This window comes from Vibrio olivae, from assembly GCF_042428525.1.
In the GTDB taxonomy this organism is placed as follows: domain Bacteria; phylum Pseudomonadota; class Gammaproteobacteria; order Enterobacterales; family Vibrionaceae; genus Vibrio; species Vibrio olivae.
This window is the reverse complement of the sequence record NZ_JBHMEP010000001.1, coordinates 1,611,609-1,668,931: the sequence shown is the minus strand read 5'-3', so window position 1 is coordinate 1,668,931 and position 57,323 is coordinate 1,611,609. Positions and strand designations below refer to the sequence as shown.

Genomic DNA, 57,323 nt, shown 5'->3' with positions numbered 1-57,323 from the left:
CAATTCTTGGGAATTGTTTCTATTATACATTGGACATTAATTTTATTCAGATCGCAGAATATTCATCTGTTTAATGTGCATGTATATTTTGTTTATGTTCGAAAAAATGGCGCTCATAATATCAATATTTTTGCGCGGTATACAGGGCGTAAAAACGGATTTTTTCTACTTTTCCTGATTAACTTGCTAGTATTGCGCCCAAATCAGTGGATTGGAAACACAATGATGACAATGACGCTTCACCAGCAACAGCTTACGCCTTCGCAGATGAACGCTAATCTAGCGCCATTTATAAGCAAAATTAACACGCTGTGCGACTTGCTTGGACTCGACTTAACCTGCTACCAAGCTGACCATATCGCGTTGAGAATTAATGATTCAAGTTTAGCCCGTCAGGCGCACGAAGCATGGGCGAGTCAAGGGCAAGTCATTTCCCAAGCGGTGATCAATGGCCGACCGATCATCGTGATGAAATTTGATAGCCCACTGTCCGCCGATTCTTGGTCGATTGAGTGTTTGGAATTGCCTTACCCTGCGACTGGAAAAATCTACCCTCAGCAAGGTTGGGAGCACATTGAGTTTGTGGTGCCTTCCAAGGCTCAGAGTGTTGACGACTATTTGCAGGAGATATTGACCCTTTTCCCTGTACTCGCTGAGCGTTGGGCTCAGCTTGAAGAGCTTAATGTGAAAGTCAAATTATCAAGTCCGCAAGGGGAAGGGGAACGATTGGCTAACCCAACGATAGCATTCAAACATCAAGGCGTATGCATCAAACTTCATCCATACGCCTTGAGTGAGATAGTCGCTTCTGAACAAAGCTAACCAAGTTCGGTATCTTTGGGACGCAGTTGGAACTCTTCAATCGAGCCGATTTCATGGCCCAAAGAGAGTTTTTCTGCGTCTTGATGGGCTTTTCCTTGGGTATGCATAATTAAGCGATTTGCTGTTCTAGGCTTTAATATATTGACGACAAAGCGAATCATATCACTGCGTGTTAAAGATTTTAGCTCCTCTAACACGCGCTCTCGTTGATCGAAATTGATATCTTTATTGCCAATGGCAACCCAAAAGCGCTGCGCTCGACCTCTGAGTGTGGTGTCCGGTGTAGCAATTTGATTCCATAGCCCCCGTTTACTGCTGTGCCATTGATACTCATTAAGTTCCAATAGAACCAAATAAAAGGCATTGAGATATTCGTCTATCGAGCGAATTAAGTCAGTTGGCGCGGCATTGGGGGACTGAACATAGAGCACCAAGCCTGGGTGACGGTTTAATGGCAAGTTACCCGTTCCAACCATGTAGCCTAGTTGCTGCTTGGTTCGAATCTCGTGAAAGAAGGTGGCCGACATCAAATGATTGGCCAGAGAATAGAGCGCAATATCCCTAGGTTCACTGGTTGGGCATTGATAATAGACCACGATGGCGGAATCTTCTTGAGCGCATTCCACTTCTTTTTGGAACGTGCCGCTGTCACCAAGCATGATCAGTGGTCGTAAAGATTCCTCATAAGTTTGGTTCTCTACTCGTAATGCATCTTTTAAGGTATCACCCAGTGCTTTCGCATCATTTTTTGTCCAATCACCATACACAAACATCTCAACATGCAGTTCACTAAGAATATGCGAGACAAAGTCAGGAAGCTGCTCAACGTCTATGGCTTCCAGTGCGGTGACCAAATCGGCGTAAGGGGGATTATTAGGTTGCAAAATACCCGTCATGGCATTAAAAAGTTGTGAAATTGGGCGGTCTTGTGCTGAATTTCGCCAATTTCGCAAGAGTTGTGTTTTGATGCTGTCAAAGCGTTCTTGACTGAACTCGCGCCGTGCGAAGCGGGCAAGAATCATTTTCATCAACTCGGATTGTTTAGCACTAAACCCCGAGAGAGTAAGGGTCACTCCGCCTTGATGTGCATACATGTTGTAGCCCATCCCCGCAATTTCAGCTTGATAAGTTTCCTTGGCTAATGAGTCCAAAAACATTTCCACACATAGCCGTGTTTTGACGATGTTCTTAACGTTCGCTACCGCGTGTGGACTATCAATGGCCACAAACACCACGCCTTTGGGGACGCGAAATTCATCATCTTGCATGTGCCAAAGGGTGAAGCCGGGAAGTTGTTCGACAATTTCTGGTGTCTGCTGCTCGCGTTCAACAGGATTGGGATCAAGTTGATAGCTGATAAATGGATTTTGTGGCGGCAGCTCAAAATCAAACGGGAGGTTTGGAGCCAGAAAACGTGACTTTTGTTCGTCACTAAAAGGTGTAATCGAGTAGGGGGTAAAGTACCAATCCGCTTGTTTGTCGTGTTCAAAGCCTTTTGCAACTAAAGTGGCACGCAAATTACTCGGAGTGAAATACCCTAACAATTCTTTAAGTAATGCTTCTTGGTAGCCAGCCATCATATAATCGCCATATATAATATCTTGTGGCGCGTAGTGCTGCATGTTGATCACGAGGTGGCTGACTAAATCGAGCGGGCGTGTCGGTTCTTGAAAGCGAAATGCTGATTCAAGTACCGCTTGTTTTTCGGTATATCGCCACTCTTCGAAGCCTTGCTCTTCAATTAAATTCAGATACTGAAATACCGCTTGAATAATCTCTTCGACATGCTCAAGGCCTTGAGTTGTCAGGGTGCAACTAATGGTAAATTCTCGATAGTTACTTCCGCTCACGCCACCGCCAGCGGATAATGACACTATCCAACCCTGCTTTTTGAGCTCAAGCATTAAACTGTGTTCACCTTCATAACCCAGTAAGTGAGCGAAATAAGACAGCGGTTTGGTTTGATAGTACTTATCCATACCGGGAAAAGTAAACGTTAAGATAAGCTTACGAATTTCTTTGCTCGGTTCGACATAAACGAACTCACCACATGCATCACCGCGTTTATAGTTGGTGATAACCTCTTTACCTGCGTGGTGTTGGTTTACGATTAAGCTAAACCTATCTTCGACCCAATGCTCAAGCTCATCTAACGACTGAGGCCCAATGACAGTGAGAGTCATGATATCGGCGGAGTAGTGGGTTTTATGGAAATCCACAATTTCATCGCGAATGCTTTGGCCATCGCGATCGCCTAGGGTATCTAAATTACCGACTGAAAACTTCGCAAACGGGTGCTCAGAGTTCACGGTTTCTTTATGAACTTGATAGAGGCGTCTCGAGTCATCCTTGAGCTTGAGCTTGTATTCTGATTCGACGGCTTGCCGCTCTTTATCGAGCGCTTCTTCGTTAAACAAAGGCGCGATGAAAAACTGACTAAAGCGATCGAGGGCTTTTTCAAATGCTGATGGACTGACATCAAAGAAGAAGCAGGTGTGCTCGGTCCCGGTCCACGCGTTGTTCGTCCCGCCATGCTGAGAAATAAAATTTTGGAAGTCGCCCACTTTTGGGTATTTCTCGGTGCCCAGAAACAGCATGTGTTCAAGATAGTGGGCTAAACCTTGGCGTTCTATAGGATCGTCAAAGTGACCGACATTGACGGCAAGCGCTGCCGCACTTTTTTGTGCGTCTTCGTTTTGAATGATTAATGCGCGTAACCCATTGGGTAGGGTTAAATAGCGATAATGATTGGAATCATTAGGACTTAGATGCACTGTGGCTCTCCGCTTGGATGTAATCTTCTAAGTATGAGCTTGGAACGTCATGACTGCAAAGACAGTTTGGTCGCAAAAGTGACTCGTTTGCGGTTTTGGCTTATTTCTTTTAGTTATCCGTAGAAAGGAATCGTTCTCAGAAGATTTCTTTTACTATCAGTAGATTGTTAAGAAAGTCGACGTCTTTAGCAAGGTTCTTGATATAATTATTGTTAGTTTCTGCTTTTTTTTCGTATCAAACTGGCATGATGGCGCGCTGTCATAAGCTGTAGATAGACAAACTTAGGAAATGTTATGAAGATCTTTATTATGCGTCATGGAGAGGCGGTGCAATTTGCTCTGAGCGACGCAGAAAGAGCGTTGACTGAGCGGGGCCAAAGTGCATCCATCGCCGTGGCAAGAGCGAGTAATGAGCAAGGCGTTAAACAGTTTGATTTGGTGCTAGTGAGTCCTTACGTTCGCGCCCAACAAACATGGAATGCGATCGCCCAATATTTTGAGGCCGATAAGGTTGAAACCAGCGAAGACATTACGCCTTATGGTGACTCTGAGCAGGTGTTTGACTATCTGCAGGCTCGAATCGACGTTGATAGCCTTGAATCGGTATTAATCGTCTCTCATCTCCCTTTAGTAGGGTATCTTACTGCTGAATTCGTCACCGATATTACCCCTCCTATGTTTTCGACATCCGGGTTAACCTGCATCGATTACGATCACAGTGCCCAACGCGGAGAGATCGTTTGGAGCCTGAACCCTTAAGATTGACTGGGGAGTTAGGCTCCCCTTAGCCAGTTTTTTGACATTATTGCTGGACTAAAAATTGCATACGTATACTAAGTCTTTCATTACTCTGAAATAACCAGTAACACGTATGAAGTTCTCTTTGCCTTTTATCGACAAGCTTCCTCCGATCCCTCAGCGCGCGATGCCTGCGGTCGGTGCGCCAGTGATGGTGCTAGCCACGTTGGCGATGGTGGTTTTGCCCATCCCTGCTTTTTTGCTCGATTTATTCTTCACGTTCAACATTGCATTGGCAATGGTTGTGTTACTGGTGACGGTATATACGCGCCGTCCCCTCGATTTTGCTGCGTTTCCTACCGTCCTGCTGATCGCCACTCTACTTCGACTTGCACTGAACGTTGCATCAACTCGTGTTGTGTTGCTGTACGGGCATGAAGGTGAAGGGGCTGCGGGTAACGTTATCGAAGCGTTCGGTAACGTGGTGATTGGCGGTAACTATGCGGTTGGTTTGGTCGTATTCTTGATTCTTATGATCATCAACTTCATGGTCGTGACTAAAGGTGCTGGACGGATTTCAGAGGTCAGTGCTCGCTTCACGCTTGACGCCTTGCCGGGTAAACAAATGGCAATCGATGCCGATTTAAACGCCGGGCTTATCGATCAAGAGCAAGCGCGTACACGGCGACAAGAAGTCACCAAAGAAGCAGACTTCTATGGTTCTATGGACGGTGCGTCAAAATTTGTTAAAGGGGATGCCATTGCCGGTATCCTGATTTTGTTCATCAATATCATCGGCGGTTTGTCCATTGGTATGGGGCAATATGACCTTGGTTTTGGCGAAGCTATTGAAATCTATACTTTACTGACCATCGGTGATGGTTTGGTCGCACAAATCCCGTCACTCCTGCTTTCCATTGGCGCTGCGATTATGGTCACGCGTCAAAATACCGATGAGGACATGGGGCAGCAGGTGGTTTTCCAACTGTTTGACAACCCTAAAGCCTTGATGATCACCGCAAGCATTCTGACTGTTATGGGCTTGGTTCCGGGTATGCCTCATTTCGCGTTCTTACTGCTCGCGTTTCTTGCTGGTGGCGGCGCTTATCTTATGCGTCGTAAGCAGCAAAAAGCAGCAGAGGAGGCGAAACTACCATCGGCGCCAGAAGGTGAGGTGGCAGCACCCAAAGAACTCTCTTGGGATGATGTTCAGCCGGTGGACATTATTGGACTTGAAGTCGGGTATCGTTTGATTCCACTCGTGGATCGCGACCAAGGCGGCGAACTTCTGGAGCGAGTAAAAGGGGTACGTAAAAAGCTGTCACAAGATTTCGGTTTCTTGATTCCGGCAGTGCATATTCGCGATAACCTCGAGCTAACGCCAAATAGCTATCGAATTACTTTGATGGGAGTGGCCGTCGGTGAGGCCGAGATTCGACCAGACCAAGAATTGGCGATTAATCCCGGCCAAGTTTACGGCATGATTGAAGGTGAACAAACTATCGACCCAGCATTTGGTCTAGAAGCGATTTGGATTCGTGAAGATCAACGTGAACACGCCCAAGCGCTTGGCTATACCGTGGTTGACTCCGCAACGGTTCTCGCCACTCATCTTAGCCAATTATTGACGAATAACGCATCGCAACTCATTGGTCATGAAGAAGTGCAGAACCTGCTCGAAATGCTCAGTCGTTCAGCACCGAAATTGGTGGAAGGCTTTGTTCCTGATCAGTTGGCCCTCGGCGCGGTGGTGAAAGTATTACAAAACCTACTCAATGAAAGCGTACCGATCCGCGATATTCGAACCATCATCCAAACGTTGGCTGAGTACTCGAGTAAGAGTCAAGAACCTGACATCTTGACCGCTGCAGTTCGTATTTCGCTTAAGCGATTAATTGTTCAGGAAATCAATGGGATAGAGCCAGAGTTACCAGTGATTACTTTGATTCCTGAACTGGAACAGATATTGCATCAAACCATGCAAGCGTCAGGCGGTGAATCTGCGGGGATTGAACCAGGTCTTGCTGAGCGACTTCAGATGTCTCTCAGCCAAGCCACTCAGGAACAAGAACTGAAAGGTGAGCCTGCGGTATTATTAACTTCTGGAGTATTGCGGTCGACATTGGCGAAATTTGTGAAAAACACCATTCCGTCATTGCGAGTGCTATCTTACCAAGAAATTCCAGACGAAAAGCAGATAAGAATAGTTCAAGCTGTGGGCAACTGATTCTGACCACTTTTTATTAACGGATGCCGAATTTGAAGATTAAACGATTTTTTGCCAAAGACATGCGTGGAGCCTTACTTCAAGTTAAAGAAGAACTTGGAGCGGATGCGGTGATCATGTCCAATAAAAAAGTGGCGGGTGGCGTTGAAATCGTGGCGGCGGTTGATGGCGAACCAGCGCCTGCACGCAGTTCTAATCAAGGCTACAGTTCAAAGCCGCGTCATAATCCTGACTACCAAGCTGCGAACGCGTCTTCACCACGTCAGTTAGCTGAAGATCGCGTGAGTTTGCAGTCATCTTCAGGGGCGGGAGAAAGCAATGGCTCGATGACCAAACGCTTTGCGAACATGCTAAAGCAGTACAGCCAAACTGCTGCTGAGCCAGAAACCAGTGCGAGTGAAGAGCAGGACTCTTTGACGGCGTTTTTGCGCCGCCAGTCAGAAGCGCGAACCCAGCGTTCAAGCCAAATTCAACTGAAAGAAGATTCCCCTCTCGCCAAACTTATTGCTGAAGATCGACGAGTAGAAAAACAGCCACCGCGTCTTGATCCTAGTCGCTACGAGCGTCAGCGACATGAAGAGCCAGAGTACAACCATCAAGATCTTGACGAAATGAAAGAAGAAATGACCTCAATTCGTCGCTTACTTGAACATCAAGTCTCCGGGTTAATGTGGCAAGAAGTTGAACGCCGCGAACCTCTGCGAGCAATGCTGATTAAGCGTTTGCAGCGCATGGGCGTTTCTGAAGACTTAGCAGACCAATTAGCGTGCTATATCCCTGAAGACACTGCGCCTGCGAAAGCGTGGAAAGCTCTGCTTGGTTTGGTGTCTGATCAAATTCCCATTACTCGCCAAGATATTCTAAAAAGAGGCGGCGTCGTGGCGTTACTCGGCCCGACTGGTGTAGGAAAAACGACGACGATCGCCAAACTCGCCGCGCGTGCGGCGATGGAGTTTGGCTCTGACAATGTTGCGTTGGTTACCACGGATACCTACCGTATCGGTGCCCATGAGCAATTGGCGATTTATGGAAAAATTATGGGGTGTCCAGTCCGAGTTGCTAAAGATTCCAATGAGTTAGCCGATGTAATATATCAATTACGTCATCGACGCTTGGTTTTAGTCGACACGGCGGGTATGGGGCAGCGTGATGTTAGGCTGTCTGAACAGCTCGATACCCTAATGCAAGAGAGTGGTGAAGTGATTCACAGCTATCTTGTACTTCCTGCAACGGCGCAGCGACAAGTGCTGCAGGAAACTATTGATCACTTTAAACGGATTCCACTTTCAGGCTGCATTATGACTAAGCTGGACGAGTCACTTAGCCTTGGTGAATTTTTGAGTGTTGTTGTCCAAAACGCACTGCCGGTAGCCTACATAGCAAACGGGCAACGAGTGCCTGAAGATATCGTGATTGCTCAGCCAAAATACATGGTAGCAAAAGCTAATGAACTGCTGGAGAAATCGACTGAAAACGAACCTCACTACTGGAGTAGTGAGTCGGAAGGGTTCTAGGCGGTAAACAATTATGACAGAGAATATGATACAAGACCAAGCAAGTGGCCTACGCCGCTTAACACAGCCTTCATTGACTAAAGTGATTGCAGTTACTGGTGGCAAAGGTGGTGTCGGTAAATCTAATGTTGCATTAGGTCTCGCCATTTGTATGGCCCGTCAGGGTAAAAAAGTCATGGTTTTGGATGCCGACTTAGGGCTTGCCAATGTTGACGTAATGCTGGGTATTCGTCCTAAGCGCAATTTAGGTCACGTTTTGGCTGGTGAGTGTGAACTCAAAGATGCCATTGTTGAAGGCCCTCATGGCATTCGCATTATTCCTGCGACATCAGGGACTCAATCAATGACTGAGCTCAGCCATGCTCAGCATGTGGGGTTGATTCGAGCGTTCGGCAGCCTGGAAGAAGAGATGGACGTACTGATCGTAGATACCGCTGCCGGTATCTCAGACATGGTCATCAGTTTCTCACGTGCAGCTCAAGATGTCATGGTTGTGGTCTGCGATGAGCCGACGTCAATTACCGATGCGTATGCATTAATTAAACTTTTGAGTAAAGAACATCAGGTACAAAGGTTTAAAATTGTTGCTAACATGGTAAGAAGCTACCGTGAAGGCCGAGAATTGTTTGCGAAGTTGACCTTAGTCACAGAACGCTTTTTGAATGTGAGCTTAGAGCTCGTCGCCTGTATACCTTTAGATGATAAAGTTAGGCAAGCCGTTAAAAAACAGAAAATCGTTGTCGATGCTTTTCCTCGCTCTCCTGCTGCTTTAGCATTGAGCTCGTTAGCAAATAAAGCACTCACTTGGCCAATTCCTAAGACACCGAGTGGACATTTAGAGTTTTTTGTTGAACGTTTATTAAATCGATCCGTGACTGTAGAGGAACCGTTTGGTGAATAAGGCACTGACCTACGACCAATATGCCAACCAGAATAGCCAGAGAGCTTTTCTCGAAAAGTACTCGACTCTGGTAAAACGAATTGCTCACCATTTACTTGGTCGGCTTCCGCCGAGTGTTCAGGTAGAAGACCTTATACAAGCGGGAATGATCGGCCTTTTAGAAGCGCAGAAGAACTATGATGGCAGTAAAGGCGCCAGCTTTGAAACTTATGCGGGCATTCGAATTCGTGGTGCCATGTTGGACGATATTCGTAAGGGGGACTGGGTCCCTCGTTCTGTTCATCGTCATAATCGAGAAATTAGCCAAGCGATCGCTAATTTAGAAAATGAGCTCAATCGTGACCCGACTGACGCCGAAGTGGCGAAGCATTTGGGTATGGATTTGAGCGAGTATCATACGGTGCTTTCGGACATTAACTGTTCACGTTTGGTCGGTATCGAAGATCTTGGTGTGTCTGATGATGTGATCTCCTCCCCAGATGATGAAGATGAAAATACGCCTTTTAGTGGTGTAGCCGATGAATATTTCCGCAAAGCTTTGATAAATTCGATAAAATCCTTGCCAGAACGTGAAGCTTTGGTACTTTCGCTCTATTATGATGAAGAGTTAAACTTAAAAGAAATCGGTGAAGTCATTGGTGTGAGCGAATCTCGCGTGAGCCAAATACTTAGCCAATCAATGCAGCGTCTACGCACAAAGTTAAGTGCATGGACAAATAATGACTAGTGCACTGATATCCCGTACTCAGTGGAGGCAATTTTGAATACAAATATGAAGATCCTTATTGTTGATGATTTTTCAACAATGCGTCGTATCGTTAAAAATCTACTGCGTGATTTAGGATTCAATAATACCCAAGAAGCAGACGATGGTCTTACCGCGTTGCCAATGCTTAAAAAAGGCGATTTTGACTTTGTTGTCACTGACTGGAACATGCCTGGCATGCAGGGTATTGACCTACTAAAACACATTCGTGCGGATGAAGAACTGAAACATCTTCCTGTTCTTATGATCACGGCAGAAGCCAAACGTGAGCAAATTATTGAAGCAGCTCAAGCTGGCGTGAACGGATATATTGTTAAGCCTTTTACAGCGGCTACGCTTAAAGAAAAACTAGACAAAATATTTGAACGTTTATAGTTCGTTAGTTTTACTTTAATTATTAGACGTTAAAGGGCTGAATCAGGATGATTTCATTAGAACAAGCAAAGCAACTTGTTGAGCTGCTCGAAAACGAAAAGCAGCAAGAGGCAAACATTCTCTTCAACACCATCCATGAGCAGACTTCTGAAATGATGCTCCAGGAAATCGGTGAGCTGACTCGCGATCTTCACGAGTCGATTAAACAATTCAGTCTCGATGACCGAATGAGTGTGATTGCCAATGACGAGATTCCTGATGCTAAGGACCGTCTTCAATACGTGATTGATAAGACCGAAGTCGCGGCAAGTAAGACCATGGACGCTGTTGATCGTTGTATGCCAATGGCGGATAACCTTCACGAGAGCTTGTTACAAGTTCGTCCCCAGTGGAATGAACTGATGCGTGGCAAGATAGAATTAGCTGAATTTAAAGCGCTCTGCCATCGAATTGACGACTTGCTTGGTCAGGTTGAAGGCAACAGCTCTGAGTTACGCGGTCAGCTTACTGAAATATTGATGGCACAGGATTTTCAAGACCTTACGGGGCAGATCATTCAACGAGTGATTACGCTGGTCAATGAGGTTGAAACAAGACTGGTCGAGATATTAACGGTATTTACAGCTGATAAGCGAGAAGGTGCAAATAATAACAAAGCATCCATCGACCCTGAGGGACCAATTCTAAACCCTCACGAAAGAGAAGATGCGGTTTCATCACAAGACGAAGTCGATGACTTACTTTCTAGTCTTGGGTTTTAGGGGTAACGTATGAGCTACGATTTAGACGAAGACATTCTACAGGATTTTTTAGTTGAAGCGGGGGAGATCCTCGATCTGCTATCAGAACAGTTGGTTGAACTTGAAAATAACCCAGACGATAGAGATTTACTCAACGCAATTTTCCGAGGCTTCCACACCGTTAAGGGTGGTGCAGGCTTCTTGGCTCTAAGTGAACTGGTTGATACTTGCCACGGCGCAGAAAACGTTTTTGACACTTTACGTAACGGTCAGCGAGCGGTAACGGCCGATTTGATGGATACCATGCTAAGGGCCCTCGATACGGTCAATTCACAGTTCGCAGCGGTACAAGAGCGTGACCCCATTGAAGCAGCTGACCCAGCATTGTTAGAAGAACTTCATCAGCTTAGCCGTCCTCAATCAGAGGATGAAAGTGCACCTGAAGCGGCTGCGCCGCCACCTCCTGAGCCTGTTATTGAAGAGCCTGTGGTTGAGTCTCCAGAGCCAACAAAACCCGAAGCGTCAACGAATATTTCAGCAGAGTCTGTTGACGATATCACAGAAGATGAATTCGAAAAGTTATTGGATGAATTACATGGTGCTGGTGGTGCACCTGGTAAGGCAGATGATAAGCCAGAGCCAAGTCAACCAACGAGTAGCGCCGCGTCCTCATCTGATGACATTACCGACGATGAATTTGAAAAGCTGCTTGACGAGTTACATGGCGCTGGAGGCGCACCAGGGAAGAACGTAGAACAACCCTCTGCGCCTGAAACACCGCCAGCAAGCTCTGCGAAAAGCAGTGATAAACCAGCGTCTGCTGGGGCGGGTGACAGCGATTTAATGACCGATGAGGAATTTGAAAAGCTACTTGATGAGTTACATGGCTCTGGTAAAGGTCCTTCTATAGAAGAGCTTGAAATGGCAACGCGTCCGGCAACAGCTCCGGCTGCGGCATCTTCAGCTGCGCCTGAAGTGAAGCCTCAACCTCAGTTGACACCGCAAGTTGAACCGGAAGAGCAAGCGCCAGTACCAGCGAAAAAAGAAGCCGCGACACCAGCCGCTAAAAAGCCTCAAGCTGAAGCGACTGTCCGTGTCGATACCTCCACTTTAGATACCATTATGAATATGGTCGGTGAGTTGGTATTGGTTCGTAACCGCCTATTAAGCCTTGGGCTCAATAGCAATGACGAGGAAATGTCGAAAGCAGTCTCCAACCTCGATGTCGTCACGGCTGATTTGCAAGGCGCGGTGATGAAAACGCGTATGCAACCAATCAAAAAAGTGTTTGGACGTTTTCCTCGAGTGGTACGAGATTTGGCGCGCAGCCTCAAGAAAGATATTGCTTTGGAAATGCGCGGCGAAGACACAGACCTTGATAAAAATTTAGTCGAAGCACTGGCCGACCCATTGATTCACTTGGTTCGTAACTCGGTTGACCACGGCATAGAGATGCCCGATGACCGAGCGACGGCGGGTAAACCACGTCAAGGTAAAGTGATTTTGTCTGCGGCGCAAGAAGGTGACCATATTCAGTTAGCTATCGTTGACGATGGTGGTGGTATGGATCCGGATAAGTTGCGTGGTATTGCGGTTAAACGCGGAATGATGGACGAAGACGCAGCCTCAAGGCTGACCGACAAAGAGTGCTTCAACCTGATCTTTATGCCTGGGTTCTCGAGTAAAGAGAAAATTTCAGATATCTCTGGCCGTGGTGTTGGTATGGACGTGGTAAAAACGGCCATTAATACACTCAATGGCTCGATTGATATTGACTCAGAGCTGGGTAAAGGAACCAAGATTACGATTAAAGTTCCGTTAACGTTGGCGATCCTCCCAACCTTGATGGTTGGTGTTGCTAAGAACCCATTCGCCTTACCACTGGCAAGTGTTAATGAAATCTTCCACCTCGATCTGAGTAAGACCAATGTCGTTGATGGACAGTTGACGATTATTGTTCGTAATAAATCGATTCCGCTTTTCTATCTCCAAGATTGGTTAGCGCCTAAAGCGACGAAAGGTGAGAGACGCTCAGGACATGGTCATGTAGTGATTGTGCAGTTGGGCAGTCAACGCGTCGGTTTTGTTGTGGATACATTGATCGGTCAAGAAGAAGTTGTGATTAAGCCGCTTGATAACCTATTACAAGGTACGCCGGGCATGGCTGGTGCAACGATCACCAGTGACGGCCATATTGCTCTGATTCTTGATGTTCCAGACTTACTTAAACGTTATGCTGCGGCATCACGTATTTAACTCCCGTGGAGATAAACAAGGACACCTATGGCGATCAGAGTATTAGTTGTAGACGATTCTAGCTTTTTCCGTAGAAGGGTGAGTGAAATTATTAATTCGGAAACACGTCTAGAAGTCATTGACGTGGCGACGAATGGTAAAGAAGCGGTAGAGAAGGCTGCGACACTAAAGCCTGATGTCATTACGATGGATATCGAAATGCCGGTTATGGATGGGATTACAGCTGTGCGTGAAATCATGGCAAAAAATCCGATCCCTATTTTGATGTTTTCGTCACTGACTCACGATGGCGCGAAAGCGACCCTTGATGCACTTGATGCGGGGGCGCTTGATTTCCTGCCGAAGAAGTTTGAAGACATTGCTCGTAACCGTGATGAGGCAGTAACTTTGCTTCAGCAGCGCGTGCTTCAAATTGCGGCGAAACGCGGCATGCTTCGCCGTACAGTGGTGGCAAAAAATGAAGCGCCGGCGACATCAGCACGTCGCTCGACGTCACCTATTGGCCGCGCCTCTCGCTCGGTGGCATCACCCGTTGCCGCTGCACGATTTAAATCCACAGGGAAAAAGTATCAATTAACCGCTATCGGCACTTCAACGGGAGGGCCGGTTGCGCTTCAAAAAATATTAACCAAACTTCCTGCGAATTATCCATTGCCTATCGTGCTGATTCAGCACATGCCTGCGACCTTTACTGCGGCCTTTGCAAGCCGATTAAACAGCTTATGCAAAATTGAAGTAAAGGAAGCTCAAGATGGCGATATTTTGCGACCAGGGGTCGCTTATCTAGCGCCAGGTGGTAAACAAATGATGATTGACGGTCGCCCCGGATCTGCAAAGCTACGGATTATCGATGGGGGAGAGCGCATGAATTATAAGCCATGTGTGGATGTGACTTTTGGCAGTGCCGCCAAAGTTTATGCAGATAAAGTATTGTCTATGGTACTGACCGGAATGGGAGCTGATGGGCGTGAAGGCGCTCGGATGCTTAAGAATGCTGGCGCGACCATTTGGGCTCAGGATGAAGAGAGTTGTGTTGTGTATGGCATGCCTCAAGCTGTCGCCAAAGCGGGCATTTCTAGTGAAGATTTACCTCTAGACCGAATCGCAGAGCGAATCTTAGTCGAAGTCGGTTTGGCGTAGAGGGACGGCAATGATTGTTTGGAGTGTTGCGAATCAAAAAGGTGGTGTCGGTAAAACCACAACGACGATTACCTTGGCTGGACTACTAAGCCAGCAAGGAAAGCGAGTGTTATTGGTGGACACCGACCCTCATGGCTCACTAACCACGTATCTTGGCTACGACTCTGATGGCGTACCATCCAGTTTGTTTGACCTTTTTCAGCTTAAAGAGTTTGATGCCACGACAGTGAGTCCTTTAGTCATGGAAACGGACGTTGAAGGTATTGATCTCATTCCTGCTCATATGTCGCTGGCGACACTAGACCGCGTTATGGGGAATCGCAGTGGTATGGGGCTGATTTTAAAACGTGCCCTGCTGGCGATTCGTGAGCGCTATGATTATGTGCTGATTGACTGCCCGCCCATTTTAGGGGTGATGATGGTCAATGCTTTAGCGGCCAGTGATAGAATTCTGATTCCTGTTCAAACTGAATTTTTGGCGATGAAAGGTTTAGAACGTATGGTCCGAACCTTGTCCATTATGCAGAAATCGCGGAATAAATCGTTCAAAGTGACCATTGTTCCGACGATGTATGACAAGCGTACGCGGGCCTCGTTACAGACTTTGCAGCAGCTTAAAAAGGACTATCCAAATAAAGTGTGGACATCCGCAGTGCCTATTGACACCAAGTTCCGCGATGCCAGTTTGAAACACTTGCCAGTTTCACATTTTGCTCCGGGCAGTCGTGGGGTTTTTGCTTATAAACAATTACTTCTGTATCTCGAGAGGTTAGCGTTAGATGAGTCGTAGCCTGCTATCGAGCGAACAAGCTCTGGATGATTATTTTTCAGCATTGCTTGACGATGAATTTGAACTTGCGGAGGAGGCGACCGAACCTCAACTGCAGCCCAAGCCTTTGTTGCAGCCGATAGACAACAAAAGTTATTACTCTGTTGCTGAGCCTGAGATTGATTTACCGAATCTCAACGACGTAGAACGTTTACTCAAGCAATTAGAAACGGTTAATCCGGTTGAAGAGTTACAACTGGAAGAGGTTTTGGAGAGTAATACTGATCAAATTGCGGCGGAGCAAGCGACGGTTGAAAATCTTGACACTCATGAAGTGATTGATGAAATTCAAGATTGGGATATATCAGATCTCGAACCAGAATCGATTCAAACTGATATTGAGCCAGCGGTAGCGATAGAAACCACCACTGAGTTAGAGATTGAGAGTGTCGAAGAGGATATACCAGCAATAGAGGTAGAGGAAGAGCCTCTTGCTCAGCCTGAATACACCGTACCCGACATTGACTTTGAAACCCAGCGCTTTGTCGAACCAGAACCCAGTATAGAGCCAGAAGTCGCAGTTGAAGTGGAGTTGGAGACGCAAGTTGACGGCCCATTACAAGCGTGGAATTCCACGGAGCGAGTGAATGACTTTCAAGTGCTATATTTTGAGGTAAACGCTGTGACATTTGCTGTTCCATTGGATGAGCTTGGTGGCATTCACCAAATGGCGGAGTTAAGTCATTTGATTGGTCGTCCGAAATGGTATCTTGGCTTACAAAGCAGCCGTGAGTCTCAAATTGACGTTGTCGATACCGCTCGCTGGGTGATGGCAGAAAAACTCACAGACGAAGAGTACAAAGAAAATTACCAGTATATCGTAATGCTAGGTGATAGCTCTTGGGGGCTAGCTAGCTCTCAATTGATGGGGACTGAAACGTTGGACCCTGATAAAGTTCGCTGGCGTAAGACAGCAGGTAAACGCCCTTGGCTTGCCGGTATGGTCAAAGAAAAAATGTGCGCTTTGATACATGTTGAAGCATTGGTAGCTATGCTTAAAGCTGGGCTTGATGTAAAAGCATTAGATAAATAATACATTTATGCCGAAATCGGCTTAGAGAGGAATAGGTATGTCTCAAGCGAGTGAAGTAGAAGTAAGAAAAGACACGTCAAATGACGAAGTGCTTCAGTGGGTGACGTTCCAACTAGAAGAAGAAACTTACGGTATTAACGTGATGCAAGTACGTGAAGTACTGCGTTACACTGAAATTGCACCAGTACCTGGTGCTCCTGATTATGTTCTCGGCATTATCAATCTACGTGGTAACGTGGTTACGGTGATTGATACACGTGCACGCTTCGGATTGATGGAAGGCGAAATTACTGATAATACACGCATTATCGTCATTGAGTCAGAGCATCAAGTGATCGGTATTTTGGTTGATAGCGTTGCTGAAGTCGTATACCTTCGTTCATCTGAAATTGACACAACACCAAGTGTTGGTACTGATGAAAGTGCTAAATTTATTCAAGGCGTGAGTAATCGTGATGGACAGCTGTTGATTCTTGTTGATCTCAATAAGCTGTTAACTGATGAAGAATGGGATGAAATGGCTCATCTGTAATGAGTATTGATGTATTGATGTCGCCTCCAGTATTGACTGGAGCGTTACTACTGGTTTGGTTATTGTTAACCGTATGGATTTTGCGAATCAAGCGCGCTCAACGTATATCGAGCGACCACTTTCGTCAGCAAAATCGCACGCTAGAAAAAGAGCTTCAGAAATCCACTAAACAGTTACTAGAGCTTCGTTCGGTGATGGTGGGCTTGGGGCAGCAAATCAGTGAGCAACAAGATATCATTCAACATCTCAACGATCGTTTAACCGAGTTAGAAAACGCCGATGGTGATGGACGCTTATACTCGCGAGCAACCAAAATGGTTCAGCTTGGCGCAGACATTGATGAACTGATTCAAGAATGTGAATTGCCAAAAGCTGAGGCTGAACTCATGTTGTCTTTGCAAAAGAAATTAGCGGGCAAGGAAAAAATTCCTCCGTTATCTGGGCAAGATGATATGCCTCGTCGGCGACAACCGGCTAAACGGCGATCGTAACTCATCAAAAAAAGGATGCTTTGGCATCCTTTTTTGTTAGTTAAAAACCCTACTCATAAAGGGGTAAATTGCCAGTGCAAAGCGCCAAATTAACAGTTTCTTACGTAGTTTCGTGACTTTTCAGTCACTAATTTTGTTTCGTCAAAAGTCGGCTGTGGTAGTATTACTCTACAGTTTTTTCTAGAAGATTTACGATGTTAGAAGTTAGAAACCTTACAGCGATTCGAGATGAACGGGAACTCTTCACTGATTTATCCTTTACGGTTTCTCGCGGTGAGTTAGTTCAAATTGAAGGTCGTAATGGGACAGGAAAAACTACCTTACTCAGAATGATTACGGGGCTGGGTGAGCAAGATGAAGGGGACATCTTGTGGAATCAAGAGAAAATTCAGCAACAGCGTGAAGAGTTCCATCAAGAATTGCTGTTTCTTGGTCATCATACTGGTGTCAAACGAGAGTTAACCGCCTATGAGAATTTGCGCTTTTATTTAGTCATGCATCGCCAACAACCGCAACAAACAGCCATCTACGACGCGTTAATGAAGGTCGGGCTGGCAGGTCGCGAAGATGTTCCTGTGGGGCAGTTATCTGCTGGGCAGCAGCGCCGCGTAGCATTGGCAAGGTTATGGTTAAGCCATCAAACACTTTGGATTCTGGATGAACCTTTGACGGCTATCGATAAACAAGGCGTCAAAGTTTTAGAAGCATTGTTTTTGCAGCATGTTGAACAAGGCGGTATGGTGATCTTAACGACTCACCAAGATCTGTTTATCGATAATCCCATTCTCCGTAGAATTAAGTTAGGTGTTTAATCATGATCAATATGATGAGCGTAATTCGACGTGAGTTATTAATCGCCTTTCGGCGCCAAGCGGATGTCTTTAATCCATTGTGGTTTTTTATTATCGTCATCACTTTGTTCCCACTCAGTATTGGCCCTGATCCTAACCTTTTGACTCGTATTGCCGCTGGTATTGTTTGGGTCGCCGCATTATTAGCTGCACTTTTATCACTTGAGCGATTATTTCGCGATGATTTTCAAGACGGTTCCTTGGAACAAATGATGCTCATGCCTGTCCCATTACCCGTTGTCGTCATTGCAAAAGTGTTTGCTCACTGGCTCTTAACTGGTTTGCCATTGATCCTCATCAGCCCGCTCCTTGCGGTCTTGCTGTCCCTAGATTTCAATACCTGGTTAGCGGTGGTACTTACCTTGTTGTTAGGGACCCCTACACTAAGTTTTATTGGGGCGATAGGTGTTGCCCTGACAGTCGGGTTGCAAAAAGGCGGGGTGTTATTGAGCCTTTTAGTGCTGCCTTTATACATTCCTGTGTTGATATTCGCGACCTCGACAATTGATGCGGCATCATTGTCGATGGCATACAGCGGTCAATTGGCGATCCTTGGCGCAATGTTAGTTGCCGCCATTACTTTGACGCCTTTCGCTATTTCAGCTGCGTTGAGGGTTAGTGTTAACTGAATGAGTCGGGTGTATTTTGTACTCGATAGCGCGGCAATACCCAAACTATAAGTTGCGAAGCAACAAAGAATAATGATTACTGAAAGTAAATGAGAGAATAACAATGTGGAAATGGCTTCACCCTTATGCCAAGCCAGAAAATACGTACCATCTTTGTGGGCGTCTTTTACCCTGGTTTTCAATTTTGGCTTTAGGGCTACTCGTCGTTGGAACCGGGTGGGGGTTAGCATTTGCTCCATCCGATTACCAACAAGGTGACAGTTTTCGAATCATCTATATTCATGTTCCCGCTGCGATTTGGTCAATGGGGATATACCTCTCTATGGCGATCGCCGCGTTTATCGGTTTAGTGTGGCAGCTTAAGTTGTCGAATATGGCGGCACTTGCCATGGCTCCGATTGGTGCGGTCTACACGTTTGTTGCGTTGGTTACTGGCGCGGTGTGGGGAAAACCGATGTGGGGAACTTGGTGGGTGTGGGATGCACGTTTAACCTCGGAACTGATCCTTCTATTCCTTTATCTTGGTGTTATTGCGCTTTATCACGCTTTTGATGACGCAAAAACGGCAGAGAAAGCCGCAGGTATTCTCGCGATAGTTGGCGTCGTCAACTTACCCATTATCCATTTCTCCGTTGAATGGTGGAATACCCTGCACCAAGGTGCCACCATTACCAAATTTGAAAAACCATCAATTTCCGGCGATATGTTGTGGCCTTTACTGATTGAAATTCTGGGCTTTGCCTTCTTTTTTGCCGCACTCACCATGATACGGCTACGTAATGAAATAGTGCGTAAAGAGAGTCATCGGCCTTGGGTACTGGCGTTGGCGACAAGCAACTACACCACTCACAAAGAGGGATAAAAGATGCACTTTGATTCTTTCCAACAATTCCTACAAATGGGTGGCTACGCAGCGTATGTCTGGAGCGCGTTTGGTATTACCTTTGCTTCGATGCTGATCTTGCTATGGAGCAGTCTGCGACAGAGTCAAAAGCTGATGCAAGAGGTGAGAAATCGTGTTGAGCGTCAAGCTCGAATTGATGCAGCAAAACAGATGGAGAATACCCTATGAATCCAAGACGTAAAAAAAGGCTCGGTATTGTTGTTGCCGTGCTGCTGGGGATTTCACTGACTGTCGGGTTGATGCTCTACGCATTAAGCCAGAATATGGATCTATTTTACACACCTACCGAACTGGTTAACGGTAAGCCTGATGGAACCAAACCTGAAGTCGGGCAGCGGTTACGTATCGGCGGTATGGTGGTCGATGGCTCAGTGAAGCGTGACCCCAACTCGTTACGTGTCAGCTTTTTACTCGAGGACCGAGGCCCGAAAGTGACCGTTGTCTATGATGGCATTCTTCCCGATTTGTTCCGCGAAGGGCAGGGTATTGTCGCTCAAGGCGTGTTAAAAAACGCGACGACGGTGGAAGCATTCGAAGTGTTGGCAAAACATGATGAGGAATATATGCCACCAGAGGTTGCAGAAGCGATGCAGAAAAATCATCAACCCATGGATTATAGCCAACAGCAGTTGCAAGGGAGTGAACAATGATTGTCGAGATAGGTCATTTTGCGTTAATTCTTTCCCTCTCTCTCGCAATCTTATTGAGTATTCTTCCTCTGTGGGGCGCAAGCCGAGACAACACAATGTTGATGAATAGTGCTCGGCCGCTGTCGTGGGGAATGTTCTCGCTATTGGCGTTCTCATTTGCTGTTTTGCTTTGGGCGTTCTATACCAATGATTTTACCGTTCAATACGTGGCGGCTAACTCTACAAGTGCGCTGCCATGGTATTACCGGCTAACCGCCGTTTGGGGCGCTCACGAAGGCTCACTTTTATTGTGGGTGCTGATTCAAGCTGGGTGGACGGTCGCTGTTGCCACCTTTAGCCGTGGAATGCCTCAAGAGTCTGTTGCCCGTGTACTCAGTGTTATGGGGATGATAAGCGTTGGGTTTTTGTTATTTATCATCGTTACTTCCAACCCATTTACTCGCACTCTTCCATACTTTCCCGTTGATGGTCGCGATCTCAATCCGTTACTGCAAGATCCAGGGTTAATTATTCATCCGCCAATGCTGTATATGGGTTACGTTGGCTTCTCGGTTGCTTTTGCTTTTGCTATTGCTTCTTTGATGACGGGGCGACTTGACACTGCATGGGCACGTTGGTCTCGTCCATGGACGACAGCGGCCTGGATGTTCTTAACTGTTGGTATTGCACTTGGTTCTTGGTGGGCGTACTACGAACTCGGCTGGGGGGGATGGTGGTTCTGGGACCCGGTGGAAAACGCGTCCTTTATGCCCTGGTTAGCTGGCACCGCGCTGATGCATTCGTTAGCCGTTACTGAGAAACGCGGAACGTTTAAAGCTTGGACAGTGCTTCTCGCGATTTCGGCCTTTTCGCTGAGTTTATTGGGGACATTTTTAGTCCGTTCCGGCATATTGGTTTCTGTGCATGCTTTTGCCTCTGATCCATCCCGAGGCATGTTTATTTTAGCGTTCTTAGTGTTGGTGATTGGTGGCTCGCTGCTACTGTTTGCGTTAAAAGGTGCTCAAGTCAGAGTTCGAGGTAATTTCGAATTACTCTCCCGAGAAAATGGCCTACTGGCCAACAATATCTTACTGATTGCGGCGCTGGTTGTTGTTCTGGTCGGCACATTACTACCGCTCGTACACAAACAGTTGGGGCTAGGCTCAGTATCCATTGGTGCGCCATTTTTTAATACCTTGTTTGCTTGGTTAATGATTCCATTTGCATTTTTACTGGGCATTGGCCCTTTGATTCGTTGGAAGCGAGAACAGCTGTCGACTTTGGTAAAACCCATGTTGGTCTCGGGAATCTTGTCGTTAGCCATCGCTGCGGGTTGCATTGCCCTTTTTGCTGACCGCTTTCAGTTTATGGCGTATCTAGGCTGGGTGATGTCACTATGGATCATCACTTTGCTGAGCTATGAAATCTGGCAGCGTGCGACTCATCGTCATCCGTTCACTGTAGGGATTAAGAAGCTTCAACGTAGCCATTGGTCAATGGTATTGGGGCACCTTGGACTTGCTGTTACTGTGATAGGTATTGCGATGGTGCAAAACTACAGCATTGAACGCGATGTGCGCTTAGCGCCTGGTGAACACTTTCAATTGCAGGGCTACGATTTATATTTTTCAGGATTACGTGACAAAGACGGCCCGAACTACGACGGCTATATCGCCGATTTTGAGTTGACGCGCAATGGCCAGTTCGTCAATACGCTGCATGCGGAAAAACGCTTTTATCGTACGGCGCGTTCGATGATGACAGAAGCCGCGATTGACCGCTCTATTACCCGTGATTTTTACATTGCCATGGGTGAGCAGTTGGATGATAACCAGTCGTGGGCTGTGCGTGTCTATTACAAACCATTCGTTCGATGGATTTGGGTTGGTGGTCTGTTCATGGCCATCGGCGGCGCATTAGCCATTAGCGATAAACGCTATCGCTTTAGAAAGAGCGCAAAGGAGGCGTTATGAACAAAAAAATTCTTTTTATTCCTCTTGTTGCGTTTTTAGCTTTAGTCATTGTTTTTGTTACTCAGTTAGCGCGTAACTCAGAGGGGGATGATCCAACCAAACTCGAGTCTGTGTTGGTCGGAAAAGCGGTCCCGAGTTTTGAACTTGAGGATTTGGCGGAACCCGGTAAGCAGTACGACCAAGCTATTTTCAAGGGTGAGCCACTGCTGCTTAATGTCTGGGCAACGTGGTGTCCAACATGTTATGCCGAGCATCAATATTTGAACAAGCTTTCTGATCAAGGCGTGAAAATTATAGGGTTAAACTATAAAGATCAGCGTGATAAGGCGGTGACTTGGCTCAATAATTTGGGTAATCCTTATTTGATTAGCCTGTTTGATGGTGATGGCATGCTGGGGCTGGATCTTGGTGTTTATGGCGCGCCCGAAACCTTCTTAATTGATGCTGAAGGCGTCATTCGTTATCGTCATGTTGGTGATGTTAACCCAAGTAATTGGCAAAAAACGCTTGAGCCGATTTACCAGCAAATGGTCAAGGAGGCGAAACAATGATCCATAAGTTACTTGTGGTGCTTGCTGTCGTTTGCTTACCCATGGCTGCGCAGGCTGCAATTGAAGTTTATGATTTTGATACGCCACAGCAAGAAACTCAGTTTCAGGAGCTCAGTAATACACTACGCTGCCCTAAGTGCCAAAATAACAGCATTGCCGATTCAAATGCAGAACTTGCACAAGACTTAAGGCAAAAAGTGTTTGAAATGACGAAGCAAGGTAAGTCAAAGCAGGAAATAATTGACTATATGACGGCACGTTACGGCAATTTTGTTACCTATAACCCACCTTTTACTATCGCGACATCGATTTTATGGTTTGGGCCATTGTGTGTCGTGTTGTTTGGTTTTGGGTTTATTATTGTGCGTAGCCGTAAACGTTCGTTGAAAAATTCGCCATCACCATCATGGGATAGCGAAAAAGAAGCACGTCTGAAAGCGCTTCTTGAACAAGAAAAACCAAGCAAGGCCAGTAAGCAGGACGAGGAGTCGACGTCATGATGTATTTTTGGGTTGCTTCACTGGTTCTGATTGTAATCTGTGCGGTTTTTATTTTTCTTCCTGCCTTAAAGCGTCGAGAGAATAACGATCAAGTATTACGTGATGAACTTAATAAAGCGTTTTACAAAGATAGGCTTAGCGAGCTTAAAGAAGAATCAAATGAAGGGCTTGTTGAAGACCAACAAGACTTAATTAACGATTTAAAGCAATCACTGCTTGATGATATTCCTAGTGATAAACTCCAGCAGCGACAACAAGCATTATCGCCTTGGTTGATTTTAGTCCCTTCTGTGCTTTTGATGGGGGTACTATCTTACGCGCTTTATGCACATTTTGGCGCCGCCCAACAGGTGAAAGCGTGGCAAGACGTGACCAATAACCTGCCTGAACTTTCAAAGAAACTCATGCAGCAAGATGGCGCAGTACTCACTGATCAAGAGATGCAAGACTTGACGTTAGGATTACGCACTCGTCTTCACTATAACCCTGAAGATGCAACGGGTTGGATGTTACTAGGGCGAATCGGGCTAGCGAATCGAGATACAGGGACATCTGTTGGGGCGATGAAAAAAGCCTATGATTTGAAACCGGATGATCAGGATATCCAACTTGGTTATGCGCAAGCACTGATGCTGTCTCAAGATGAGGCTGACCAAGAAGTGGCGCGCAACCTGTTACTACAGCTGACTAAGCAAGATTATGTCGATATTCGAGTCTTTTCGCTACTGGCTTTTGACGCCTACGAGCGACAAGACTTTACTTCTGCCATCAAATACTGGGGCGTGATGCAGCAAATGATTGGCCCGAACGACCAGCGTTACGAGATGTTGACTCGCAGTATTGACAATGCGAAGCAGCAAATGTCTGGTTCAAAGGCTAACCAGGCTTCAGTGAAAGTGACGATCAATCTCGGTGATGCTGTGGTGTTAGATCCCAATGCGGTGTTAATTGTTTCTGTACACCATGCGAATGGTTCGCCGATGCCTGTGGCCGCTGCTCGTTATCCGGTATCTTCGTTCCCGTTAACCGTAGAGCTTGATGACCGCAATAGCATGCTTGAAAGTAGTAAGCTATCAGACCTTGATTCGCTCATGGTTCGTGTGCGTCTTGACAGCGATGGAAACGTGGCAACAAAGCAAGGGGACTGGTTTGGCGAGAGTAAAGTCGTTAAAATTGACGAGCCTGTTAATATCACGATAAATCAGCAATATCCTTAATCTATACTTTGGGATAGATAAAGGCTGGTGTCGACCAGCCTTTTTTATGGAAATGATCAAATGAAGAAAAACTTAATGACATGGTTGTCATTGTGCTTGAGCTTGCTTTTAGCTGGGTGTGCATCAAATCCGAACGAGTCGGATGTGTCTGAAAATGACCCTTTTGAAGGCTTTAACCGCACAATGTGGACGTTAAACTACGATTATCTGGACCCGTACTTTGTTCGCCCAGTATCGTTGGCGTATGTTGATTACACGCCTAGCCCTGTACGCACTGGTATTTCAAATTTTCTAAGTAACTTAGATGAGCCAGCCAGTATTATTAATAACCTGATTATGGGTAATGGTCGTAAAGCTCTGGATCATTTCAACCGATTTTGGATCAACTCGACTTTTGGCTTGTTAGGTTTGATTGATATTGCCTCGGAAGCAGGCATCAACAAGCATGATGAAAAAAGCTTTGGAGATGCGGTTGGTCACTATGGAGTAGGGAATGGGCCTTACGTAATGGTGCCTGGCTATGGTCCGTGGACGGTGCGTGAAACGGCAGACTTTGCAGATGAAATGTACGCGCCACTTTCTTACCTTAATATTTGGGCCAGCATCGGTAAGTGGGCATTTGAAGGAATGGAAACGCGAGCCCAGTTAGTTAATCAAGAATCGATGCTGGATGATTCCCCGGACCCCTACTCTTTAACACGCGATGTCTATATTCAGCGCCGAGATTATCAAGCAGAGGTTGAGCGAGACACCTATAATCCGCAAGAAGAAGCGGAGTTAGATTCCTACCTTGATGAATATTAAACAAAAGGCCTGATTTCTCAATCAGGCCTTTTTAATGCGGTTAGCGAACGTTAGAACACATAATTGGCTTGCAGGCCAAAGATGATGATATTGCCCGAAACATCGCCCACGAATTGACCACCAATGGCTTCTGCTGCGTCATCGGATGCATACCCGCGAGACTCAACAATATGGGCTTCTTTGGTGTAGACATAAGTCGCACCAGCGTCCACGGTCAATTGTTTACTGACAGCGTAACTGGCTCCGAGGCTAAACCAAGTACGATCGATTTCCGGAATGGTAATTGTACGGTTTTTATCACTGACGGCAGAGGTGTCGTAAGCCAAACCAGAACGTAATGTCAGTGCTTTGCTCACTGTATAAGTGGTGCCGACAGCAAAGCGATAGCTATCACGCCAATTTTCTACTTTGACGGTTTGATTTCCTAGAGTATCCAAATCAGCGACTAATTGATCGAAAGAGCTCCAATCTGTCCAATTAAAACTCGTGTGCACCGCCCAGCGCTCAGTTAACTGGTGAAATGTCGCTAATTCAGCAGTGGCTGGTAATGTAATGTCCATCGAGCCTGAATCACGAAGAGGTGAAGGCAGTCCAAATGCGGCGCCCTCCGCATAGCCCGCAAGCGTTAAGTCTACTGCGGACTTATACGCGATACCGATACGATGGTTTGGGTTAATTTGCCATGCTGCACCTATTTGCCATCCTAGGGCAGTGTCATCACCTTCCATGTATTTTAATGTGGTGCCACCCAACGAGCCGCCAAAGTGGCCTTCGCCAGTAATGTAACGTAAGCCACCGCCTAAGCTGATCTCTGGTGTCAGTTGATAACCTAGGTTTAGGTTGGCTTCCATGGTTTCCACTTTGGCTTTATTACCAAAATGTGAGGCGGCGAAGTCGTTGCCTAAATCAGTGATCATCCCGTAGTTAGTGCCAAATGCTAAACCAACGTACAACCGGTCATTGTACTGATGGGAGAGATATAAATTGGGGACCACAGCATCATTGACGTAATCATCCGATTTCGCGTCAATGCTTCCAGCGACTTCTCCGTCAACATCAACATTGGGGTTGATATAAACGCCCCCAACTGAGATCTGGGTGCCTGTTAAGTAGGTGAGCATTGCTGGGTTTCGCCATTGTGCACTGGCGTTATCTGCCATTGCAGCTTCGCCAGCGTACGCTCGACCTAAACCTGTTGCAGAATATTCGGCAAGTTGAAAGCCGGCTGCTTGAGTAAAAGGCGAGACACTAACTAGTCCAAAAGATAGAGAAAGGGTAAGAAAGGATTTGTTTGTTTTCATTAAATGTTCGCTGAAAGAATTAAATAAGAAACGAAAAGTTTAAGGGTTGAGTAATTACTTTAAAAACAAAAAACACGGAAATCGTGTTATTTGGGATAAGTATCTATAAATTATAACGATATGGAGATTTAATTCTACATGTTATAAGAGCGTTTCAAATATTGAGCGAACGACTGTACGGTGTATCGGAATAAAAATAAACCAGAGTAATTTAGCTTAGTAAACTTACGTTTTAAAAAAGGGAGCCAGAGCTCCCTTTTTATCATGTTGATTTCAGCTCGGGATTAGAACGAGCGGCTGTATTGCAAACCAACAAGAACTGCATCAGCGCGAGTGGTTGCCGTTAAAACGGTCTGCGCTGAATCCTCAGTCACGGCGATATCTTCACCAATTAGATAAGTGAAGCCAAAGTCGATGTTGGACGCGCTATCAACATTGTAGGTAAAACCTGCTGAAAGCCATTGACGATCGGAATCAGGTACAGAGATTGAGCGAACATCGTCTTGAGCGCTGGTGTCATACATATAACCGGCACGTAATGTCCAATCGCTGTTTAGGTAGTAAGTACCACCGATTGAGTAGTGCCAACCATCTTGCCACGCGTACGCTTTAGTGTACTTGCTAGAACCTTGTAGAGCAGCAAGTTGAGTCGCGATCGGTGATTTCGTTGCATCAAGGTTGTCGATTTCGATATTGTCAAAATCACCCCAACCGATCCACTGAATGCTGTAGTGAACCGCAAATTGGGTATTGTCAATTTTGTGGTAGCCCGAGAATTCTGCAATATCAGGCAACGGCAGAGTAATTTCTTGTCCTTCATCGTCTTTTGCTGTGAACTCAGGGCTGTAGCGGTACGCTAAGCCAAAACGATTATTTTCATCGAGTTCATAAACCGCACCAACGTTAAAGCCAAACGCCCAACCATCAGCGCCATCGACATCAACTAGCGGAGTGCCTGCTGGTGCTCCTAAAGCTCCCCCTAATACGCTCCCCGCGTAACGCTGGAAGGTTCCTTGACCGTAAATCGCATCAAGACCTAAGCCGACACTAAGGTGCTCGTTTGCGCGGTATGAACCTGCGAGGCCAAGGTTGAAGCTTTTCACATCGGTAGTACCGCCATATTCAGAAGCGACATAGCTGCTTGAGAATTCAGTTTTAGTACCAAAGTTTGTGTATGCGTTCACACCCCAAGCAAACTTATCGTTAACTGGAACGATTAAGTGAATGTTGGGTGCAATCGAAGTGCCGCCGACATCATCGGTATCACCCACAACACCAGGTACACCGTTGTATGTCGCATCCTTCACTTCAATCATTGTGGTAATGCTTTCAAAACCCAGTGACAGTGACATTTTGTCAAACAGTGCCATTGCAGCCGGGTTACGAGCCATGACCGAGGCGTTATCTGCAATGACAGCGTCACCAGCGAATGCTCGGCCGAGACCTGTTGCAGATTGAGCGTTGAGTTGGAAACCCGCCGCCATTGCTTGTTGCGTGGAGAGCGCGATAGTGGCTGCTAGCAGCGTTTTTTTAAACAGACGCGTCTTGTTCATTGTGCTTATTCCTTTTTTATTGTTCCGTCTCTAATGGACGATATTTTCTGAGTAAAAACTCAGTTGTGGCTGATCCTAGTGTTTAATATAAAAGATAGAAATCCGACCATAGTCTAATTTGTAGTTAAAATTATCGAAATGACGCACAACATACAGGAATATGTCGGAAAAGACTGATTTTTAGAGTTAAAGCTCTATTTGAGAGAGGGCAGCCAGCTCACTCAAAAAAGTGAGCCGGCCTCAATCAATTCATGGGTTGAATGATGGGTAGGACTTTTTTCACAATTTTCGATATGTTTTCTTGTGGTTCGCCGACGATGATTAAGCTGGCATTGTCGAGGGGTTCAACCATGCCTTTCATTCCATCTTTGTCAAAGTGTTCGACTTTGTCACTCGGGATGGACACCAAAAACAAAGTGACTTTGCCTTTTTCTCCGGCAAAGACCATGTGAACCGCATTGGCGCTGCCAAATCCACAATGATTCAAATAGTAAACGTGATAAGGAAACTCGCCATTCAATTGAGTCGAAAATGGCTGCATTTTCGCGTTGATTTGTATTTCACTTGCTTGTTCATCAATATGTTCAACAAAGTTTTGCTCATTGCGGACATGGTGAATCGCCATATCCGAAAGGCTAGCGTAAGCGGGAGCGACGACTACGTTGTGCCACTGTATTTGTCCAAACAATAGGCCGACAACAAAAGCAATCGATGCCGCCATGGCTAACATCTTGCGCGAAAAGCCTCGAGCATCGCTAGTGGGTTGCTCTCGGCTTTGCTGAAATAGAATACGATCAGCCAGATCATCCGCGACATCGACTTTCATCGCTTGCTCTATTGTGGCGTCAAGTTCCAGCAGTTCCTCGGCAAATTGGGCATTGGCCTCATTGTCTTTTATCGCTTGATTCAGTTCGCGGTCACGTGATTTAGGGTCGGACATAATGCGGCGACGAAATTCTAAATCATCCATTATATTGTCCTCTTTGTTGATTCACGGTGTCTAATCGTTCCTTTAACTGATTACGGGCTCGAAATAAGCGAGTCATGACCGTGTTTTTATTGAGTTCGAGTATGTCAGCGATTTCCTCACCGCTAAAGCCGGCGACTACCTGCAAAAATAGAGGTTCCCGATACTCGATGTCTAATTGCATAATTTGCTGCTGAACCCACTGAGATTGATGATGAGCATCGTCACTGATTTTGACCTCGTGACTTACATCATCGATATCAACCAAATCTAATTGCTTACGTTCAAAGCGGCGTGCGTTCTCACGTCGTAAGATAGTGATAAGCCACGCTTTTGCCGATTTCTCGTCGAGTAGGCTATCGAGAGATTTCCAAGCGCGTAAGCAGGTTTCTTGCACCAAATCTTCAGCAACGGTTTTGTCGTGGCACAGCCAGTAGGCGTACCGATAAAGGTCTCGGTGATAGGCGCGTACCAGGGCTTCGTATTTTTTTTGCTTTTTCATATCCGAGTTGACCGGATTGATTGGCTTTTTCTTTCGAAAAAAAGAAATCATTGTTAAGACGTCTTTTTGAGGTTGTCGATATCACGCAAGTCTATGGCTTAACCTCGGAAATGCTACATAAAATGCGTCAATGTTAGACTTTGGTATAGGTTTGCGGAGCTTTTAACAGCTTGGTTACCTGCAATAGTGCGCATAAGTCGTAAGATGGTCGATAATTCGACGCAAACTTGATCTAATTCAATAATCATCGATTTAGGTCAGTTATAGTAACCCTGTCATCTCGTTGGTTCGTTCCAACATGTTGAGCAAGATGACACTTCCTTTTGAAGGCTGACTTTACTTTCTCCTAATCAGGAAACTGATTTTTTCAATTGGCGTAAGTTAATTGCTTTATACATTCCAACCACACGACTTCGTGTGGTTTTTTTTTGCTTTTGATTTACCTATCTTGATTCCACTAATGCGTTTTATTTTCTGATTGTTGAAGCAGGTATGAATCAATCCTGACTTAGTTAGGGTTTGCTTGTGTTATCACGTTTATTTAAACAGGCGTTTGACCGTTTTAACAACTTCGTTACAATGGCTTGAGGTCAGACCTGTTGGTTTAAGGAGATAAAATGGGCAAGCAGGAATTGAAAACCCGGTCAGGGGAGCGCGTTGCTATTGTTGCCGGATTGCGCACGCCTTTTGCTCGTCAAAGTACGGCTTTTAGCGCGGTTCCCGCGGTAGATTTGGGCAAAATGGTGGTCAGTGAGCTATTAGCTCGTACGGAGATTGATCCCAAATTAATCGAGCAAGTTGTCTTTGGTCAAGTGGTACAAATGCCTGAAGCGCCAAACATTGCTCGTGAAATAGTACTCGGAACGGGAATGAATATCCATACCGATGCCTATAGTGTTACTCGTGCTTGTGCGACAAGTTTTCAATCTGCGGTTAACGTGGCGGAAAGTATCATGGCAGGCACGATTGACATCGGTATTGCTGGTGGCGCCGATTCTTCTTCCGTGCTGCCAATCGGTGTCTCTAAAAAGCTGGCTGCCAACTTATTGGCGCTCAGCAAAACCAAAACGCTTGGTCAAAAGCTCAAAATCATCAAAACATTAAATCTTAAAGACTTGATGCCTGTACCGCCTGCGGTGGCAGAGTATTCTACTGGGCTGTCAATGGGACAGACCGCAGAGCAAATGGCAAAAAGTTATGCCATTAGTCGCCAAGAGCAGGATGCGCTGGCACATCGTTCCCATACGCTAGCCGCTCAGGCTTGGGCTGATGGCGTCATAGATGCCCAAGTAATGACTGCGTTTCCTGAACCTTACAAAGAGTGGATTCATCAAGACAACAATATTCGTAAGGACTCAACCCTTGAAGGGTACGCTAAGTTACGCCCAGCCTTTGACCGTAAATATGGCTCGGTAACAGCGGCAAATAGTACGCCATTAACTGACGGCGCTGGCGCGATACTCATGATGCGTGAGGGACGAGCCAAAGAGCTTGGTCTCGATATCCTTGGTTATCTTCGATCATACGCTTTTTCGGCGATTGGTGTTGAAAAAGACATGTTGATGGGGCCTTCTTACGCAACGCCTGTCGCACTCGAACGTGCTGGAATCGCATTGAACGATTTAGATTTGATTGACATGCATGAAGCGTTTGCGGCTCAGACGCTTGCTAACGTTAAGATGTTCGCCAGCCAAGAGTTTGCTAAACGTGAGCTAGGGCGTAGCCAGGCTATTGGTGAGATCGACATGGATAAATTTAATGTGCTGGGTGGTTCGATTGCTTACGGACACCCATTTGCCGCCACTGGTGCACGTATGATGATGCAAACATTACATGAATTGAAACGCCGCGGAGGTGGGTTGGCACTTAACACGGCATGTGCTGCTGGCGGTTTAGGTGCTGCAATGGTACTGGAGGTAGAATAATGACAACCAATAATGCATTTACTCTCACCATTGATGACGACAATCTGGCTTGGCTAGCGATTGATGTACCCGGCGAAAAAATGAATACGCTGCAAGCCGCATTTGTTGAGCAGATGTCAGATATTCTTGAGCAGCTGAAACAGCAATCGCAGCTCAAAGGGCTGATTGTACACTCTCTTAAGCCAGATAACTTTGTCGCCGGCGCTGATGTTCGTATGCTTGACGCTTGCAAAAATGCGGCTCAAGCCAGCGAACTTGCAGCGCAAGGACAAACGATGTTTCAAGCGCTGTCTGAACTTCCTTACCCAGTCGTGGCGGCCATTCATGGGCCTTGCTTAGGTGGCGGTCTGGAATTAGCGCTGGCGTGTGATTACCGCGTGTGTACCGATTCAACGATTACGCGCATTGGTTTACCCGAAGTCCAGTTGGGATTACTTCCTGGGTCTGGTGGGACACAGCGTTTACCTCGTTTGATTGGTTTACTGCCAGCAATGGATATGATTTTAACGGGGAAACAACTTCGCGCACCAAAAGCGAAAAAGCTGGGGGTTGTCGATGACTGTGTGCCGGAGAGTATCCTTTTGGATGTTGCCAAGCGTTGGATCGAGAAAGGCAAAAAAGGCGCAAAGCATCGAGTGCCAACCAAAGAGAAGTTAATCTCAAGAACTGGGCTTGGGCGTCGCGTTATTTTTGATCAAGCGGCTAAGAAAACCCATAGTAAAACTCGCGGCAATTACCCTGCAACCGATGCGATATTAGAAGTAATTCGGTACGGCTTAGAGCATGGTATTGAACGTGGTCTTAAGCTGGAGTCGGAACGATTTGGCGAGCTTGTGATGACGCCTGAATCAAAAGCCTTGCGCTCGATTTTCTTTGCGACAACAGAAATGAAAAAAGAGCAGGGCAGTGACGCTAAGCCAAAAACGATTCAGCGTGTCGGTGTACTCGGTGGTGGTTTGATGGGGGCTGGGATAAGTCATGTGACAGTGAGCAAAGCCAAGCTTCCGGTACGCGTCAAAGATGTCAGCAATGACGGGGTATTGAACGCGCTGCGTTATAACCATCAACTGTTTGAAAAACAACGTAAGCGCCGAATTTTACGCCGAGCAGAGCAACAAGCCAATATGCTGAAATTGGCGGGTGGCACGGATTTTACTAGCTTTCAACATCTTGATGTGGTGGTTGAAGCGGTATTTGAAGATCTCGCTCTTAAGCAACAAATGGTTGCAGACATTGAGCAATATGGCCGTAAAGATACAGTGTTTGCGACGAATACTTCTTCCTTGCCGATTGGTCAAATTGCTGAAAAAGCACAACGGCCTGAGAACGTCGTTGGCCTGCACTATTTTAGTCCGGTCGAAAAAATGCCGTTGGTTGAAGTGATTCCGCACCAGACTACATCTGAAGAAACCATTTCTACGGTTGTATCACTGGCGAAAAAGCAAGGGAAAACGCCGATCGTGGTCAAGGATAAAGCGGGCTTTTATGTTAACCGAATTCTTGTGCCTTACATGAATGAAGCGGCGCAAGTATTGATGGCTGGCGAACCGGTAGAACATGTCGACAAGGCACTGCTTGATTTTGGTTTTCCTGTTGGACCAATCAGTTTACTGGATGAAGTCGGTATTGATGTCGGCGCGAAAATTATGCCTATTTTGGTCAAAGAGCTGGGGGCCCGATTCCAAGGCCCAAATGTGTTCGATACGTTGCTCGGGGATAACCGCAAAGGCCGTAAAAGCGGCAAAGGTTTCTATTTGTACAAAGGCAAGAAGAAACAAGTCGATAAAAGCGTATATAAATTGCTGAGTTTAACGCCAGAGTCCAATATGAAGGGGCAAGATATCGCGCTACGTTGTGTCTTACCTATGCTCAATGAAGCGGTACGTTGTTTGGATGAAGGTATTATCCGTAGCCCACGTGACGGAGATATCGGCGCTATTTTCGGGATTGGTTTCCCTCCTTTCCTGGGCGGTCCATTCCGTTATATGGATCAACTCGGCATTAAGAACTTGGTAGAAATCATGAATCAGCATGTTCAAAAGTATGGTGACCGTTTCGCGCCATGTGATGGCTTATTGACTCGCGCCGGGCTCGACCAACGTTTCTACGATTAAGTGCTTAGAATGTGATGCAAAAACCGAAAAGGCGAACAGTGGTTCGCCTTTTTTGTACCACGAGTTTATGATAAGACTTCTCATTTATAGCCAACAATAAGGACAAACTCATGGATGCTTTAGAACTATTACTCGGGCGACGTTCTGTGGGAAAACTGTCGGCACCAGCGCCTGAAGGCAAAGTATTAGAAAATATTATTCGCGCCGGTCTGAGAGCCCCAGATCATGGTGGCCTTACGCCATGGCGTTTTGTGATAGCCCAAGGGTCTGGCCTCAACAAATTGGCCACTATTTTGTCGCAAGCCGCGATCGCAAATCAAAGCGAGGAAGCGGTGGTAGAAAAGATGCGCCATGCGCCATTTCGTGCGCCTATGGTGATCACCGTGATTGCCAAGGTAACGGAACATCCTAAAGTCCCAGCCATTGAACAACATATCTCAGCGGGCTGCGCTGTACAAGCGATGCAAATGGCGGCGGTTGCGCAAGGTTTCCAAGGCTTCTGGCGTTCAGGCAATATCATGTTTGACGCCAATGTGCATCAAGCATTTGGGCTAAGTGGAGAAGATCAAATAGTAGGTTTTCTTTACCTTGGCACGCCAAATTTTGAACCCATGAAAGCGCTGGAGAGAAAACTGGGTGATTTTGTTGAGTATTTGTAGAAAGGAAGGAATAAAGACAGTTAGCGAAAAAGGGGGCTAACTTCGCCCCTTTTTCTCACAATCCACGATCAGTGGATATGATATTCAATAACAAAATCAATAAATAAACGCACTTTTTCCGGCAAGTGGTCTTTATGATTGTAAAGCATATAAATATCTCTTGGGTTGGCACTCCAATCACCTAAGACTTGGACTAGGCTGCCGTCTTTAATGAATTCCTGAATCATAACATCTGGCATGAGTGTAATGCCTAGGCCGGAAGAACAAGCACGACGAACCACGTTTAGCGTGTTGGCCTGAAAGCGACCTTGGTCATTATTGACCACGGTTTCACCATTACTGTTGGTCAACTGCCATTTGAGCAGGGGGCGACCTTTAAGCAAGTTATGGTGATGCAACTCTTCGGCGTGTTTAGGCATTGGGTGCGTCTTGAGATATTCTGGGCTAGCAACCAATATGTCTTTGACTGAATTGATTTTTCTTGCAATAAGGCTGGAGTCACGCTGTGGACCGACTCGAAAAATCACATCCCATTCAGTGGGATCCAGTTGGTCTGCATGGTCGCTGGTGGTAAGTTCAATGTTGATGTCAGGGAATTGATGCATGAATTCATTAAACATTGGCATCATCATTCGTTTGGTTAAGTTCGATGGAGCCGAAATGCGAATTTTACCCGCAGCGCCACGACACTCATCTGTAATCTCCTCTGCGGTCATCGACAAGCGTTGTAGCAATGGAGAGCACTCTTTAAAAAATCGTTCGCCAGCTTCTGTTAAAGACAGTTTTCGAGCATGGCGGTTGAGCAATCTGAGGTTAAGCGAATCTTCTAGCGCTTGGATTCGCCGCGTAATTGTAGCGACTGGAATGAGTGTTTTACGAGAAGTAGCAGTGTAACTGCCATTTTCGACAACCAGTCTGAATAAATTGAGATCATCTAATTTCATTAGTTGGGGGTGCATTGTTTTATTAATTCAGAGTAATTTATATGTATATCAAATGTTGAAGCTTGAGTCACATCAACAAGTTCTCTGATTTAGGACATTTCATATATCTAGTGTTTTTGATCAAGCCAAGGTGGAAGATTTGTATAAAGCAACTTTCACGACTAAATTTAGAGAAGTTTATAAAATGTGCCGAAAGCAAATAATAAAAATACCTTCGGAATTTTAGTGAGGCGAAAGTGATGCATAACAAAGTATGCAATTTACCGGCGGATGAGCCCTTTGCACCTGCCGAAGAGCAAAAGCTCATTATGTTAGTGGATGATGACCCGATTTTTCGTAACGTCACCAAAAATTTTCTTACTGCTCAAGGATATAAAGTTGTTGAAGCTGAAGATGGTCTCGATGGGCTCAAGCGGCTGCGCGAATGCGTTCCTGACTTAATCCTTTGTGACTTATCGATGCCAGTTCTTGATGGCTTGGAGTTCGTAGAAGAAGTGAGCTTGGAGTATCCGTCCCTGCCAACCATCGTGGTTTCTGCCACAGAAGATATCTCGGATGTCGCTAAAGCGCTGCGCTTTGGCATCAAAGATTTTTTGCCAAAGCCAATCAGTGATCATCGCAATTTGGCCAACTCAATTGAAAATACGTTAGATGACTCTTTTGACCGTCTTTCTGAGCAGCGCGATTTTGCCACCCAATGGTTTCGAGTTGATAATGGCGACGTACCAGAAGAGCAGGAGCTGCATTGGCACCTTAAGTACCTTAAAAAGAACCCTAATGCCGCCAAAGAACTACTTCATGCTCTGCTGCCAGAAGCAGATTCATCACAAGGTGTATGGAAGGTTAATTATCGTTTGCTGCAATCAACTGACATGATGCCAATGGTGTTTGATTACGCTTGGTTGATGAACGGTCAGTTGGCGTTTTACTTGGTTGATTCAGGTAGCCATGAGACGGATGGTGCGTCCACCACATTGTTGGTCAGAGCTCTGTTCCATGATTATTTGCGTCAGCTTAAGAACTTCAGCGCCGATTTAAAGGATCTCGCCTATTTGATTGAGAAAGGCCTGACGTGTTCAAGCTCAGTGAATCCCGTTAAAGCGCTGTTTGGATTGGTCGATGTTTCAGCTGGAACCATGTCGATTTTGCCGGCAGGTTTAGAATCTCAGTGGTCAAATGATCAGCTAACTCAACATATTGCCGCTGGCCTTGATTTAGGGGAAAACTGCGTGAAAAACTTTATGACGAAAGATCTACCGGTTGGTCAGCAATGTCGTTTGTCTTTAAGCCGTTTAGGCTCTTCAAGTTTTTCATTGGATATTGTGCAAGATACACAGCCTAAGCAATAATGCTTCGCTTCGCAGAATGGCAATAACCACAAGGATTGTCGGTGTTTGTGCTGAGTGGTTTGCCGTATAGTCTCCGGTTATACAAACTAACAGCATTTGGTTAACGTTAAGTTAACCAAATGCGTCGAGTACAACTTAACCGAGACGAAGATAATGGCGGACAAAGATTTTAAAGAACCTTATAATATTCTCTACTTTTTAGGATTTATCCTTGCCTTGTTAATTCCCACTTTGCCGGCAACACTAACCTGGATTCGAGTGTTCAACGGCTATCAGGGATTTTAAGTATCAACTTGGGAGCTTACCATCACTGTTCGTCGTTATTGTTATAATGTGGTTGGTGGGCTCTGTGTTGGTTTAGGCATTCTTGGTGCTGTGTTGCCCTTGTTGCCGACCACCCCCTTTATCCTCCTTGCCAGTGCTTGTTTCATGCGTGGTAGTCCCCGTTTTCATCACTGGATAATACATCATCCCACGTTTGGCACTTTCATCCGTGACTGGCAAGAAAAACGAGCCTTACGTCGCTCAGCAAAACATAGAGCCATGGCGCTCATTGTTCTTAGTTTTACCGTATCTATTTATTTTTCTCCTTTTTTGTGGTTAAAAATTGCGCTGTTGATTTTCGCAATCGTTTTACTACTTTGGTTTGTGCAATTACCTGTGATTGAGCACCTTGCTGATGACGAAGAAAATCACTAAGATTGCAGGGAAGTGTGCCCACTCTTCGAGTGGGCGTTTGTTTTTCTATCATACCAAAAGCATGTTTGACGGAAGTGAAATATCGATTTAGGTGTGAGTTGACGCTGATGGTCATCGCTAATCAAAGATGACAAGTCGCAAATTGAAGTAATAAAACTATGACAACTGAAACCATCTCTTTGATCAAAGCAAGTATCAAAAGTATCCCTGATTATCCAAAGCCAGGCATCCTATTTCGTGATGTCACTAGCCTAATGGAAGACGCAAAAGCGTACCAAGCCACGATTCAAGTGCTGGTCGACAAATACAAAGATATGGGCTTCACCAAAGTCGTGGGAACTGAAGCTCGCGGTTTCTTATTTGGTGCGCCTTTGGCACTGGAATTAGGTATTGGTTTTGTACCAGTGCGTAAACCCGGTAAATTACCACGTGCGACTATCGCTCAGACTTACGACTTGGAATACGGTACGGATACGCTAGAAATCCATACTGATGCAATCAAAGATGGCGATAAAGTTCTTATGGTCGATGATTTGCTGGCCACCGGTGGTACCATAGAAGCAACAACCCAATTGATTCGCCAACTAGGCGGAGAAGTTGACCATGCAGCGTTTGTTATTAACCTTCCTGAAATTGGCGGTGACAAGCGTCTGGAAGCTTTAGGTCTGAACGTTTACAGTATCTGTGAATTTGAAGGACATTAATCGGATATTTTAATGAGTTATTTAGCCTTAGCGCGCAAATGGAGACCCACTAAGTTCAATGAAGTGGTGGGTCAAAGTCATGTTTTAACTGCTCTAGAAAATGCTCTGGCACAAAATCGCTTACATCATGCGTATCTGTTTAGTGGGACTCGTGGTGTCGGCAAAACGACGATTGGTCGGTTATTTGCTAAAGGGCTGAACTGTGAGACGGGGATTACCGCAACGCCGTGCGGAGAATGTGACACCTGTAAAGAGATTGACCAAGGTCGTTTTGTCGACCTACTCGAAATTGATGCGGCATCACGCACTAAGGTTGAAGATACTCGCGAACTGCTGGATAACGTCCAATATAAGCCGGCTCGAGGGCGCTTTAAAGTCTACCTGATTGACGAAGTTCACATGCTCTCACGCCACAGTTTTAATGCCTTGCTTAAAACATTGGAAGAGCCGCCTGAATACGTCAAATTTTTATTGGCGACGACGGATCCACAAAAATTGCCTGTTACGATCTTGTCTCGTTGTCTGCAGTTCCACCTTAAACCTATCACCGTTGATGCAATTCATCAGCAGTTAGAGCATGTACTGCAGCAAGAACAGCTCTCTGCAGAAAGCCAAGCGCTTGGGATGATTGCTCACGCCGCTGATGGTAGTATGCGTGATGCGTTAAGCCTTGCAGACCAAGCCATTGCCTTAGGTAATGGGGCTGTCGGCAAAGACACCGTCAGTCATATGTTAGGAACCCTAGATACTGATCAAGCTATCTATTTACTTGAAGCAATTAGTACTAAACAACCGACGTCCGTAATGACCAGTATTGAAGGACTGGCTCAAAATGGCGTTGAATGGGATGGGTTACTGAAGCAACTGGCCGTGCAGCTACACCGTATTGCTATGTACCAAGCTTTGCCATCGACTCTCGATAAAACCCAACCCGATAGCGAGCGAATTGAGTTGTTAGCTCAAGCGATCGCTCCGGAAAATGTCCAGCTTTACTATCAGATCGCATTGAAAGGCAGAGAAGATTTACCTTTCTCGCCAACAGAACGCGTTGGCCTTGAGATGTGTTTGCTTCGCATGTTGGCGTTTGCTCCGGTGCAAACCAATGCGGCGAATGTGGTCACGACCCAGAAGCAAGACGTCGCGCCTCAGCCCGTTTCTCAAGCTGCGCCACCAGTGCCTAATCCGGTCACTGCAACTCCTGAACGGCAATCTGAGCCATCGACGGTGACCAGTGAACGTGATGATCAGCAAGTCATGGATGAGTATTCTCACCAGTCTATTCCGACGCAGGCTTATGAACCGCAATATGACCAGCCTGCGGGGGCGCAAGAGACAGAACCCACTCCATCACAGACACAGCCGTCGTCACAACCCGCGGCATCTAATCTTGGTGGGCTGCGCCATCAATTACGCTCGCAACGCAAAGGGTTAGCTCAAAAGCCAGGGTCTGATCCAAAAAAGCCTAAAGCGGCATCTGCCAAACCTCAGTCGGTTCTCGAACGTGTCGCACAAAAGCACGGCTCAAGTTCTGCACAGCGGATGTCGCCACAAGAGAGTGAATCGATGACGGCAACGGTTGAAAGTGATGAGCCTTATCGCTGGATGCCAACTCAGCCGCAGGCTGAAAAACAGACGCGTAAAGAGCTGACACCAACCATGATAAAAAGTGCGTTGGAACATGAAAAGACGCCTGAAATGACGCAAAAGTTAGTGGAAGAGTCGGTCAATCAAGATAGTTGGGCGGCATTAATTCAAACACTGACGATTCCAAAACTGGTTGAGCAATTAGCATTAAACTCTTCGTTTGCTCAGAGCGAATCTTCGGTCGTTCTTACCTTGCGCCCAAATCAGGCCCATTTAAATACAGAACGTGCGCAAAGTGAGTTGTTATCAGCGCTTAATCAAGCTCTGGGGTACGAATGTCACCTTAGTGTCGAAATCGGCGAGGCTGGACAAACCCCACTAGAGTTAAGAGATAAGCTATATCAATCTAAGTTAGAGCAGGCGTTCCAGAGTTTAGAGCAAGACACCATTATTCAATTTATTGAGCAACGTTTTGCGGCTGAATTGGATAAAAATAGTGTAAGACCTGTCTAATCATTTGTGGGGTTGAAATTATCCAATGTCGACCCCATAACCTTTTTCAATAGCGAACAAAACCAGAGAGACAAACATGTTTGGTAAAGGCGGTATGGGTAATTTGATGAAGCAAGCCCAGCAAATGCAAGAGCAAATGCAAAAGCTTCAAGAAGAAATCGCAAATATGGAAGTAACCGGTGAGTCGGGTGCAGGTCTTGTTAAAGTGACTATTACTGGTAGCCACAGTGTTCGTCGCGTTGACATCGATGAAAGCTTGATGGAAGACGACAAAGAAATGCTTGAAGATCTTGTAGCTGCGGCATTCAATGATGCAGCTCGTCGTATTGAAGAGACTCAAAAAGAGAAAATGGCGGGCGTGACTGGCGGAATGCAGCTTCCACCAGGCATGAAAATGCCGTTCTGATTTGACAGCTGAGAACGATTAATGCGTACCAGTCATATGCTGGAGCATTTGATGGAGGCCTTACGTTGCTTGCCTGGGGTTGGACCCAAGTCAGCACAGCGTATGGCCTTTCATTTGTTACAGCGCGACAGAAAAGGCGGTCTTCAACTGGCTGAAGCATTAAGTCAAGCCATGACCGAAGTAGGGCATTGTCAGGAGTGCCGAACTTTCACTGAGCTGGAAGTTTGTCATATCTGTAGTAACCCAAAACGTCAAGAAAATGGGCTTATTTGCGTCGTAGAGAGCCCTGCGGATATTGCGGCGGTAGAAGCAACGGGTCAGTATTCGGGCCGTTATTTTGTATTGATGGGGCACCTTTCGCCACTTGATGGGATTGGGCCAAGCGATATTGGCTTGGATGTTCTGGATTACCGTTTACGTCGTGGTGATATCCAAGAAGTGATTTTGGCCACCAATCCAACGGTAGAAGGCGAAGCAACAGCGCATTATATTGCCGAGTTGTGTAAAGAGCATCATGTGTCAGCGAGTCGCATTGCTCATGGTGTTCCTGTTGGTGGCGAGCTGGAGTTGGTCGATGGCACCACGCTCTCGCATTCCCTGCTTGGTCGTCAGATGCTCAAATAGCCCGATGCTGCTATCGAAAAATTAAAAGCCCGCGAATGCGGGCTTTTCTGTATTTAAATCACAGCATGTCTCGGGTTAGGGCTGCCCGCAATAACTCGATACATCACCGCGCCAACGATTCCCCCGATAATCGGTGCCAACCAGAAAATCCAAAGTTGAGAGGTCGCCCAATCACCCACGTAAATCGCCACTGCAGTGCTACGGGCTGGGTTGACGGAGGTATTACTTACTGGAATGCTGATTAAGTGAATTAAAGTTAAGCAGAGGCCAATCGCAATAGGGGCAAAGCCTTGAGGTGCTCGTTCGTCGGTTGCGCCCATGATGACGATCAAAAACATCATTGTCATGACGATTTCTGTGATGACAACGGCAGAGAAAGAGTACTGACCTGGAGAATGCATACCATATCCATTTGCAGCAAAACCCGAGCCTGCGACATCAAACCCGACCTGTCCTGAAGCGATGAGATAAAGTATGCCCCCCGCAATTATCCCACCTATCACTTGGGCAATAACGTAAGGGAGGATCTCACGACCATCAAAGCGTCCACCTGCCCATAGGCCGATAGTGACTGCTGGATTAAGGTGGCACCCTGAAATGTGACCGATTGCAAAAGCCATGGTAAGTACCGTCAAACCGAAAGCGAGTGCAACGCCCAGTAATCCGATACCAACCTCTGGAAATCCTGCCGCTAACACTGCGCTACCACAACCGCCTAGCACCAACCAAAAGGTGCCAAATGCTTCTGCTAAATATTTGTTCATATGCCAATACCCATTCAATTTAATGAAGACTGGCTGAAACATAGAGGATAACCACATTGAATGCATGGTTCAAAACTGCAACACAGTGAACTCACTGGCTCATAACAGTATGCTGTCTTGTTTTTGTGGCGATTTGCGTAAGAAACGTATTACGTTAACTGCTCAAGCTCAGTGATAATCGTAAGGGCTTGTTGGTTGCTAGTGCCACAAATACTGGGACATGGCTTAAAATCAGCACACACTTTTGGTCTCTCTGGGTGACCAAACAGTTGGCAAAGATTGTTATCATCAAGCTGGATACAGCGTTGACCTGCAGGTTTGCCGTTTGGCATGCCTGGAATGGCGGATGAAATACTGGGAGCGATGCAGCATGCGCCACAACCAAGGCGACAATCCATAATAATATCCATGATGAAATTGGGCGGCGATGGTATCAAAAAATTGAGTGTGAGACAGCTCAAATTTTATCCTTGAAGTTTTTTAGCGACAGCGGTATAAACGCTTCCCTTCAAGACAAGCAATCATAAAGGCAAGTAGTAATGACGACTCCATTTTGGCAGAGCAAAACATTAGAACAGATGACAGAAGCAGAGTGGGAATCACTGTGTGACGGTTGTGGTAAATGTTGCTTGCATAAGTTGATGGATGAGGACACGGATGAGGTGTATTACACCAACGTGGCTTGTAGTTTACTCGATGACCAAACTTGTTCTTGTAAAGATTATCCGAATCGATTTGAATCGGGTGAAGAGTGCTTAAAACTGACGCGTGATAAGATTGCAGAATTCCACTGGTTACCCGACACGTGTGCTTATCGGCTTTTGGCAGATGGCCAAACTCTCCCCGAGTGGCACCCGCTGATTACAGGCTCTAAGCAAGCGATGCATGAGGCGCAAGAGAGCGTTCGTAATAAGGTCGTGTATGAAATTGATGTGATTGATTGGGAAGATCACTTGGTCAATCATCCCCATCGTTAAGAATAAAGGCTCGCTTTTTGGTGCCTTTATTCTTGTTTTTCGCTAAAACCTAGCTCAATTTGACGCTTTAGTACCTTTGTTTTGTGTAAGTCTTCCAACTGTTTTAAGACATCAAGGCGCTGCTCCGTGAGGTTTTGGTAGTGTAGCTTTTGAGTCGTATTGCAATGTACCAAGGGTGGTAATTGCTTGAGCTCGTTGGATAATAGAAAAAGTTGATTACGTAGCCATTGTTCTTGGTCACAGGGACGAGAAGTAAAATGCGATAACAGAGAGCGTTCTATAGGCAGATTTTCGTCGTTCTTATCTTGCTTGAGGTTGTTAGATTGCTCAGCGGCTTTTGTTTGCATGTGGTATCGGCTGCCAATAGCTAGGCTGAAGACTGATGCAATGGACAATATCAGCGCGGTTGGCATGAAGTTACTTGGAGCGAACTCGTGAGCGTGAAGAAGGAGAGGAACAAGGGTTGCCAATAACAAAACGAGCGCGCCAACATTTGCCAATTTAAAAGAAATAAAGCGGCGTTTCACTGCAGATTCTCATCAAAGGTTTATGCAGCAATGATGCTATCTATCTTTTACCTTGACAAATCACGCTTGCTATCATCAAAACAAAAAATATTAATCAAACCAGAGCGTTTAACCTAGGCGATAGCCAGTATGATGCCGCCAATGGTTGCCGCTGCGGAAAAAAATTGCCCCGCAGAGTAGGAACCATCCTCTTCCTCTTTCATTTTATCTGGGTGCTCCATACCTAAAGCGCCATGAGCAAAAGATTCTACCTTATCACCCACGGTTTTTTCTGCTTGTGCATCATGCTTGCTTTCTTTTTCGATGGCCTGAAGTGCTGCGAGCAGAGCTTTACCTTCGTCTGATAGCGTGACCTTATTGTGGTCGACGCGTAGCGGAGTGGTCGCTGGGTCAGAAGAGGGCGTTGCCTTTTGAGCTTTCGCCTGCTGAGGTGGAAGCGCTTGCGTCGACTCTATACCTACAGGATTCATACTCATCTCCTTATAACATCACCAATACTGTATCGGCGTTAGTGAGAGAAACTTGTGCAAAATTTCACAAAATTGTTTAAAAAATGACAAAGCAAAAAGCGCGCCTAAACCTAATGTTGACGGCCTTTAAAGCGCTTTTAATTATAAATTTGCGTTAACTTATTGTTTATTAAAGTGAGTAATTGGGTCGTCTTGGTTTGCAAGTTGAGGTGTATCGAGCGTGGTTGGGGGGAAAGGGGATAAATATTGCCGCTGCCACTTATTTGACTAAGCGCAGCGGTGAGAGTTTTAGACTACTTTTTTACGGTAAACACGCAGCATAAAATCGGCTTCACAATGGAAATCGATAGCCGTCTGCAGCTGCTCGCGGAGTGCATCACTGGCTTTCCAAGCAAAAGGGGTCATTTGTAATAAATCAAAGGCTGCGCCGTTATTGAGTTCCATCGGATAATGAAGGTGCTGCTCAGTTTCAAGATCAAAGCCATCCAGTTTCTCTGGTGTCTCATCATGTAAGCGAACACTCGAATAAATCTGTTCTCTAAGCTGATAGAGGTGCCGCGCCGCAGGGGTTACCGTTATCACCACACCGTGGGTATTTAAGCACCGACTGAGTTCGGGGGCTTTACAAGGAGCATAAATACGCACAATCGCATCAAGACTCTGATCAGCAAAAGGCAAGCGATGACTCGAGGCGACAGAAAATTCGCACTGAGGATAGCGTTTTGCCGCTGAGCGTATCGCCGTTTTAGAGATGTCTAAACCAAACGTGCGCAGCTGTGGGTGCTTCTCGCTGAGAGTTTGGTGAATTTGAGCGGTGTAGTAGCCTTCACCACACCCGATATCGAGAACAGCTCGTGACTCCGTGGCTAATGATGCTCGAAGTAATTGCGCGACTTGTTCGCGCATCGGTTGGTAGTGGTGACCTTCAAGAAATCGACGTCTAGCTTGCATCATCTGTTTATTATCACCCGGGTCTTTTGAACGTTTATGGTGAGCCGGCATGAGATTGACATAGCCTTCTTTAGCAACATCAAATTGATGGTTGTTGTCACAGCGATAGCTGCGATCATCAAGTGTCAGCGGCTGAAGGCATAGAGGGCATTGATACACGAAAAAGCACCGAGTGATAAGTGATAAAAACAGGTCGCGATTCTATCAATATTCACATGGGTTAGCCATCTCAATACCTAAGTCCAGTCAGCTTAATATCGAGATGGCTATGGCAGGCTAGTGGAAGAAACTCACTTGCTGTTTCAGTGCTTTGGCTTGCAACTGCAAACTGGTGGCACTTGTTGAAGTTTGTGCGCTAATTTCGCCACTTTCGCGATTTAATTCACTGATTTGCGTCGTGTTTTGAGCAATCTCCTGAGAGACTTGAGCTTGCTCCTCACAGGTTGCTGCGATGGTCTCAGCTTGTGATGCGATAGATTGCACATCATCAGCAATGGATTCTAACGCGCCGCCGGCTTGGTGAGCTTTCTCTAAAACATGGTTAGCCCGCGACTGACTGTGATTCATCATCTCTACCGCTTGGCTGGTGGAACCTTTGAGTTTTTCGATAATACTCACCACGTCTTGAACCGAGGTTTGAGTGCGGTGTGCGAGGGTTCTCACCTCGTCAGCGACGACGGCAAATCCTCGGCCTTGCTCTCCGGCTCGCGCGGCTTCAATGGCCGCGTTCAGCGCCAGTAAGTTGGTTTGTTCTGCGATCTCATTGATCATGTCTGTCACGGTTTGGATACTTTGGCTGTCTTCGCTGACTTGATGAATAACTTGCGCAGATTGATCGAGCCGAGAATTCAGCTCTGCGACATCAATACAGACATCTTCGACAACCTTGAGTCCAGTTTGGGAGTTACCGTTGGCTTGTCGTACATTTTCAGCAATGGTTTCAACTTGCTGCGCGACGGACTGCGCCGAAGTGGCCATTTCCTCAATCGCGGTGACCACTTGATCAACTTGCTCCTGTTGACGGTTCGACTGCGCTAGGTTGCGTTCAGCGTCTTCTGCCATATTGGTCGCATTGGTATCGACATCATCACTGGTACGGCGAATGTCCGTGACTAAATGATTTAATTGGTTTGCCATATGAGCGACCCCATAGGTGAGGTTGGCAATTTCATTTTTAGATGAGGCCTCGCCTCCAGCCACAGCAAGGCTAACTTCACCTTCACTCAATCGCTGCATATAGCCACTCAGTGTGGTTAAAGGTTTCAAGGTACGATTCAAAATGACGCTGAGCAAAATAAACGTGACTGCACCTATCGATAGCGCAATCCAGGTGATCAGTTTGAGTAATGCTTGGCTGCCTTTCGTGACTTCTTCAACGAAGGTTCCGCCAAGCAGTTTCCAGTTCCATCCTGGTACTTCAGCATAAATCAGGTACTTTTCACCAATATGGCCCTGGAATTCATATGGATAACGAATCAAGCCACTTGGTTGTTCAAAGATAGAAGCGAACGGCTTATTCCCATCATGGTCTGGAACGTCGATGATCGAAGGGCCACTTTCTTTATGGGTCGGGTGAAGCAAATAGTGGCCGAGATTGTCTTTTTCGTTATCAACTATGATCGTATAACCACTATCGCCCCACTGAATTTCAGCGAGGGATTTGAACAGATCTTGAGTCGCCTTGTTCACGGATAAACCGATAAACGAGATAGCAAAGATCTCACCACGCGCATTTTTAATCGGGGCATAGTAGGTAATATAACGTTTACCAAACAGTTTTACTTGTGCATGGTAAGGCTGCCCAGCGCTAAGGGTATTATAGCCAGGGTGCTGGTTATCTAAATAGGTCCCCACCACGCGCTCTCCCGATGGGTTCTTCAGTGAGGTTGAGATACGCATAAAACGATCACCTTGACGAGCAAACAAGGTGGCAACAGCGCCAGTGTCACGCGTAAATTGGTCAACAATTTGAGTGCTGCCGATAAGGCTAGTGCCACCTTTGGTTAGGTCTGGAATCTCATGGCCGTGGAAAAAGCGTGAGTCATTACTTTCTTGAAGGCCTGATAGGTAGCTATGGCGGAACGTCGATTCGAGCTCATTGGCGTTATTCAGGTAGGCATCGTATTGGCCTGAAATCGCTTTGGCTAATGCATTGACCTTAGACTGGTGCTCTATAAAGGTGGAGTCAAGCAACTGCTTAGAAGCGCTTCGGTAGACGAGTGTGGCGATGCAAGTAAATGCAATAAGTAAACACAAGGTGATAACGAGCTTAAGTTGAAATCCTACGCTCTGATTTTTATATCTATTCATCATCTTTAGTCCTAGACGGCAGAGTTTATGCACTGTTATGCACTTTATTTATGTTTGAAGTTGCCGATGGTACAAAGATTTATAAATAGGAAACTTGATTCGTGTTAACGAAAGGGTGAATTTAAAATTTAACTATTGGCTGAATTGGTCGGCCGCACCCCAAACAGAAGCTGAAGTTTGAAGTGCGGTGTAAACTCAAGCAGTGATAGGCGTAATGGTCGTGATAAGCTGATGGCTTTCACCAGCAGCGACGAGTTGTCCGCTTTCTAAGCTAGGGCTAAATACGGTGGACTCAACACATAGCATCGTCTGGTAACCGTTGTCATTCATATCGGCCATAGCAGAAGCGCCTTCTTCCCAAGGGTTCCACATCACAGCAGCATTATGGCCTTGGTTTTCAACTTTCAACGTACGCTCATAGCCTTTATCTTCAACATGTATTGAAGCGCTCGGCTGAGTATAGATTCGGTCAATGGCATGGCTAAGTACAAGTTCAGAGTCGCCTTGGCAGGTTTTGCCATCTTGCAATTTATCGATGTAGTTTGGCCCCATTCCTGACGTTGTCACTGAGGTGATATCAGACACATTAAGATAAGTGTGCAGCGCTGCGGAGAATGGCCATGCGACTTCACTCGGGTTGTGCATATCCAGAGTGATCTTGAGTTGGTCACCCACTTCGACATATAGCTTGAGCTCAAATTGGTGTGGCCAGATATCTCGAGTCTGCTGTGAATCGTTTAAGCCCAGGCAAACGACGACACCATTTTCATTTTCTCGGTGCTCGATGAGTTGCCATTCGCTGGTACGAGCAAAACCATGAGAAGGGGAGGCAAGACCACCAAACCATGGCCAGCAGACGGGCACTCCGCCGCGAATAGCGGCTTTACCGTCAAGGATTGCTGCCTCGCTCATCCAAATGACGTCAGGTTGGTCGCTTGGTTGGTAAGACATAACATGACCACCATGCAGAGCGATTGCCGCACGAGCTTTGCCACTGATGATACGGACTATCTTAAGTGCATCTTTTTCAATAATCGATACCGTATCGGAAAGTACCGATAGGGCAGGGAGAGAATATAAATCCATGATTGTCTCCTAGGCGAAGGTCCTAGGCACCGCCTTGCAACGCGGCAAAGCTTGTGTGTGTTCGGACCGTAATCCAAATGAATTCCAGTTATCCACGCGGGGGTTATATTGGAATACAAAAAAGGCGACTCGAGAGCCGCCTTTTACAAAAATCTTCGCTAAAAGCTTACATTATTTAGAGATGTGAGCAACTAGGTCTAGAACTTTGTTTGAGTAACCGATTTCGTTGTCGTACCAAGATACAACTTTAACGAATTTGTCAGTTAGTGCGATACCTGCTTTAGCATCAAATACTGAAGTGCAAGTTTCGCCGATGAAGTCTTGAGAAACAACTGCGTCTTCAGTGTAACCTAGAACGCCTTTTAGTTCGCCTTCAGAAGCTTCTTTCATTGCTTTACAGATGTCTTCGTAAGAAGCGCCGTTTACTAGGTTAACAGTTAGGTCAACAACAGAAACGTTAGCAGTTGGTACGCGGAAAGCCATACCAGTTAGTTTGCCGTTTACTTCTGGAAGTACAACGCCTACCGCTTTAGCAGCACCAGTTGAAGATGGGATGATGTTTTGAGAAGCACCACGACCACCACGCCAGTCTTTTGCAGAAGGACCATCTACAGTTTTTTGAGTTGCTGTAGTTGCGTGAACTGTTGTCATAAGACCAGATTCGATACCGAACTTGTCGTTAAGAACTTTAGCGATAGGTGCAAGACAGTTAGTAGTACAAGAAGCGTTAGAAACGATATCTTGGCCAGCGTAAGTGTCGAAGTTTACACCGTTAACGAACATTGGAGTTGCGTCTTTAGAAGGACCAGTAAGAACAACTTTCTTCGCACCTGCAGTGATGTGTTTACGTGCAGTTTCGTCAGTTAGGAAGATACCAGTTGCTTCAGCAACAACGTCAACACCGATTGCGTCCCATTTAAGGTCTTCAGGGTTGCGCTCTGCAGTAACACGTACAGTTTTACCGTTAACGATTAGGTTACCACCTTCAACTTCAACAGTACCGTTGAAACGGCCGTGAGTTGAATCGTACTTAAGCATGTACGCCATGTAATCTACGTCGATAAGGTCGTTGATACCTACAACTTCGATGTCGTTACGTTCTTGTGCTGCACGGAATACGAAACGGCCGATACGGCCAAAACCGTTAATACCTACTTTGATAGTCATTATAGTTGCTCCACAACTTAATTTCTGATTAAAGATAACTGGTAGTAAAATTACAGAACCCAGCAAAAATCTGCAACAGATAATCAGACTTAACTTGTTTAAAGTCAAAAAAAAGCGACGCTTTCTTTCACAATTGTTAGCAGTTGGTTATCTTTTGAGCTTAATGCGAGATAAACTGTACGCCAGTCTAAATAAGGGGCAGGTTGGCGTTACCCAACCAGGCAAAATCCACCCACCCTGTTATGGGGTGAAAGTATGTGCTACAAAGGGTAAGCTTAGCAAGTTTTTCCCTAAAAAAGTGAATATAAAAAGTGAGAATGAGGAGAATGTCCGCTGTGGAACATGACGAAAATAAAGTCGTAAAGTCAGACGCAGAGTGGCGTGAGCAGTTATCTGAAGAACAATATCGCGTGTGTCGTGAGCATGGTACAGAAGCGCCCTATAGTGGTACGTTGTTGCACAATAAAGAAACAGGTGTGTATTCATGCACTTGTTGTCATACGCCACTTTTCTCATCAAACGATAAATACGATTCAGGATGTGGTTGGCCGAGTTTTGACCAGCCGATTAACCCAGAAGCGATTCACTACCTAGAAGATCGAAGTCACGGAATGGTCAGAACTGAGATCCGATGCGCAGTTTGTGATAGCCACCTAGGTCACGTTTTTCCTGATGGTCCGCCAACAACCGGAGAACGGTTTTGTGTTAACTCAGTGTCGTTAACTTTCAACAATCCAACAAAAAACGGCGAATAATTCGCCGCTTGTTGTTTGTTCCTTTCATTCGTAGGTATGAGTTTAATACGGAACTAAACTACGTCTAAAGCGCCCAGATTTCAGGGCGCTTTCTACTTCTGCCGCCATATCATCAAGTTGATCATATTTTGCATCATTGAAGCCGTACAGTAGTTGGAGTTGGCGCTTGGGCACGAGGGGGACATCGTATTCACTTGCGACTTGCGTCCAGATATAGGCGGCTTCTTTGTTTTGAACATGATAATAGATGCTAGCCAGTGATTTCACTGCTTCGACGTTGACGTTATCGCCAGTGGAAAGTTCAAGAGAGCGGTTGAGTAGTTCAATGGTCTTTTGTTTGTCACGGTTGGTGTAATACGTGGCTAACGCGTATTGCATTTCAGCCGTATCAAGCTCTGGAGAACCTTCCATTTGTAGGAATGCACGTCTGGCGTGTTCGTCACCGAGTTGGCTCCACAAAAAGTACAATGTTTGAGGCTGCTGAGAACTGCGCAGCTCCATCACGATGCGTTCTTGTTCATTGCCGGAGTGAACGAGAGCATTGAAACGTTTTTGGCGTAACTCTGTTTGGTCAATGGTTTGGATTTGCGACGCCAGTTCGAGGCACTTGCGGTACTCCATTAAGAATTTGTACTCAACGATTTTATTAGCTTCGCTTGGGTTTTTCATCACTTCAAAACGATGCCAAATGAGGTCGGTTCTTGGAATGCGGCATTGCCCATCATTCATATTCAGTTTCTCGCAGCGCAGTGCCGGGTTATCGGTGCACAACTGCTCTGTATTCTTTCTACCTTCAAAACATCCGCCGAGCGCCAGAGCTGATGCGGCGATTAACACGATTTTTATATAGTTCATAATGAATGCTTGTGATCAGTTACACTTATTTTCTGGGTCAACCTTGACTCACTTCTTCAGCTGGTTATGTTTGAGCCAAAGTCAAAAGCAAGGAAACCATCATGGATGTTGAGCAGCTAATTAACTCCATTACTCCGGAAGTTTATGAGCGTTTAGTTTACGCTGTAGAAACAGGCACATGGCCTGAGGGTACTCCACTTTCCCAACAGCAGCGAGATTCCTGTATGCAAGCTGTGATGTTGTATCAATCTAAGCATAATTCACAAGCTCAACATATGACAGTTGGCCAAGGTGGCGATGTTGTTTTTAAGTCTAAAGCCGAATTAAAAAAACAGTTCCAATCGGATCAAGGCGACATCATGCGGGTGAATCCTAATCTCGATTCGTAACTTTTGATTGAAAAACAAAAAAACCAGCCATATGGCTGGTTTTTTTAACCGAATAGCAGAACAATCTCTGTAGGAATTTACTGTGAAAATCGCGTTTTTACGGTTTCTTTGATGAGTTAGAGGCTCATTTCACCGCGTAAGACTTGCTGCATCTGATCTTTAATCTGTTCATAGCTCAAGTTTTGGCTCAGCAAATAATGCAGTTTGGCTAACGCCGCCTCATGAGTCATGTCATAACCGCTAATCACCCCCGCTTCAGCGAGTGCACATCCGGTGGCGTAACCGCCCATGTTGACTTTACCCGCCAAACATTGAGTCAAATTGACCACGATGACGCCACGCTCAGACGCTTCTTTAAGGTGGCCGAGCAATTCAGGGTTCTGTGGTGCGTTACCAACCCCAAAGGTGAGTAAAATCATGGCATTGACGGGTTGTCGTAATGTATTTCGAATCACTTCGTGCGAAATGCCTGGATACATAGTGATGACACCAATGGGCTGCGGTGTAATGGTATGGACTTTAAAGTCACCCTGCGGCTTTTTATCTACTTCGATGTCTTTACTAACTTGAATATGAATTCCGGCTTCAAGCAAAGGCGACAAATTGGGTGAGGTAAACGCATTAAAACCGTCAGCATGAGATTTGGTACTGCGGTTGCCACGCATCAATTTATTATTGAAGAATAACGTGACTTCATTGATTGGGTAATTCGCAGCAATATGTAATGCATTCAATAGATTGGCTTGACCATCAGACCGAAGCTCAGCAAGGGGGATCTGTGAACCCGTCACAATTACCGGCTTGCCGAGATTTTCCAGCATGAAAGACAACGCAGAAGCGGTATAGGCCATGGTATCGGTGCCGTGCAAAATCACGAAGCCATCATATTTGTCATAGTTGGCTCGAATGTCGTCAGCAATTTGCTGCCAATCCGCAGGCGTCATATCGGATGAGTCGATCAGGGGGTCATACTCATGGATGGTATAATCGGGCATCTCTTCGCGATGAAATTCGGGCATGCCCGCCAGTTGTTTATCCATAAAGCCAGCAACGGGAATATAGCCGTTATTCGACTTTTGCATGCCAATAGTGCCGCCAGTGTAGGCGATATAAATATGTTTTTTTGCCATTGCTGCGAGTCATATTTGTTAGGGGGAACAGAAGCGGCGATTATAACTGATTCTTAGCCAAGAAAAAGGGGCAGCGTTGATTACGCTACCCCATATCATACCAGTTTGGATAATTCGCGTTGAACTACTCAACCTGACAAGGCAAACAAAACGCGTACTGTCCCTTAGGGTCGTTAAATTGAGCCAATAAACTTGAGTCTGCGACCAATTGCTTGGCTGCGGGTTGCCAAGCTTCTGGTAGCATTGACGTCATATCGATACCTAGGGCAGCATTGGTTTCAGAGAAGAAGTCTTTAAAGAACTGTTCTGCGGGTGTTAGAGGCTCTTCTACCCAATACAGGTTGTAATCATCAAGCGAGGCTAATTGTGCGGCAGCATCGAGAGCGTCATCGAAGTCACCGATTTGATCAACTAAGCCATATTGCATGGCATCTTGGCCTGTCCATACTCGGCCTTGCGCGACACTATCGACTTTTTCAAGTGACATATCACGGTTCTGGCCGACCAAGCTGATAAAACGGTTGTAACCGTGTTCGATCGCCAACTGGATAGCTTGAGATGCGCCTTCGGTTAACCCTTGAGTGACACCAACGTTTGAAAATGGTGTGGTGCCGACGCCGTCAGTATAAATGCCCAGTTTATTCAGTCCTTTTTCAAATGTGGTAATCACACTAAAGATACCAATCGAACCGGTTAACGTTGTCGGCTGAGCGATGATTTTGTCTGCGCCCATTGAAATCCAGTACCCACCTGATGCCGCAAGGCTCGACATGGAGACAACTACCGGTTTTCCAGCGGCTTTTATTGCCTCAATTTCATTGCGAATGATTTCTGAGGCAAAGGCGCTACCACCTGGGCTATCAACTCGCAAGACGACAGCTTTGACTTTGTCGTCAGTGCGAGCTTGACGCAACAAGGAAGACAATGTGTCGCCACCAATGCGACCACGAGGCTGTTCGCCGTCCATGATGGCACCACTTGCGACAACAACGGCCACATCATCTTCGCTCGAATCAAAGCTTGGATGCATTCGCGACTGATACTTGTAATAGCTGACAGCGTTATAACTGTCCTGACCATCACTACCAAATGCTTCGATCATCGCTTGGCGCACCTCTTGACGGGTGGCTAATTGGTCAACCAGCCCCAATTGCTTCGACAAGGCGCCGACATCACCTTTGACCGATTTAAGCTGCTCCAGAAACTCGTCCATGCTCGGATTTAATACTTGGCTATCGATTTGACGATTGGTGGCCACATCATCGACATAGGCACTCCACATTTGACCAACCCAGCGAGAGGCTGATTGCTTTGCTGGCTCCGACATATCATCGCGGATAAAAGGTTCAATGGCCGATTTATAGGTACCAACTCGGAAGATGTGAGTACTAACATCAAGCTTTTCGAGCAGAGTTTTATAGTATAGGGAATAGGCTTTGTAGCCTTTGAGCATCACTGCGCCATCAGGGGCGAGGAAGATTTTGTCTGCGTAACTCGCCAAATAGTACTGACTTTGGTTATAAAAGTCGCCAGCGGCAAAGACAGGTTTTCCACTGGCTTTAAACTCATTAATCGCTTTAGCAATGTAACGCAGTTTGGTTAAGTTCGTTTCGGGCATATCCTGTAGCGATAAGACGAGACCGGTAATGGTTTTGTCATCTTTGGCTTGGCGAATGGTATTGACGACATCAAATAAGACATTCTCTTTTGGCATTTCTTGCCCAAATAGCGAGCCAGTTACTGAATCGAGCGGATTGACATAAGTAGATTGTTCAACAATAGGGCCAGATAAATTAAGCACTAACGCAGAAGAGGTGGTTGGAACCGCTGGGGTTGGGGATTCAGCAGAGGTATACAGGAAGTAAATCGCTGCAATGCTCGCGAGGAAAATCAGGTTTATTAAAGTAATACGTATAAATGAGATGACTTTCCAAATGCCCTTGAAAATCAGGCCAATTATTTTGAATATTTTTTTCATTCTATCTCCGCTGTAACCATTCCGGTACGCTGTCTTATAAATGGAGCTAAGACCAACTAATCGATGATATCCTACTTAAACAAGTATATTCGAACAATAGGGAGTTGATCGCTGTTACAGAAATGTAAACACTTGTTTGATTTTTGTTTAACCCGACAATATTCTGGTCAGACCATAAATATAAAAATAGCGATGTCTGCCATGTACCCAAATCTACTTCAGCCTTTAGACCTCGGTTTTACCCAATTGAAAAACCGCGTTCTGATGGGCTCTATGCACACTGGTTTAGAAGAAGACAAAGCAGGTCTTCACAAGCTTGCCGCCTTTTATCAAGAACGAGTTAAAGGTGGTGTTGGCTTGATCGTTACCGGTGGGGTCTCGCCTAATCTGCGTGGACGATTACACCCATTTAGCGCCGAATTTAGTAAGCCTAAGCATGCACAAGCGCATCAAGTTGTGACCGATGCGGTTCATGAGCATGGGGGGAAAATTGCTTTACAACTTTTGCACGCAGGTCGCTATGCGATGCATCCGTTTTCACAAAGTGCATCCGCCATTAAGGCACCGATCGCCCGTTTTGCTCCTAGTGAAATGAGTGTGAGACAAATCAAAAGCACGATTTCTGATTTCGCAAACAGTGCAAAATTGGCGCAAAGTGCTGGTTATGATGGTGTTGAAGTGATGGGCTCTGAAGGGTACTTAATCAACCAGTTTATCTGTAAGCGAACCAACGTGCGTTATGATGAGTGGGGTGGCGAGTACCAAAATCGCATTCGTTTTCCGCTTGAAATTGTCAAGGCCATCCGAGCTGAGGTGGGTGAGCAGTTCATCATTATTTTTCGGTTGTCCATGCTGGATCTGGTGGAAGAAGGTAGCAGTTTTCAAGAGGTGGTTGAGTTAGCCAAGGCACTAGAAAAGGCAGGAGTGACCATCATCAATACGGGGATAGGTTGGCACGAAGCACGTATCCCGACCATTGCAACCCAAGTTCCGCGTGGGGCGTTTAGTTGGGTTACCGAACAAGTCAAACCGCATGTGAATGTTCCTATTGTGACCTGCAACCGTATCAATACACCGGAGGACGCAGAACGTATCTTGGCTTCTGGCCAAGCAGACATGGTATCCATGGCGCGCCCGTTACTGGCTGACCCTCATTTCGTGTTAAAAGCAGAACAGCAGCAGCCGAAGCTGATTAATACTTGTATTGGCTGTAATCAAGCGTGTTTAGATAACGTGTTTAAAGGTCAGCGCGCCACTTGTATGGTGAACCCGTTCGCATGTTACGAAACTGAGCTAACTCTTGAAGCGGCGAGCCAGTCACAAGTTGTCGCTGTCGTTGGTGCGGGACCTGCTGGTCTAGCTTGTGCGACCACATTAGCTGAGCGCGGTTATCAAGTTGATTTATTTGATCGGGCAGATAGGATTGGCGGCCAATTTCGTTTAGCAATGCAAATTCCGGGTAAAGAAGAGTTTCGTGAGACGATTCGTTATTTTGCTAATCGCATCGAGCAAACCGGTGTACGTTTGCATCTCGACACGGAAGTGAACGCTGACATGTTGCGTGATTATGACCACATCGTCATGGCAACAGGCGTGACACCTCGTGAGATTCAAATCGACGGGCTTGAAAACTCACCCAAAGTGATTGATTACCAAACCTTAATCAAGGAGAAAACCCCCGTTGGTGACAAAATTGCGATCATTGGCGCTGGTGGAATTGGCGTGGATGTTGCCAGTATGATCACCGAACCCAACGAGCATCAACTCGATGATTGGTTGTATGAGTGGGGAATAGATAAAACGCTCACTCATCCTGGCGGCTTGTATCCTTACCCAGATGAAGCCAGTGATAAGCAAGTATGGTTACTACAACGTCGCAAAGGGCGTGTGGGGAAAGGGCCAGGTAAAACCACAGGCTGGATTCATAAGCGCACGTTAGAAAAGCGGGGTGTGCATCTATTGGGAGGCGTGGAGTATCAAAAAATCGATCAGCACGGATTGCACCTTGTGCAAAATGGTAAGGCTCAATGCTTAGACGTTGATACAATAGTGATTTGTGCAGGGCAAGAGTCGGTGCGCAGTTTTGAACATCGCTGGGATGAATTTGGCGAGAAGCTACACGTGATTGGCGGTGCGGATTACGCCGGTGAGCTTGACGCAGTGCGTGCCATACGCCAAGGCGTGGAACTTGCGTTGAATTTGTAATTAAAAAGGCCGCGACCTTTCAGGCGGCGGCCTTTCTTTTGTCTCATGATGTCAGATTACAAAATAACGGTTTTGTTGCCTGAAACGAATACATGATCATCAACAACCTTGCTTAACGCTTTGCTTAACACACTTTTTTCTACATCTCGTCCGGCTTGAGCCATGTCAGAGGCACTAAAGTTATGGTCCACAGGGATGACGTCTTGCTTAATGATTGGGCCTTCATCGAGATCGTTGGTCACGAAGTGAGCAGTCGCGCCGATGATTTTAACACCGCGATCGTAAGCTTGCTGATACGGTCTCGCACCGATGAAAGCGGGTAAGAAACTGTGGTGAATATTAATGATTTTGTGGGGATATTGACCAACGAAATCAGCGGTGAGAACACGCATGTATTTTGCGAGCACCAAATAGTCAGCTTGATATTGGTTGATGACATCCAGCATTTTTGCTTCATGTTCTTGGCGGTTTAAGCCTTCATGAGACACAAAGTGGTAGGGAATATCAAAACGTTCGGTTAACTGGCGTAAATTATCGTAATTACCAACTACCGCCGCTACGTCTACATCTAAGCTGCCATCGTATGTCTTCATTAAAATATCGCCAAGGCAATGGGCTTCCTTGGTGACTAAGATAACAATTTTTTTGCGAGCTGAGTCTACCAAACGGCGTGTCGTGCAGGCTGGAAGCGCGTCATCAAGATCGGCGAGAAAGGCGTG

At 46.0% G+C, this 57,323-nt stretch carries 55 protein-coding genes (1 of these 55 only partly in view); 37 read left to right on the top strand and 18 right to left on the bottom strand.

All coding sequences use genetic code 11. The features are described from left to right. The first annotated feature begins 225 nt into the window (after positions 1-225). On the top strand, positions 226-822 hold the full coding sequence (locus tag ACFFUV_RS07640) for a VOC family protein (protein ID WP_390191883.1): 597 nt from the start codon (positions 226-228) through the stop codon (positions 820-822). On the opposite strand, the gene ACFFUV_RS07635 is transcribed toward ACFFUV_RS07640, so the two are convergent. After that, a complete protein-coding gene (locus tag ACFFUV_RS07635) occupies positions 819-3,596 on the bottom strand; it encodes an insulinase family protein (protein WP_390190947.1) in 2,778 nt (925 codons plus the stop codon). The two genes, ACFFUV_RS07640 and ACFFUV_RS07635, sit on opposite strands and share 4 nt — an antisense overlap. Positions 3,597-3,890: 294 nt before the next feature. On the opposite strand from ACFFUV_RS07635, the gene sixA reads away from it, so the two are divergent. From sixA to ACFFUV_RS07520, 23 genes are all read left to right on the top strand, one after another. Beyond that, on the top strand, positions 3,891-4,355 hold the full coding sequence (gene sixA, locus ACFFUV_RS07630; RefSeq protein WP_390190945.1) for a phosphohistidine phosphatase SixA: 465 nt from the start codon (positions 3,891-3,893) through the stop codon (positions 4,353-4,355). A 112-nt stretch (positions 4,356-4,467) separates the two neighbouring features. Continuing rightward, the gene (flhA, locus tag ACFFUV_RS07625; protein WP_390190943.1) at positions 4,468-6,561 is read left to right on the top strand and encodes a flagellar biosynthesis protein FlhA; all 2,094 of its coding nucleotides are present in this window, start codon (positions 4,468-4,470) and stop codon (positions 6,559-6,561) included. 32 nt (positions 6,562-6,593) lie between these two features. Beyond that, positions 6,594-8,075 carry a flagellar biosynthesis GTPase FlhF gene (gene flhF, locus ACFFUV_RS07620; RefSeq protein ID WP_390190942.1) on the top strand — a complete coding sequence of 494 codons (1,482 nt, stop codon included), beginning with the start codon at positions 6,594-6,596 and terminating at the stop codon, positions 8,073-8,075. A 13-nt stretch (positions 8,076-8,088) separates the two neighbouring features. Next, positions 8,089-8,976, top strand: coding sequence for a MinD/ParA family protein (locus ACFFUV_RS07615; protein WP_390190941.1), 888 nt, complete (start codon positions 8,089-8,091; stop codon positions 8,974-8,976). Then, the gene (locus ACFFUV_RS07610; RefSeq protein WP_390190940.1) at positions 8,969-9,703 is read left to right on the top strand and encodes an RNA polymerase sigma factor FliA; all 735 of its coding nucleotides are present in this window, start codon (positions 8,969-8,971) and stop codon (positions 9,701-9,703) included. The genes ACFFUV_RS07615 and ACFFUV_RS07610 overlap by 8 nt, the downstream gene beginning before the upstream one ends. Positions 9,704-9,748: 45 nt before the next feature. Continuing rightward, positions 9,749-10,117 carry a chemotaxis response regulator CheY gene (cheY, locus tag ACFFUV_RS07605; protein WP_390191881.1) on the top strand — a complete coding sequence of 123 codons (369 nt, stop codon included), beginning with the start codon at positions 9,749-9,751 and terminating at the stop codon, positions 10,115-10,117. A gap of 47 nt (positions 10,118-10,164) precedes the next feature. Continuing rightward, positions 10,165-10,878: a protein phosphatase CheZ gene (locus ACFFUV_RS07600; protein WP_390190939.1), complete on the top strand. Its 714-nt coding sequence runs from the start codon at positions 10,165-10,167 to the stop codon at positions 10,876-10,878. Between the two features lie 9 nt (positions 10,879-10,887). Then, entirely contained in the window at positions 10,888-13,113 is a 2,226-nt protein-coding gene (locus ACFFUV_RS07595; RefSeq protein WP_390190937.1) for a chemotaxis protein CheA, read from the top strand. A 27-nt stretch (positions 13,114-13,140) separates the two neighbouring features. Then, a complete protein-coding gene (locus tag ACFFUV_RS07590) occupies positions 13,141-14,253 on the top strand; it encodes a protein-glutamate methylesterase/protein-glutamine glutaminase (RefSeq protein ID WP_390190935.1) in 1,113 nt (370 codons plus the stop codon). 10 nt (positions 14,254-14,263) lie between these two features. Next, on the top strand, positions 14,264-15,043 hold the full coding sequence (locus ACFFUV_RS07585; protein WP_390190932.1) for a ParA family protein: 780 nt from the start codon (positions 14,264-14,266) through the stop codon (positions 15,041-15,043). Next, on the top strand, positions 15,033-16,115 hold the full coding sequence (locus ACFFUV_RS07580) for a chemotaxis protein CheW (RefSeq protein ID WP_390190930.1): 1,083 nt from the start codon (positions 15,033-15,035) through the stop codon (positions 16,113-16,115). The genes ACFFUV_RS07585 and ACFFUV_RS07580 overlap by 11 nt, the downstream gene beginning before the upstream one ends. 37 nt (positions 16,116-16,152) lie before the next feature. Beyond that, complete coding sequence (locus tag ACFFUV_RS07575; RefSeq protein WP_390190929.1) at positions 16,153-16,647, top strand: chemotaxis protein CheW; 495 nt, start codon at positions 16,153-16,155, stop codon at positions 16,645-16,647. After that, complete coding sequence (locus tag ACFFUV_RS07570; protein ID WP_390190927.1) at positions 16,647-17,138, top strand: DUF2802 domain-containing protein; 492 nt, start codon at positions 16,647-16,649, stop codon at positions 17,136-17,138. The genes ACFFUV_RS07575 and ACFFUV_RS07570 overlap by 1 nt, the downstream gene beginning before the upstream one ends. Positions 17,139-17,332: 194 nt before the next feature. Further along, the gene (gene ccmA, locus ACFFUV_RS07565; RefSeq protein WP_390190926.1) at positions 17,333-17,950 is read left to right on the top strand and encodes a cytochrome c biogenesis heme-transporting ATPase CcmA; all 618 of its coding nucleotides are present in this window, start codon (positions 17,333-17,335) and stop codon (positions 17,948-17,950) included. Between the two features lie 2 nt (positions 17,951-17,952). Further along, positions 17,953-18,618 carry a heme exporter protein CcmB gene (gene ccmB, locus ACFFUV_RS07560; RefSeq protein WP_390190925.1) on the top strand — a complete coding sequence of 222 codons (666 nt, stop codon included), beginning with the start codon at positions 17,953-17,955 and terminating at the stop codon, positions 18,616-18,618. Positions 18,619-18,721: 103 nt separating this feature from the next. Next, complete coding sequence (locus tag ACFFUV_RS07555; RefSeq protein ID WP_390190922.1) at positions 18,722-19,480, top strand: heme ABC transporter permease; 759 nt, start codon at positions 18,722-18,724, stop codon at positions 19,478-19,480. A 3-nt stretch (positions 19,481-19,483) separates the two neighbouring features. Further along, positions 19,484-19,690, top strand: a complete 207-nt coding sequence (gene ccmD / locus ACFFUV_RS07550) for a heme exporter protein CcmD (protein WP_390190920.1) — start codon at positions 19,484-19,486, stop codon at positions 19,688-19,690. Then, entirely contained in the window at positions 19,687-20,172 is a 486-nt protein-coding gene (gene ccmE / locus ACFFUV_RS07545; protein WP_390190918.1) for a cytochrome c maturation protein CcmE, read from the top strand. Before ccmD ends, ccmE begins: the two co-directional genes overlap by 4 nt. After that, the gene (locus ACFFUV_RS07540) at positions 20,169-22,124 is read left to right on the top strand and encodes a heme lyase CcmF/NrfE family subunit (RefSeq protein ID WP_390190917.1); all 1,956 of its coding nucleotides are present in this window, start codon (positions 20,169-20,171) and stop codon (positions 22,122-22,124) included. The genes ccmE and ACFFUV_RS07540 overlap by 4 nt, the downstream gene beginning before the upstream one ends. Next, a complete protein-coding gene (locus tag ACFFUV_RS07535) occupies positions 22,121-22,675 on the top strand; it encodes a DsbE family thiol:disulfide interchange protein (protein ID WP_390190916.1) in 555 nt (184 codons plus the stop codon). Before ACFFUV_RS07540 ends, ACFFUV_RS07535 begins: the two co-directional genes overlap by 4 nt. Then, on the top strand, positions 22,672-23,175 hold the full coding sequence (locus tag ACFFUV_RS07530; protein ID WP_390190914.1) for a cytochrome c-type biogenesis protein: 504 nt from the start codon (positions 22,672-22,674) through the stop codon (positions 23,173-23,175). Before ACFFUV_RS07535 ends, ACFFUV_RS07530 begins: the two co-directional genes overlap by 4 nt. Then, positions 23,172-24,392: a c-type cytochrome biogenesis protein CcmI gene (gene ccmI, locus ACFFUV_RS07525; protein ID WP_390190912.1), complete on the top strand. Its 1,221-nt coding sequence runs from the start codon at positions 23,172-23,174 to the stop codon at positions 24,390-24,392. The genes ACFFUV_RS07530 and ccmI overlap by 4 nt, the downstream gene beginning before the upstream one ends. A 75-nt stretch (positions 24,393-24,467) precedes the next feature. After that, positions 24,468-25,196 carry an MlaA family lipoprotein gene (locus ACFFUV_RS07520; RefSeq protein ID WP_390191879.1) on the top strand — a complete coding sequence of 243 codons (729 nt, stop codon included), beginning with the start codon at positions 24,468-24,470 and terminating at the stop codon, positions 25,194-25,196. Positions 25,197-25,246: 50 nt separating this feature from the next. Here ACFFUV_RS07520 and ACFFUV_RS07515 read toward each other — a convergent pair whose 3' ends face one another. The 4 genes from ACFFUV_RS07515 to ACFFUV_RS07500 form a co-directional block, all read right to left on the bottom strand. Beyond that, the gene (locus ACFFUV_RS07515; protein WP_390190910.1) at positions 25,247-26,497 is read right to left on the bottom strand and encodes an outer membrane protein transport protein; all 1,251 of its coding nucleotides are present in this window, start codon (positions 26,495-26,497) and stop codon (positions 25,247-25,249) included. Between the two features lie 284 nt (positions 26,498-26,781). Further along, the gene (locus tag ACFFUV_RS07510) at positions 26,782-28,050 is read right to left on the bottom strand and encodes an outer membrane protein transport protein (protein ID WP_390190908.1); all 1,269 of its coding nucleotides are present in this window, start codon (positions 28,048-28,050) and stop codon (positions 26,782-26,784) included. A 244-nt stretch (positions 28,051-28,294) separates the two neighbouring features. Next, positions 28,295-29,020, bottom strand: a complete 726-nt coding sequence (locus ACFFUV_RS07505; protein ID WP_390190906.1) for a DUF3379 domain-containing protein — start codon at positions 29,018-29,020, stop codon at positions 28,295-28,297. Next, positions 29,013-29,570 (bottom strand): sigma-70 family RNA polymerase sigma factor, encoded by a 558-nt coding sequence (locus ACFFUV_RS07500; RefSeq protein ID WP_390190904.1) that lies wholly within the window; start codon positions 29,568-29,570, stop codon positions 29,013-29,015. Before ACFFUV_RS07500 ends, ACFFUV_RS07505 begins: the two co-directional genes overlap by 8 nt. 566 nt (positions 29,571-30,136) lie before the next feature. Here ACFFUV_RS07500 and fadI point away from each other — a divergent pair. From fadI to ACFFUV_RS07485, 3 genes are all read left to right on the top strand, one after another. Then, positions 30,137-31,444 carry an acetyl-CoA C-acyltransferase FadI gene (fadI, locus tag ACFFUV_RS07495; RefSeq protein ID WP_390190902.1) on the top strand — a complete coding sequence of 436 codons (1,308 nt, stop codon included), beginning with the start codon at positions 30,137-30,139 and terminating at the stop codon, positions 31,442-31,444. Beyond that, on the top strand, positions 31,444-33,558 hold the full coding sequence (gene fadJ / locus ACFFUV_RS07490) for a fatty acid oxidation complex subunit alpha FadJ (RefSeq protein WP_390190901.1): 2,115 nt from the start codon (positions 31,444-31,446) through the stop codon (positions 33,556-33,558). Before fadI ends, fadJ begins: the two co-directional genes overlap by 1 nt. Before the next feature lie 110 nt (positions 33,559-33,668). After that, positions 33,669-34,217: an NAD(P)H nitroreductase gene (locus tag ACFFUV_RS07485; protein WP_390190899.1), complete on the top strand. Its 549-nt coding sequence runs from the start codon at positions 33,669-33,671 to the stop codon at positions 34,215-34,217. 68 nt (positions 34,218-34,285) lie between these two features. On the opposite strand, the gene ACFFUV_RS07480 is transcribed toward ACFFUV_RS07485, so the two are convergent. Continuing rightward, on the bottom strand, positions 34,286-35,161 hold the full coding sequence (locus ACFFUV_RS07480) for a LysR family transcriptional regulator (RefSeq protein WP_390190896.1): 876 nt from the start codon (positions 35,159-35,161) through the stop codon (positions 34,286-34,288). Positions 35,162-35,400: 239 nt separating this feature from the next. Between ACFFUV_RS07480 and ACFFUV_RS07475 the strand changes: the two genes are divergently transcribed. The 6 genes from ACFFUV_RS07475 to recR all read left to right on the top strand — a co-directional run bounded on the left by ACFFUV_RS07475 (position 35,401) and on the right by recR (position 41,040). After that, positions 35,401-36,510, top strand: a complete 1,110-nt coding sequence (locus tag ACFFUV_RS07475; protein WP_390190895.1) for a response regulator — start codon at positions 35,401-35,403, stop codon at positions 36,508-36,510. Positions 36,511-36,843: 333 nt separating this feature from the next. Continuing rightward, a complete protein-coding gene (locus ACFFUV_RS07470) occupies positions 36,844-37,209 on the top strand; it encodes a YbaN family protein (RefSeq protein ID WP_390190893.1) in 366 nt (121 codons plus the stop codon). A gap of 158 nt (positions 37,210-37,367) precedes the next feature. Continuing rightward, positions 37,368-37,913: an adenine phosphoribosyltransferase gene (gene apt / locus ACFFUV_RS07465; RefSeq protein ID WP_390190892.1), complete on the top strand. Its 546-nt coding sequence runs from the start codon at positions 37,368-37,370 to the stop codon at positions 37,911-37,913. A 12-nt stretch (positions 37,914-37,925) separates the two neighbouring features. Further along, a complete protein-coding gene (gene dnaX / locus ACFFUV_RS07460; RefSeq protein ID WP_390190890.1) occupies positions 37,926-40,010 on the top strand; it encodes a DNA polymerase III subunit gamma/tau in 2,085 nt (694 codons plus the stop codon). Between the two features lie 76 nt (positions 40,011-40,086). Beyond that, a complete protein-coding gene (locus ACFFUV_RS07455) occupies positions 40,087-40,416 on the top strand; it encodes a YbaB/EbfC family nucleoid-associated protein (protein ID WP_390190888.1) in 330 nt (109 codons plus the stop codon). A 21-nt stretch (positions 40,417-40,437) separates the two neighbouring features. After that, positions 40,438-41,040: a recombination mediator RecR gene (gene recR, locus ACFFUV_RS07450; RefSeq protein ID WP_390190887.1), complete on the top strand. Its 603-nt coding sequence runs from the start codon at positions 40,438-40,440 to the stop codon at positions 41,038-41,040. Positions 41,041-41,093: 53 nt separating this feature from the next. On the opposite strand, the gene aqpZ is transcribed toward recR, so the two are convergent. Further along, complete coding sequence (gene aqpZ, locus ACFFUV_RS07445; protein ID WP_390190885.1) at positions 41,094-41,804, bottom strand: aquaporin Z; 711 nt, start codon at positions 41,802-41,804, stop codon at positions 41,094-41,096. A 149-nt stretch (positions 41,805-41,953) separates the two neighbouring features. Continuing rightward, positions 41,954-42,202, bottom strand: coding sequence for a YkgJ family cysteine cluster protein (locus tag ACFFUV_RS07440; protein ID WP_390190883.1), 249 nt, complete (start codon positions 42,200-42,202; stop codon positions 41,954-41,956). Between the two features lie 141 nt (positions 42,203-42,343). Between ACFFUV_RS07440 and ACFFUV_RS07435 the strand changes: the two genes are divergently transcribed. Further along, positions 42,344-42,781 carry a YcgN family cysteine cluster protein gene (locus ACFFUV_RS07435; RefSeq protein ID WP_390190881.1) on the top strand — a complete coding sequence of 146 codons (438 nt, stop codon included), beginning with the start codon at positions 42,344-42,346 and terminating at the stop codon, positions 42,779-42,781. Positions 42,782-42,807: 26 nt separating this feature from the next. Here the strand turns inward: ACFFUV_RS07435 and ACFFUV_RS07430 are convergent, their stop codons facing one another. From ACFFUV_RS07430 to gap, 6 genes are all read right to left on the bottom strand, one after another. Then, positions 42,808-43,308 carry a hypothetical protein gene (locus ACFFUV_RS07430; protein ID WP_390190880.1) on the bottom strand — a complete coding sequence of 167 codons (501 nt, stop codon included), beginning with the start codon at positions 43,306-43,308 and terminating at the stop codon, positions 42,808-42,810. 113 nt (positions 43,309-43,421) lie between these two features. Further along, on the bottom strand, positions 43,422-43,778 hold the full coding sequence (locus ACFFUV_RS07425) for a hypothetical protein (RefSeq protein ID WP_390190877.1): 357 nt from the start codon (positions 43,776-43,778) through the stop codon (positions 43,422-43,424). Positions 43,779-44,066: 288 nt separating this feature from the next. Then, positions 44,067-44,888: a 23S rRNA (guanine(745)-N(1))-methyltransferase gene (gene rlmA, locus ACFFUV_RS07420; protein ID WP_390190875.1), complete on the bottom strand. Its 822-nt coding sequence runs from the start codon at positions 44,886-44,888 to the stop codon at positions 44,067-44,069. 117 nt (positions 44,889-45,005) lie between these two features. Continuing rightward, the gene (locus ACFFUV_RS07415) at positions 45,006-47,042 is read right to left on the bottom strand and encodes a methyl-accepting chemotaxis protein (protein WP_390190874.1); all 2,037 of its coding nucleotides are present in this window, start codon (positions 47,040-47,042) and stop codon (positions 45,006-45,008) included. Between the two features lie 192 nt (positions 47,043-47,234). After that, entirely contained in the window at positions 47,235-48,125 is an 891-nt protein-coding gene (locus ACFFUV_RS07410; RefSeq protein ID WP_390190870.1) for a D-hexose-6-phosphate mutarotase, read from the bottom strand. Between the two features lie 171 nt (positions 48,126-48,296). Then, a complete protein-coding gene (gene gap / locus ACFFUV_RS07405; RefSeq protein WP_390190867.1) occupies positions 48,297-49,292 on the bottom strand; it encodes a type I glyceraldehyde-3-phosphate dehydrogenase in 996 nt (331 codons plus the stop codon). A 326-nt stretch (positions 49,293-49,618) separates the two neighbouring features. Between gap and msrB the strand changes: the two genes are divergently transcribed. After that, positions 49,619-50,047: a peptide-methionine (R)-S-oxide reductase MsrB gene (gene msrB, locus ACFFUV_RS07400; protein ID WP_390190865.1), complete on the top strand. Its 429-nt coding sequence runs from the start codon at positions 49,619-49,621 to the stop codon at positions 50,045-50,047. Between the two features lie 42 nt (positions 50,048-50,089). Here the strand turns inward: msrB and ACFFUV_RS07395 are convergent, their stop codons facing one another. Next, positions 50,090-50,902 carry a DUF2989 domain-containing protein gene (locus tag ACFFUV_RS07395; RefSeq protein ID WP_390190863.1) on the bottom strand — a complete coding sequence of 271 codons (813 nt, stop codon included), beginning with the start codon at positions 50,900-50,902 and terminating at the stop codon, positions 50,090-50,092. 101 nt (positions 50,903-51,003) lie between these two features. Here ACFFUV_RS07395 and ACFFUV_RS07390 point away from each other — a divergent pair, with 101 nt between their 5' ends. Further along, positions 51,004-51,291: a YeaC family protein gene (locus ACFFUV_RS07390; protein WP_390190862.1), complete on the top strand. Its 288-nt coding sequence runs from the start codon at positions 51,004-51,006 to the stop codon at positions 51,289-51,291. A gap of 116 nt (positions 51,292-51,407) precedes the next feature. Here the strand turns inward: ACFFUV_RS07390 and ansA are convergent, their stop codons facing one another. Then, entirely contained in the window at positions 51,408-52,421 is a 1,014-nt protein-coding gene (gene ansA, locus ACFFUV_RS07385; protein ID WP_390190859.1) for an asparaginase, read from the bottom strand. A 124-nt stretch (positions 52,422-52,545) separates the two neighbouring features. Continuing rightward, on the bottom strand, positions 52,546-54,399 hold the full coding sequence (gene sppA / locus ACFFUV_RS07380) for a signal peptide peptidase SppA (RefSeq protein WP_390190857.1): 1,854 nt from the start codon (positions 54,397-54,399) through the stop codon (positions 52,546-52,548). 201 nt (positions 54,400-54,600) lie between these two features. Here sppA and ACFFUV_RS07375 point away from each other — a divergent pair, with 201 nt between their 5' ends. After that, positions 54,601-56,604 (top strand): oxidoreductase, encoded by a 2,004-nt coding sequence (locus ACFFUV_RS07375; protein ID WP_446697909.1) that lies wholly within the window; start codon positions 54,601-54,603, stop codon positions 56,602-56,604. Positions 56,605-56,660: 56 nt separating this feature from the next. On the opposite strand, the gene purU is transcribed toward ACFFUV_RS07375, so the two are convergent. Continuing rightward, positions 56,661-57,323, bottom strand: the 3' portion of a protein-coding gene (purU, locus tag ACFFUV_RS07370) for a formyltetrahydrofolate deformylase (RefSeq protein WP_390190853.1). 171 nt of this gene lie beyond the right edge of the window; 663 of the gene's 834 nt are visible here — the last part of the coding sequence; the start codon falls outside the window, past its right edge; the stop codon is at positions 56,661-56,663.

Excerpts from the sequence above, each read along its gene's own strand:
- ACFFUV_RS07640 (WP_390191883.1), top strand. The coding sequence starts at position 226 with ATGACAATGACGCTTCACCAGCAACAGCTTACGCCTTCGCAGATGAAC.
- sixA (WP_390190945.1), top strand. The coding sequence starts at position 3,891 with ATGAAGATCTTTATTATGCGTCATGGAGAGGCGGTGCAATTTGCTCTG.
- flhA (WP_390190943.1), top strand. The coding sequence starts at position 4,468 with ATGAAGTTCTCTTTGCCTTTTATCGACAAGCTTCCTCCGATCCCTCAG.
- ACFFUV_RS07615 (WP_390190941.1), top strand. The coding sequence starts at position 8,089 with ATGACAGAGAATATGATACAAGACCAAGCAAGTGGCCTACGCCGCTTA.
- cheY (WP_390191881.1), top strand. The coding sequence starts at position 9,749 with ATGAAGATCCTTATTGTTGATGATTTTTCAACAATGCGTCGTATCGTT.
- ACFFUV_RS07600 (WP_390190939.1), top strand. The coding sequence starts at position 10,165 with ATGATTTCATTAGAACAAGCAAAGCAACTTGTTGAGCTGCTCGAAAAC.
- ACFFUV_RS07595 (WP_390190937.1), top strand. The coding sequence starts at position 10,888 with ATGAGCTACGATTTAGACGAAGACATTCTACAGGATTTTTTAGTTGAA.
- ACFFUV_RS07590 (WP_390190935.1), top strand. The coding sequence starts at position 13,141 with ATGGCGATCAGAGTATTAGTTGTAGACGATTCTAGCTTTTTCCGTAGA.
- ACFFUV_RS07585 (WP_390190932.1), top strand. The coding sequence starts at position 14,264 with ATGATTGTTTGGAGTGTTGCGAATCAAAAAGGTGGTGTCGGTAAAACC.
- ACFFUV_RS07580 (WP_390190930.1), top strand. The coding sequence starts at position 15,033 with ATGAGTCGTAGCCTGCTATCGAGCGAACAAGCTCTGGATGATTATTTT.
- ACFFUV_RS07575 (WP_390190929.1), top strand. The coding sequence starts at position 16,153 with ATGTCTCAAGCGAGTGAAGTAGAAGTAAGAAAAGACACGTCAAATGAC.
- ACFFUV_RS07570 (WP_390190927.1), top strand. The coding sequence starts at position 16,647 with ATGAGTATTGATGTATTGATGTCGCCTCCAGTATTGACTGGAGCGTTA.
- ccmA (WP_390190926.1), top strand. The coding sequence starts at position 17,333 with ATGTTAGAAGTTAGAAACCTTACAGCGATTCGAGATGAACGGGAACTC.
- ccmB (WP_390190925.1), top strand. The coding sequence starts at position 17,953 with ATGATCAATATGATGAGCGTAATTCGACGTGAGTTATTAATCGCCTTT.
- ACFFUV_RS07555 (WP_390190922.1), top strand. The coding sequence starts at position 18,722 with ATGTGGAAATGGCTTCACCCTTATGCCAAGCCAGAAAATACGTACCAT.
- ccmD (WP_390190920.1), top strand. The coding sequence starts at position 19,484 with ATGCACTTTGATTCTTTCCAACAATTCCTACAAATGGGTGGCTACGCA.
- ccmE (WP_390190918.1), top strand. The coding sequence starts at position 19,687 with ATGAATCCAAGACGTAAAAAAAGGCTCGGTATTGTTGTTGCCGTGCTG.
- ACFFUV_RS07540 (WP_390190917.1), top strand. The coding sequence starts at position 20,169 with ATGATTGTCGAGATAGGTCATTTTGCGTTAATTCTTTCCCTCTCTCTC.
- ACFFUV_RS07535 (WP_390190916.1), top strand. The coding sequence starts at position 22,121 with ATGAACAAAAAAATTCTTTTTATTCCTCTTGTTGCGTTTTTAGCTTTA.
- ACFFUV_RS07530 (WP_390190914.1), top strand. The coding sequence starts at position 22,672 with ATGATCCATAAGTTACTTGTGGTGCTTGCTGTCGTTTGCTTACCCATG.
- ccmI (WP_390190912.1), top strand. The coding sequence starts at position 23,172 with ATGATGTATTTTTGGGTTGCTTCACTGGTTCTGATTGTAATCTGTGCG.
- ACFFUV_RS07520 (WP_390191879.1), top strand. The coding sequence starts at position 24,468 with ATGACATGGTTGTCATTGTGCTTGAGCTTGCTTTTAGCTGGGTGTGCA.
- ACFFUV_RS07515 (WP_390190910.1), bottom strand. The coding sequence starts at position 26,497 with ATGAAAACAAACAAATCCTTTCTTACCCTTTCTCTATCTTTTGGACTA.
- ACFFUV_RS07510 (WP_390190908.1), bottom strand. The coding sequence starts at position 28,050 with ATGAACAAGACGCGTCTGTTTAAAAAAACGCTGCTAGCAGCCACTATC.
- ACFFUV_RS07505 (WP_390190906.1), bottom strand. The coding sequence starts at position 29,020 with ATGGATGATTTAGAATTTCGTCGCCGCATTATGTCCGACCCTAAATCA.
- ACFFUV_RS07500 (WP_390190904.1), bottom strand. The coding sequence starts at position 29,570 with ATGATTTCTTTTTTTCGAAAGAAAAAGCCAATCAATCCGGTCAACTCG.
- fadI (WP_390190902.1), top strand. The coding sequence starts at position 30,137 with ATGGGCAAGCAGGAATTGAAAACCCGGTCAGGGGAGCGCGTTGCTATT.
- fadJ (WP_390190901.1), top strand. The coding sequence starts at position 31,444 with ATGACAACCAATAATGCATTTACTCTCACCATTGATGACGACAATCTG.
- ACFFUV_RS07485 (WP_390190899.1), top strand. The coding sequence starts at position 33,669 with ATGGATGCTTTAGAACTATTACTCGGGCGACGTTCTGTGGGAAAACTG.
- ACFFUV_RS07480 (WP_390190896.1), bottom strand. The coding sequence starts at position 35,161 with ATGAAATTAGATGATCTCAATTTATTCAGACTGGTTGTCGAAAATGGC.
- ACFFUV_RS07475 (WP_390190895.1), top strand. The coding sequence starts at position 35,401 with ATGCATAACAAAGTATGCAATTTACCGGCGGATGAGCCCTTTGCACCT.
- apt (WP_390190892.1), top strand. The coding sequence starts at position 37,368 with ATGACAACTGAAACCATCTCTTTGATCAAAGCAAGTATCAAAAGTATC.
- dnaX (WP_390190890.1), top strand. The coding sequence starts at position 37,926 with ATGAGTTATTTAGCCTTAGCGCGCAAATGGAGACCCACTAAGTTCAAT.
- ACFFUV_RS07455 (WP_390190888.1), top strand. The coding sequence starts at position 40,087 with ATGTTTGGTAAAGGCGGTATGGGTAATTTGATGAAGCAAGCCCAGCAA.
- recR (WP_390190887.1), top strand. The coding sequence starts at position 40,438 with ATGCGTACCAGTCATATGCTGGAGCATTTGATGGAGGCCTTACGTTGC.
- aqpZ (WP_390190885.1), bottom strand. The coding sequence starts at position 41,804 with ATGAACAAATATTTAGCAGAAGCATTTGGCACCTTTTGGTTGGTGCTA.
- ACFFUV_RS07440 (WP_390190883.1), bottom strand. The coding sequence starts at position 42,202 with ATGGATTGTCGCCTTGGTTGTGGCGCATGCTGCATCGCTCCCAGTATT.
- ACFFUV_RS07435 (WP_390190881.1), top strand. The coding sequence starts at position 42,344 with ATGACGACTCCATTTTGGCAGAGCAAAACATTAGAACAGATGACAGAA.
- ACFFUV_RS07425 (WP_390190877.1), bottom strand. The coding sequence starts at position 43,778 with ATGAATCCTGTAGGTATAGAGTCGACGCAAGCGCTTCCACCTCAGCAG.
- ACFFUV_RS07415 (WP_390190874.1), bottom strand. The coding sequence starts at position 47,042 with ATGATGAATAGATATAAAAATCAGAGCGTAGGATTTCAACTTAAGCTC.
- ACFFUV_RS07410 (WP_390190870.1), bottom strand. The coding sequence starts at position 48,125 with ATGGATTTATATTCTCTCCCTGCCCTATCGGTACTTTCCGATACGGTA.
- gap (WP_390190867.1), bottom strand. The coding sequence starts at position 49,292 with ATGACTATCAAAGTAGGTATTAACGGTTTTGGCCGTATCGGCCGTTTC.
- msrB (WP_390190865.1), top strand. The coding sequence starts at position 49,619 with ATGTCCGCTGTGGAACATGACGAAAATAAAGTCGTAAAGTCAGACGCA.
- ACFFUV_RS07395 (WP_390190863.1), bottom strand. The coding sequence starts at position 50,902 with ATGAACTATATAAAAATCGTGTTAATCGCCGCATCAGCTCTGGCGCTC.
- ACFFUV_RS07390 (WP_390190862.1), top strand. The coding sequence starts at position 51,004 with ATGGATGTTGAGCAGCTAATTAACTCCATTACTCCGGAAGTTTATGAG.
- ansA (WP_390190859.1), bottom strand. The coding sequence starts at position 52,421 with ATGGCAAAAAAACATATTTATATCGCCTACACTGGCGGCACTATTGGC.
- sppA (WP_390190857.1), bottom strand. The coding sequence starts at position 54,399 with ATGAAAAAAATATTCAAAATAATTGGCCTGATTTTCAAGGGCATTTGG.
- ACFFUV_RS07375 (WP_446697909.1), top strand. The coding sequence starts at position 54,601 with ATGTACCCAAATCTACTTCAGCCTTTAGACCTCGGTTTTACCCAATTG.